Source organism: Phocaeicola sp. GP0067 (assembly GCF_031119655.1).
Classification (GTDB): domain Bacteria; phylum Bacteroidota; class Bacteroidia; order Bacteroidales; family Bacteroidaceae; genus Phocaeicola; species Phocaeicola vulgatus.
In genome coordinates, this window is sequence record NZ_JAVHZY010000034.1 from 1 (window position 1) to 44997 (window position 44997).

Annotated in this window: 24 protein-coding genes, 1 tRNA gene and 1 pseudogene; 19 read left to right on the top strand and 7 right to left on the bottom strand. The window is 40.8% G+C overall.

The features are described from left to right. From RE317_RS18555 to RE317_RS18605, 11 genes are all read left to right on the top strand, one after another. A tRNA-Asn gene (locus RE317_RS18555) sits at positions 1 to 74 on the top strand. A 139-nt stretch (positions 75 to 213) separates the two neighbouring features. Next, positions 214 to 4434 (top strand): two-component regulator propeller domain-containing protein, encoded by a 4221-nt coding sequence (locus tag RE317_RS18560; protein ID WP_117697552.1) that lies wholly within the window; start codon positions 214 to 216, stop codon positions 4432 to 4434. Between the two features lie 82 nt (positions 4435 to 4516). Next, positions 4517 to 6781, top strand: a complete 2265-nt coding sequence (locus tag RE317_RS18565) for an alpha-N-acetylglucosaminidase (protein WP_117873370.1) — start codon at positions 4517 to 4519, stop codon at positions 6779 to 6781. Between the two features lie 7 nt (positions 6782 to 6788). Then, complete coding sequence (locus RE317_RS18570; RefSeq protein ID WP_117873372.1) at positions 6789 to 7907, top strand: acyltransferase family protein; 1119 nt, start codon at positions 6789 to 6791, stop codon at positions 7905 to 7907. 75 nt (positions 7908 to 7982) lie between these two features. Beyond that, positions 7983 to 11006: a TonB-dependent receptor gene (locus tag RE317_RS18575; RefSeq protein ID WP_117873374.1), complete on the top strand. Its 3024-nt coding sequence runs from the start codon at positions 7983 to 7985 to the stop codon at positions 11004 to 11006. Positions 11007 to 11026: 20 nt separating this feature from the next. Further along, entirely contained in the window at positions 11027 to 12667 is a 1641-nt protein-coding gene (locus tag RE317_RS18580; RefSeq protein WP_117873388.1) for a RagB/SusD family nutrient uptake outer membrane protein, read from the top strand. A 73-nt stretch (positions 12668 to 12740) separates the two neighbouring features. Further along, positions 12741 to 13553: a glycerophosphodiester phosphodiesterase family protein gene (locus RE317_RS18585; RefSeq protein ID WP_032938918.1), complete on the top strand. Its 813-nt coding sequence runs from the start codon at positions 12741 to 12743 to the stop codon at positions 13551 to 13553. A gap of 19 nt (positions 13554 to 13572) precedes the next feature. Then, complete coding sequence (locus tag RE317_RS18590) at positions 13573 to 15906, top strand: GH92 family glycosyl hydrolase (RefSeq protein WP_117694738.1); 2334 nt, start codon at positions 13573 to 13575, stop codon at positions 15904 to 15906. A gap of 26 nt (positions 15907 to 15932) precedes the next feature. After that, positions 15933 to 17345 carry a glycoside hydrolase family 28 protein gene (locus RE317_RS18595; RefSeq protein ID WP_117873376.1) on the top strand — a complete coding sequence of 471 codons (1413 nt, stop codon included), beginning with the start codon at positions 15933 to 15935 and terminating at the stop codon, positions 17343 to 17345. 2 nt (positions 17346 to 17347) lie between these two features. Continuing rightward, positions 17348 to 19627: a GH92 family glycosyl hydrolase gene (locus tag RE317_RS18600; protein ID WP_117873378.1), complete on the top strand. Its 2280-nt coding sequence runs from the start codon at positions 17348 to 17350 to the stop codon at positions 19625 to 19627. Between the two features lie 6 nt (positions 19628 to 19633). Further along, positions 19634 to 21373, top strand: coding sequence for a histidine-type phosphatase (locus RE317_RS18605; protein ID WP_022508478.1), 1740 nt, complete (start codon positions 19634 to 19636; stop codon positions 21371 to 21373). Positions 21374 to 21621: 248 nt separating this feature from the next. Here the strand turns inward: RE317_RS18605 and RE317_RS18610 are convergent, their stop codons facing one another. Next, complete coding sequence (locus RE317_RS18610; protein WP_303266272.1) at positions 21622 to 25656, bottom strand: hybrid sensor histidine kinase/response regulator transcription factor; 4035 nt, start codon at positions 25654 to 25656, stop codon at positions 21622 to 21624. A gap of 195 nt (positions 25657 to 25851) precedes the next feature. Between RE317_RS18610 and RE317_RS18615 the strand changes: the two genes are divergently transcribed. The 4 genes from RE317_RS18615 to RE317_RS18630 all read left to right on the top strand — a co-directional run bounded on the left by RE317_RS18615 (position 25852) and on the right by RE317_RS18630 (position 33197). After that, positions 25852 to 28983, top strand: coding sequence for a TonB-dependent receptor (locus RE317_RS18615; RefSeq protein WP_022508481.1), 3132 nt, complete (start codon positions 25852 to 25854; stop codon positions 28981 to 28983). A gap of 12 nt (positions 28984 to 28995) precedes the next feature. After that, positions 28996 to 30846, top strand: a complete 1851-nt coding sequence (locus tag RE317_RS18620) for a RagB/SusD family nutrient uptake outer membrane protein (protein ID WP_303266273.1) — start codon at positions 28996 to 28998, stop codon at positions 30844 to 30846. Positions 30847 to 30858: 12 nt separating this feature from the next. Beyond that, positions 30859 to 31533 (top strand): DUF3823 domain-containing protein, encoded by a 675-nt coding sequence (locus RE317_RS18625; protein WP_007841228.1) that lies wholly within the window; start codon positions 30859 to 30861, stop codon positions 31531 to 31533. Positions 31534 to 31607: 74 nt separating this feature from the next. Beyond that, positions 31608 to 33197, top strand: coding sequence for a glycoside hydrolase (locus tag RE317_RS18630; RefSeq protein ID WP_234440087.1), 1590 nt, complete (start codon positions 31608 to 31610; stop codon positions 33195 to 33197). Between the two features lie 80 nt (positions 33198 to 33277). Here RE317_RS18630 and RE317_RS18635 read toward each other — a convergent pair whose 3' ends face one another. The 3 genes from RE317_RS18635 to ahpC all read right to left on the bottom strand — a co-directional run bounded on the left by RE317_RS18635 (position 33278) and on the right by ahpC (position 36569). Beyond that, positions 33278 to 34300 (bottom strand): LacI family DNA-binding transcriptional regulator, encoded by a 1023-nt coding sequence (locus RE317_RS18635; RefSeq protein WP_005844540.1) that lies wholly within the window; start codon positions 34298 to 34300, stop codon positions 33278 to 33280. 139 nt (positions 34301 to 34439) lie between these two features. Continuing rightward, complete coding sequence (ahpF, locus tag RE317_RS18640; protein WP_057279289.1) at positions 34440 to 35990, bottom strand: alkyl hydroperoxide reductase subunit F; 1551 nt, start codon at positions 35988 to 35990, stop codon at positions 34440 to 34442. Between the two features lie 12 nt (positions 35991 to 36002). Continuing rightward, positions 36003 to 36569, bottom strand: coding sequence for an alkyl hydroperoxide reductase subunit C (gene ahpC / locus RE317_RS18645; RefSeq protein ID WP_117873382.1), 567 nt, complete (start codon positions 36567 to 36569; stop codon positions 36003 to 36005). A 506-nt stretch (positions 36570 to 37075) separates the two neighbouring features. Between ahpC and RE317_RS18650 the strand changes: the two genes are divergently transcribed. Continuing rightward, entirely contained in the window at positions 37076 to 37999 is a 924-nt protein-coding gene (locus tag RE317_RS18650) for a magnesium transporter CorA family protein (protein ID WP_005850609.1), read from the top strand. A gap of 93 nt (positions 38000 to 38092) precedes the next feature. On the opposite strand, the gene RE317_RS18655 is transcribed toward RE317_RS18650, so the two are convergent. The 3 genes from RE317_RS18655 to RE317_RS18665 all read right to left on the bottom strand — a co-directional run bounded on the left by RE317_RS18655 (position 38093) and on the right by RE317_RS18665 (position 43249). Then, a complete protein-coding gene (locus tag RE317_RS18655) occupies positions 38093 to 39289 on the bottom strand; it encodes a PepSY domain-containing protein (RefSeq protein WP_032938917.1) in 1197 nt (398 codons plus the stop codon). 16 nt (positions 39290 to 39305) lie between these two features. Further along, positions 39306 to 40706, bottom strand: coding sequence for a DUF4374 domain-containing protein (locus RE317_RS18660; RefSeq protein WP_117889382.1), 1401 nt, complete (start codon positions 40704 to 40706; stop codon positions 39306 to 39308). A 242-nt stretch (positions 40707 to 40948) separates the two neighbouring features. Continuing rightward, complete coding sequence (locus RE317_RS18665) at positions 40949 to 43249, bottom strand: TonB-dependent receptor (protein ID WP_117873386.1); 2301 nt, start codon at positions 43247 to 43249, stop codon at positions 40949 to 40951. A 310-nt stretch (positions 43250 to 43559) separates the two neighbouring features. On the opposite strand from RE317_RS18665, the gene RE317_RS18670 reads away from it, so the two are divergent. From RE317_RS18670 to RE317_RS18680, 3 genes and pseudogenes are all read left to right on the top strand, one after another. Further along, entirely contained in the window at positions 43560 to 44138 is a 579-nt protein-coding gene (locus tag RE317_RS18670; protein WP_011964920.1) for a DNA-3-methyladenine glycosylase I, read from the top strand. Positions 44139 to 44460: 322 nt separating this feature from the next. Further along, entirely contained in the window at positions 44461 to 44811 is a 351-nt protein-coding gene (locus tag RE317_RS18675) for a transposase family protein (RefSeq protein ID WP_005645980.1), read from the top strand. Positions 44812 to 44821: 10 nt separating this feature from the next. Further along, positions 44822 to 44997, top strand: a pseudogene (locus tag RE317_RS18680) (DDE transposase); the annotation flags it as partial.

A 44997-nucleotide genomic window follows, 5' to 3' on the forward strand; every position in this document is an offset into this window, starting at 1 on the left:
TCTTCGTTAGCTCAGTCGGTTAGAGCATCTGACTGTTAATCAGAGGGTCCTTGGTTCAAGTCCAAGACGAAGAGCACAAAGGTTCGCAGATAGCGAGCCTTTTTTGTTATCATACATATCATAAAAGCCTTCATCACATTCTTTTGTAATTCCATTGTAATCTCCAGCCGCCATTTTCCTTATATTACTCTCAGATACAAGATTTCCACTCAAATGTTTTGGAACTATCTTACTATTATTTACATTTGTTGGGAAACAATTACTAATATGAAAACGCACATTATAGCACTTCTTCTACTTACAGGAGGAGTATTGAACTTATTTGGAGAAAACTTACATAACTTTTTCAACCGATATAATTTCAGCTTCATTACAGAAGATACTGGGTTACCCCATAACTTCATCAATGATATTTACAAAGACACTCAAGGATATATCTGGGTAGCTACTAATAATGGAATAGGACGGTATAATGGCTATCAATTCATTCATTATAATTCCCAATCCCACTCCATTCGCTTGAAAAACGACTACGTGCATAAAGTCTGTGAGGATAAGTTTCAACGACTCTGGATAGGGTCGGAAGAAGGAATAGACCTCATTGACTTGAAACATTATACACAGATAGACACGGACAAAGAACTGCCTGCCGAATTGAAATCTCTAGCAAGTAACTACATTGCATCCATCTATCGGGACAAGCAGGATAATTTGTGGATATCGACAGACAAGAATCTATGGTATCTGGAACTAGGCGTAGACGGGCAAATAAAAGATTACTATAAACTGAAAAAAGATACAGAATCCCCCATCCACGCTGTTATTGACCTGCAAGAATACATCTGTGCAGGCATAGATAATCATGTATGCCGTATTGAAAAAGGAAGCAACCACTTACTGAAAACCAGCATGGTATCGGAGCTGCTGAAACCCTTCTCAGAAGACTGGAGAATTCTCTGCATGGAAACTGACGGGGAATTGTTATGGATAGGAACCAATCGCGGACTCTTCAAGTATAACCATACCCGGCAGAGTTTGAACCGGTACCGTTACTCCAATCATCGCCCCGGAATGCTAAGTCAAGCCTATATAACCGGAGTTAAACTGACTAGCAAAGGAGATGTCATCGTTTCTACTCTGAACGGACTCAATGTATACAATCGGGATACCGATACTTTTACTTATATCCGCCAAAACAATGAAATGCCTGACAAGTCGTTGAACTGTAATTTCATCAACTGCCTGCTGACCGACAATGAGAATATTTGGGTAGGGACCGAGATAGGAGGAATCAATTTATTGACTCCCAATTGTCTGCAAACGTATGTGTGGCAATATAACTATCTTCGAGAAACCTCTCTTTCCCCCAATCCAGTCAATGCCATCAGCGAAGACAAAGACGGAAATCTATGGGTAGGAACAGTAGAGGGAGGACTCAACAAAAAGAGCAAAGGCAGCGATGAGTTCATTCATTATACTTTTGACCAGAACAATCCCACTTCCATCAGTAACAACTCTATCCGTGGCATTCTCATTGATTCCGAAAATCATTTATGGGCATATACTTGGGGAGTCGGAATCAATGAACTAAATCTGAACATCCCCCATAACCAAACTTTCCAACGCCATATCCGGGAAGACTCCATAGGACTGGAAGGAGATTTCCTGAGCAGTGCCTGTGAAGACACCATGAACAATGGTTTATGGTTTGGTACTACCAGAGGGCTTCATTTCTACCATAAAAAGACCAAGCGTTTCACCCGGGTCTTGTTTGACCGTTCCGACAATGAATTCGATGCGGTAGGGTCCATCATTATCGACCGCAAGAAACGCCTTTGGATGGGAACATCTGAAGGAGTTTTCATTATGGATTTACACTCGTTCTCCATTTCCTCCACACAATTCAGCTATACCTATTTAAAACATAAACTGACGGAACCCACTTCATTGCAATTAGAAAAAATAAACTGTATCATAGAAGATCATAATGGTACCATCTGGCTGGGGGCAAATGGGAACGGACTATATCAACTAGCGGAAGAAAACGGAACACAGTTCACATTTCATAACTACACCCGCAAGGACGGGTTACCCAATAATACCATTATAGGTATTGTGGAAGATAAAACGGGACATCTGTGGATGTCCACCAACCACGGCATCGCCCAACTGGATACACAAACCATGACTTTCACCAATTATACAAAAGAAGACGGACTGCCCAATAATCAGTTTTATTGGAACGCATCTTATTATTCTCCCCAAAATAACCTGTTATATTTCGGTACTATAAACGGATTAGTCGCTTTCACCCCCGATATAGCCAAGACCAAAAAACAGGATGCCAAAGTCAAACTGACCTCAATCAGTGTCGCCGGTACCATGGTCTATCCTCCAGCAGACGGAAAAACTCCCTGCGCGGTAACAAATTTACATACCATCCGTCTGCACGAAAAAGATCATGGTTTTTCCATCGAGTTTTCCACCTTAAACTATGGAAACTGTAACCGAGTGAAATATGCCTACCGCTTGAAAAATTATGAGAATGAATGGACAGAAACCCTTCCTGGCGAACATACTGCTAGATACAATTTCATTCCCTCCGGAAAATATGTGTTCCAAGTCCGTGCCACAGACGAGAAAGGACATTGGTCCGATAAAATAACGGAAGTCAAAGTAACCATCACTCCTTATTTCTATAAATCCTGGTGGTTCTATTTATTGCTTGCCATTCTGATCACCGTAGGCAGCTATTATTTTTATCAATGGAAAATAAGTCTGTACCGTCAACAGAAAAAACAACTGGAAAAAGAAGTAGCCCAACGCACCCATGAGCTAGAGTTACAAAATAAACAACTAGAAATAATGGCACGACACGTCGAGGAGGTAACGGAAGAAAAAATTGCTTTCTTCACCAATATCACTCATGAATTCCGGACACCAGTCACTTTAATCAACGGTCCCATCCAACGCGCCCTTGACGAAAGCCATGAGCCGGAAGTAAAGAAACAGCTACAAATAGCTGAACGGAATTCCAATTATCTGCTATCACTAGTCAATGAATTAATGGACTTCAGAAAGTTAGATGCAGACAAAGTTGTATTAAATAAGACAAACGAAAACTTTATCCGCCTTATACAAAATATATTAATGCCTTTCGAAGTATTTGCCCATGAACGGAACATAAACATCATCACCTACTTCCGGCTCTGTACCCCGTTTTGGATATTTGATGTTGAATATATGCGCAAAGCCATTATTAATCTGATATCCAATGCTGTTAAATTCACTCCCGATTATGGAAAAATAAGTTTGTATGTGGCTTCCCTTACCGACAAAGACAACCATACCTGGCTGTTCATAGATATAAAAGATACAGGTAATGGTATCGTACCCGAAGATATAGAACGTATTTTCGAACGCTTCTACCAATCCAAAAAGAGCATCAAATATCCCGTTTATGGACAAAGCAGCACAGGAATCGGACTATTCTTATGTAAGAAAATCATTTCTCTGCACGGAGGCAACATCTATGCAGGAAACAATCCCAAGCAAGGAGCTTTCTTCAGAATACTATTACCTTTGGAAAAAGGTATCCCCCAAGCCAAATCAGAAAAAGAAAAATATGAGCAGAATGAACATCCACTTTCCATTCCTGCCAATGGAAACGAGAAAAAGGAAACCATCCTCATTGTTGAAGATAATGCAGATATGCGTACTTATATTTGTTCCATTCTCAAAAACAATTATCAATTAAAAGAAGCACAGAACGGTGCAGAAGCTCTTTACTTGATTCAAAGAGAAACGATTGATTTGATTGTCAGCGACCTGATGATGCCCGTCATGGACGGGAATGAATTATCCCGCCGGGTAAAAGCTAATCTGGCTACTTCCCACATCCCCTTTCTCATGCTCACTGCCCTCCGGTCTGAAGCCCAAGAAAGAATCAGCTATGAAATAGGAGTAGATGAATATCTGTGCAAACCATTTGATGAGGTTATTCTAAGATTACGTATCCGAAATATACTTGCCTTACGCCAGAAATACAAATCCATGTTCTCCACTAGTATGAATTGTGAAACATTGAATATAAACGCTAGTTCCAAAGACAACACATTTATGACATCGGCAATCAATTTAATGAAAGAACATTATGCCGACTCGGATTATAACTTAGAGCGCTTTATCCGCGATATGGGATACAGCAAAACCTTAGTCAATCAGAAATTACAATCTTTGACAGGGCAATCCATTGGTCAATTCATGAGAAACTACCGATTAAATGTGGCAAAAGACACTTTAACCAAAGTAGAATGTGACATTTCTGTTGCAGAAATCGCATATGCCGTAGGTTTTAACGACCCTAAATATTTCACAAAATGCTTCAAAGAGCTGTTTGGAGTACTTCCAAGCGAATATTTTGGAAAAAAATAGTTCACTTTACTATTTTACTCCATTTGTGCACCATATTCTCCTATAAAAAGCTTTGTTTCCCTTACATTTGTAAAAAACAGAAATGCAAATGTATATGAAAAACACATTCTTATTATTGAGCTGGCTGATATTACTCCCCTCCGGTATACTGGCAAACCCCATCAAGGAAATGCTGGAAAGGATAGACAAGGGAGCATCGGACAAGTTCGTAGTCGAACTACACAAAAGCTCAAATGACTTTTTCGAGTTGGACCAAAAAGGCGACAAGGTAGTGATACGAGGCAATACCTATATTAATATAGCAACCGGAATCAACTGGTACTTAAAGTATCATGCCGGAATCCACCTGTCATGGAACAGTATGCATGCCTCACTACCCAATGTTCTTCCTCCCGTCTTCCGTAAAGAACGCCACGAAACAAATCTGGCCCTGCGTTATGATTTCAATTACTGCACCTACTCCTACTCCATGGCATTTTGGGATTGGAAACGTTGGGAAGAGGAACTGGATTGGATGGCACTGCATGGCATCAACCTGCCACTTGCTGCCGTAGGACATGAATGTGTGTGGCGTAACCTATTACTCCGCTTAGGATTTTCCAAACAGCAAATCAATGATTTTATTGCCGGACCAGCATTCCTTGCCTGGTGGGAAATGAACAATTTGGAAGGCTGGGGAGGCCCTAACCCCGATAGTTGGTATAAACAGCAAGAAGACTTGCAGAAAAAAATATTGAAACGAATGAAAGAATGGGGAATGCACCCCGTACTGCCCGGTTACTCGGGTATGATCCCCTCCAAACTGGATTTGGGAAAACGTATTGATGGTGGAAAAGAAGAGAAAACATTAAGCAACACTTCCTCGGAATCCGCCCAAAGCACTCTCAACAAATGGAACGGGTTTGACCGACCGGGAATCTTACTGCCCGACGATCCCAAGTTTACCCAGATTGCCAGCCTTTTTTACGAAGAAACCGAAAAGCTGTATGGAACAAGTGACTACTACTCCATCGATCCTTTTCATGAAGCCAAAAGCTTGCCTGCCGGACTAGACTTCGGCAAAGCCGGCAAGGCTATTATGGATGCAATGAAAAAGGCTAATCCAAAAGCTGTGTGGGTGGTGCAGGGATGGACAGAAAATCCACGCCCGGAAATGATGAAAGCGCTGAATCCCGGCGATCTGCTCATCCTTGATTTATTTAGCGAATGTCGTCCCATGTGGGGCATTCCCTCTATATGGAAACGAGACAAAGGATACGAAGAACACAACTGGTTGTTCTGCCTGTTGGAAAATTTCGGTGGGAACGTGGGTTTGCATGGAAGGATGGACCAACTTCTTCATAATTTTTACCTAACCAAAGACAACCCACTGGCCGCTCAGCTAAAAGGCATCGGTCTGACAATGGAAGGCATTGAAAATAATCCCGTTATGTTCGAACTGATGTGCGAACTACCTTGGCGTGCAGAAAAGTTTACCAAAGAAGAATGGATAAAACAATACATCCGCGCACGCTATGGCACAGACGATGAATCTATCTGGCAAGCTTGGCAAATCTTGGCAAACGGTATCTACAACTGTCCGGCAGGCAACAACCAACAAGGTCCTCACGAAAGTATCTTTTGCGGGCGCCCATCACTGAATAATTTCCAAGCATCCAGCTGGAGCAAAATGTGCAACTATTACGACCCCACTACCACAGCAGAAGCCGCACGATTGATGGTGAGCGTGGCACACAAATATCGCGGTAACAACAACTTTGAATATGATCTAGTTGATATCACCCGACAAGCCATTGCCGACCGTGCCCGAATAGTGTACAATTACGCTGTTGCCGACTTTAAAAGCTTCGATAAAAAAAGTTATGCCACACATACCCGACAGTTCTTGGAACTACTGATAATGCAAGACAAACTGTTGGGCACACGCAAAGAATTCAAAGTAGGGAACTGGATTCAACAAGCGCGCAATCTAGGAAGTACATCTGAAGAGAAAGACCTCTACGAATGGAATGCCCGCGTACAAATTACCACATGGGGAAACCGTTACTGCGCCGACATCGGTAAGTTACGAGATTATGCCCATAAAGAATGGAACGGACTACTGCGCGACTTTTATTATAAACGTTGGGAAAAATACTGGCAAGTACTGCAAGACCAACTGGATGGCAAACTTCCTGTACTGCCAGTAGGTAATTCATCAACCCCCACTGCCGATAATCCAGCCATGACCATAGATTGGTATGCCCTGGAAGAACCATGGACACTGGCAAAGAACACCTATGCGGCATCTGCCGAAGGTGATTGTATAGAAGTAGCGAAAGAGGCTATAACATTGATAAACAATTGATAGTAAGATGAAAAAGAAAGAACTCGATACAGAAACCGCACAGCAGGCACTGCCCATTAAAAAAAGGCTTTTGTCACTCGATGCACTCAGGGGCATCACTGTAGCAGGAATGATTCTGGTTAACAATGCAGGAGGCAAAGTGTCGTATGTACCTTTACAACATTCTGCATGGAACGGACTGACACCTTGTGACTTGGTTTTTCCTTTCTTTCTGTTCATCATGGGTATTTCAACATATATTTCATTGAACAAATTCAATTTCAACGTTTCCCTACAAGTGGTAACCAAGATATTGAAACGCACATTTCTTATTCTATGCATCGGATGGGCAATCGGTTGGTTTGACCATGTATGTGAAGGTGACTTCCTGCCTTTTGTCCATCTGCGCATCCCCGGGGTACTGCAACGCATTGCTTTATGTTACTGTGTTATTTCTTTTACAGCCCTATTTATGAATCATAAGTTCATCCCCACATTAACCTTTATCTTACTGGTAAGTTACACTGTCATATTATGCATGGGGAACGGTTATACCTGCGATGAAAGCAATATTTTATCCATCATTGACAGGCAACTTTTCGGCGAAGCGCATCTCTATCAGAAGAGCCCGATTGATCCGGAAGGATTTGTAAGCACTCTCTCTGCTATCGCCCACACTTGTATCGGTTTTTCATGTGGAAAATGGATAATACAAAGCCATCAGACAGAAAACAAAGTGCTCCGTTTGTTCTTGACCGGATTCATTCTGATGAGTATCGGCTATTTGTTGGCAGATGCGCTGCCTTTAAATAAAAGAATATGGTCTCCTACTTTTGTTCTGGTGACCTGCGGAGCGGCTTCCATGTCACTTGCCACATTAATGTATTATATAGACATAAGGAATAAACAAAAATGGTGCCGCTTCTTCATCATCTTCGGCGTCAACCCCCTATTCCTCTATGTACTGAGCGAAGTACTTGCCATTATGATGGGAAGTACCGGATGGAAGGCGGCAGCCTATGCAGCCATTCATTCAGGAATAACCGACACCTACCTTGCCTCAGCTGTCTACGCCCTCGTTTTCACTCTGTTTTTGGGGTGTATCGGTTATCCGCTATATCTTAAGAAAATATACATCAAACTGTAACAACCAATTCATAATATATAGAGAACTATGCAGTATTAAACAAGAACATATTAATCAAAACCAAAATTAAATTCTATGCTAAACGTACAATCTCTAACCCAAAGGACATTTGCACAGATAGTAGTCTTTGCATTACTCCTATTAAACAGTACACTGGCATTTGCTCAAAATCAAGTTAACGGTATTGTCACAGACAAGACCGGAGAACCCCTTATCGGAGTGAATGTAGTCGAAAAAGGTACTACCAACGGTGTTATCACTGACTTTAACGGACAGTTTACACTGAATGTAGCACAAGGAAAGACACTCGTATTCTCTTACGTGGGTTACACTACCCAGGAAATTACAGTAAAAGGATCTTCTTTGAAGATTATTATGGAAGAAGATTCTAAAACATTAGATGAAGTTGTGGTAGTAGGTTATGGCAGTATGAGTCGTAAGGATGTAACCAGCTCCATTACCACTGTGAAAGCAGACAAACTGAATGTAGGAGTTTATTCTGACCCTGGACAGTTGTTGCAAGGTAAAGTTCCTGGTTTGACGGTAGTACAAAGCAGCGACCCGACTTCTGGTACAGCTTCTATCTCTTTACGTGGGGCTTCTTCTCTGCGTACCGGTGCGGCAATGGAACCTTATTATGTTATTGACGGTATTCCCGGTATGTCATTAAGTCTGATTGCTCCCGAAGATATTGAAAGCATTGACGTACTTCGTGACGCTTCTGCAACGGCTATTTATGGCTCCAAGGCTGCTAACGGTGTAATCTTGATTACCACCAAAAAAGGTAGTAAAAGTGAGCACACTTCTGTAAACTACAGCGCATATCTTGCATTTGACAACATTGCCAAGCGTTTAGATATGATGACTGCCGACGAACTCCGCACCTATGCCAAGGAAAATAACATCACTCTTCCGAATGACAAAGGAGCAAGCACCAATTGGAACGATGAAGTACTGCGCACAGCAATCAGTCATAACCACAACGTTTCTATCAATGGCGGTTCAGAAAAGACTCAATACAGTGCCAGCATGAGTTATCAAAACAAACAAGGTATCGTACGTGGTACAGATTTCGAGCGTTTCGGCGGCCGCGCATTCTTGCAAACCAAAGCACTGAATGATCGGCTCACCTTAGCCTTTAATGTGAATGCCGCACAATCAAAAGGTACCACCGTTGATTCCGCCAAAGATGGCCAATCCGTATTCGATGCCATGAATTATTATTCTCCACTAGTTCCTGTCACCAATGCAGACGGTTCTTGGTATAGCGACAAAACTATCTCCCAAAACTTCAATCCTGTATCCATGATCAATGAAGATACTTTTGAAAATAACAAGAAACTCCTTCAAGGAACAGCCAAAGGTACTTTAGATATCACTAAGGACTTGAAATGGAACTTAAGTCTTTCCTATCAAGACGAACAATATATATGGAACGAATACCATACCAGCAAATCCCAATATAACACCCGAAATGGCGAAGCTAAACGTATTGCAACAGAAAACAAGAAAAAAATTCTTGAAACATACATAAACTATGATCATACATTCGCCAATATCCACAAACTGGGCCTGATGGCCGGTTATTCATGGGAACAGAATGATGACAATGACAGTTTCGGTCTGGATGTCTACGACTTTTACAATGATAACACCACCTTTTATAATCTGAACCTTGCCAATAAAATGGATTGGCAGAATGGCGGTATCACCAGCAATAATAACGGTCATTTGGAAACTTTACGCATGATCTCATTTTATGGACGTATCAACTACTCCTTCAACAGCAAATACCTGCTTCAAGCAACAATTCGCCGTGACGGCTCCTCTGCTTTTGGAAAGAATAACCGTTGGGGAACTTTTCCATCTGCATCGTTGGCATGGCGTATGAGCGAAGAAAAGTTCATCAAAGATTTAAATGTTTTCGATGACTTGAAGTTCCGTGTTGGTTATGGTGTTAGTGGTAACTCACTCGGATTCGGAGCTTATTCGGCTATCCAGACTTACAGTACTTCAGGTTGGTTCAACTATACAAACGCCAATGGCACACAGAATAGTTACCATACCCTGGCAGCCGCCTCAAATGCCAATCCAGACCTAAAATGGGAACGTACAGCCATGTTGAACATCGGGCTGGACTTCAGCTTCTTTGGAGGCAGATTAGGAGGAACCATCGAATACTATGACAAGCGTACCAGCGACCTGATATACACTTACGAGGTTTCCACAAACCGCTATCCTTTCGGAACCATGCCGGCCAATGTGGGAGATATCAGCAATAAAGGTATTGAATTTACCATTAATGCCACTCCTATACAAACAAAAAATTTCTCTTGGCAAACCAGTTTGAACTTATCTCATAATAAAAATAACGTAGAAAGTATATCCAACAGTGAATATTCCGTAGATTATATCCGTGCAGCCGATCCTGAAATCGCAGGTTATTCTTCAAATGCAGACGTACAGCGCATCATGGAAGGACATCCTATCGGCACCTTCTACACCTACGAATGGGCCGGCTACAATAACCAAGGAGTATCCATCTTTTATGTACACGATCCTGAAACGGGTGAGCGTACAGGCGAAACGACCACAGATCCTGAAACTGATAGAGACCGTACTATTACCGGCTGTGCACAACCTGATTTAAATTTAGGCTGGAGCAATAACTTCCAATACAAGAACTGGAATCTCGATTTATTCTTTACTGGTGTTTTTGGACAAGATATCTACAACGCCACTGCAGAACAATACTCTAATGTTTCTTTTGTGAAAGAAGGCCGCAATGTATTAAAAAGCGTAGCTACCGAACACCGTGCTACAGACACACAATCTCAAGCACCATCCAATCGCTGGATAGAGAACGGTAGTTATTTCCGTCTGTCCTCGGTTTCATTGGGATATACTTTCGGCAAAATTGGTAACTGGATAAACTCGCTCAAGCTATACGCTACTTGTAATAATGTATTCACCATTACCGGTTACTCCGGTCGTGATCCGGAAATCAACCTTGGAGGCTTGGAACCGGGTATGGACAGACGCACCAATTACTATCCGCGTACCCGTTCATTTATGATCGGTGTAAACATGAATTTCTAACCATATAATTGAAAACTGATATGAAAAATAGCATAAAATTAATAACCTGGCTAGTAGGTGGTCTGTTCACCTTCTCCTCCTGCACAGATCTAGATGTGGATCTTAAATCCACTTATACAGAATACCCGGATTCCGAAATTGCCAAAGAAGCGAAAATGGCAGGTTTGTATTATGGATTCGGCGGAGCATTAGGACGTCGTTATATGGAAGCTGCCCTGCTGTCCTCTGATGAATTCATGGCAGTGACATTTGGTGGTAACTGGTATGATGGCGGCAATTATATCCATTCCTCTCTTCATGCCAGCCTTCCAGGAGACGCACACGTGGACTGGGCCGGTGATATTCCAGCTGCAATCACAAAGTGCAATCAAGCAATTTTTGACCTGGGTGGAGAGGATGAAAACAATACCGAACAAGAAGCCTTGATTGCTCCGGCACTTGCCATGCGTGCTTTCTATCATTTTATTTTTATGGATACATTCGGAGCAACTCCCAAATTAGACCATTTGATCGGCGATTCTGAAGCTATCGACCGTTCTCCCCGTTCCGAAATTACAAAATTTATCGAAAGCGACCTGCTTCGTGCTTTGGCTTCCGGCGGTTTAAAAGAAGATGTTGATGCTTCCACTTATGGCAAGCCAACCAAATGGATGGCTGAGGCTCTCCTTGCCAAACTCTATATAAACTGGGCTGTTTATACCTGTGATGATGTAGCTACTTATGATCCAAGCATGACTAATTCCAAATTGAATGATGTCATAAAATATTGCGATGATATCATCGCCTCTGGTCATTTCAACCTCAGTGATGGTTATCGCAAGAAATTCATGCCGGACAACGGCTATCAGATCAAAGATTTCATCTATGCAATGCCATACCAAAATAATGAAACATCAACCAGAGCCAATACTTACGCCCGTTTTCAATTCTGGCCTAAATTCAACAATGACGGCGCGGACGGCAAAGGACTGTTCGGTATAACACTATCCAAAAATGCTGGAGGCGTTTTCATCGTCACTCCTGAAGCAGCAGACCGTTTTTGCCTGGAAGGAGATGAACGCAATGACATCATCATGAAAGGTGCGATCAACTATTATGACATCAGCACACATACAATGGGAACAGAACCTTATATATACAACGGACAACAAGTTGTCCTCACCAAGAATATCACCATCTTGAATGACCAAATGGATCTTGGAAATGACTTGAACGCATGGTGCCAGGGATACCGATGCATCAAATGGGCTATTCAAGCAGACGATTATAACCTCTATAACCGGAATCAAAGCAATGATGTACCTATCTTCCGTTATGCAGATATTCTGCTGATGAAAGCAGAAGCTATTCTACGGGGAGCAACAGCTACGAACGGTGATACGCCACAATCCCTGTTCAACCAAATACGCAGCTACTGTAACGCTCCATTATTGGAGCATTCTCCTTCATTGGACGAGTTGCTTGAAGAGCGTGCACGTGAATTTTACGCAGAAACATGGCGTCGCAATGACCTAATCCGTTTTGGAAAGTTCGAAGACGACTGGGGATATAAAAATCAATATCATCCGGAAGCCAAGACCGAGAAATGGCGTAGAATCTTCCCTGTATCTGTCGGCTTGATGAATTCAAACACCAACTGGAAGCAAAATTACGGTTATTGATAAATTAAATAAGTTTTTATAAGGGCTTGTTACGGCAAGCTCTTATAAAAACCTTTAAAGCAAAAAATAATTCATGAAACGTCATCAAATCTTATTACTTCATATCGCGACATCCATCTTGGTATTATTCCCATTTCCTATACATGCCCATAAAATGATGTACCAGGACTCTATCGAAATCGTAGTACACAGAGGAGCGAACCATATAGCGCCGGAAAACACCATTCCATCAGCTCTAGCTGCATTGAAACATGGAGCCGGCTGGATAGAAGTGGACGTGCGCAAAAGTAAAGACAATATACTTTATAATCTGCATGATGAAACTTTAGACCGTACTACCAACGGTAAAGGTCCCATTCAAGATATGCTATCCAAAGATATTGAAAAATTAGACGCCGGCAGTTGGTTCAGTTCTCGATTTATCGGCATTCACGTACCCCGTATAGCCGAAATGCTAGATACCCTACAAGGAAAGGCACACATTTTTTTTGATGTAAAACGAGGAACTCCGATAAAAGATTTGATTACATTAGTACGCCAAAAAGGATATGAAAATAAAAGTTTCTTCTGGTTTGCAGACTCAGAAATGCTGAAAGAATTTATCAAAATCGCTCCGGAAATGAAGATTAAAGTAAATGCCTCCAATATAGCGGCTTTGGAGAAATGGATGAAAATATGCACCCCGGCCTATGTAGAAACAGATATCCTCAATATCACTCCTCAATTCAAAGAATTCTGCAAAAGCAATCATATCAAGATAATGGCTGCTATTCAGAATGCGAGTGAAAAAGAATATAAAAAAGCGATTGAAGTCCATCCCGATTTAGTCAATCTGGACCGGCCGGAACTCTTTATAAAAATACTCCATCAGGAGATTAAAAAATAACCCTTTTCCAAGAAGAGCTATGAAAAGTACCCTATCTTACCTGCTGATTATATGCAGCCTGTTTACTGCTTGTATCGGTCATCAGGAAGAATCCCTACTGTTCTACGTAGATACCCGTACGGGCACTGCACCAAGCGCAACCCACACCGCAGAACTTTTCGGCAAAAATACCGAAGAGTACGGGCAAACGCTGCCTGCTGTTCTAGAGCCCAACGGAATGAACTTTTGGACTCCCCAAACACAAGATACAGAAGCAAAATGTAAGGCTCCCTATTATTACAAAGATACGAAAATACAAGGTTTCCGCAATTCACATTGGATTGTCGGAGGTTGTACACAGGATTACGGTTCCATGACCTTGATGCCTGTATCGGGTACACTGAAATATCTTCCCCAAGACAGAGGAAGCCTGTTCTCTCACCAAGAAGAAACAGCAACGCCCGCCTATTACTCTGTCCTTCTCAAAGATTATTCCATCTTTGCAGAAATGACCGGACGTTCCCGTTCAGCCATTTTCCGATTCACTTATAACCAACCGGAAGATGCTTATCTCATAGTCAATCCTAACAGTGATGAAGGGAAAGGATATATTGAAATCGATACCATAAAAAAACAGATACGCGGATACAATCCCGTCCACCGCATCTATCAAGGCTGGGGAGAACCCGCCGGATACAACGGGTACTTTATCATTGAATATCAAAATGAAATAGAAGAATATGGTACATTCCGGCATGACAGTCTCTTCGCCGGACAACGACAGATAGCCGATGGAACAGGTATAGGTGCATATCTCCGGTTCAAAATACACTCAGAAGGACCCATATTAATCAAAGCCGCTTCCTCTTTTACTGACATGGAAGGCGCTCAAAAGAATCTGGACACCGAGATACCTCATTGGGATTTTGACCGCACCCGACAGGAACTGAACTCCATCTGGGAACAAAGGCTTTCACAAGTTACAGTACAGACAAACAACCGAAACGATAAAGAGAAATTTTACGGAGCACTCTACCGTGCCTCATTCCTGCCACGTACATTCAATGATGTAGACGGGCGCTATCCTTCTTTTTCCACAGGACACCCGTTCAGACAATCAGCCAACGGTAGAAATTACTATGAAGATTACAGTATGTGGGATACTTACCGTGCTCTCCATCCTTTAGTCAATATCCTAACCCCAAAGAAAGCCGGAGACATGATGCAATCATTGGTGGACAAATATGAACAAGGCGGCTGGCTGCCTATATTTCCTTGTTGGAACAGTTATACCGCAGCCATGATAGGCGATCATTGCATCTCCGCACTGGGAGATGCCTATATCAAAGGAATCCGTAATTTTGATATCAACAAAGCTTGCGAAGGAATGCTCCGGAACGCATTCAGGACTCCCGCCACCTATGAAGAATATAAAAACGGAATGGGACGGCGTGCTTTGAATTCTTATCTGAAATATGGATACATTCCTTTGGAAGACAGCGTACCGGAGGCCTTTCATACCTGCGAACAAGTGTCACGTACTTTAGAATATGCATACGATGATTTCGTATTGGCCCAAGTCCTGCAAAAGTTGGAAACATCAGATGATTACTTTCCTGATCCACAAAAAACAGGACTTTATGATACATTAATGATACGTGCACGATATTACCGTAACGTAATAAACCCTAGCACCGGATATGCCCAAGGCAGATACGCTGACGGAAGTTTCCTCACCGATGCCGGTAACGCCTTTTCTTTCACCCGCTTCATCACCGAAGGAGCTCCCTGCCATTATACTTGGTATGCCCCCCATGATATATACGGACTTATGGAATGTATGGGCGGAAAAGAAAAATACATTGCCAAACTGGATTCCATGTTCAGCGAACACCGCTACTGGCACGGAAACGAACCTTGTCATCAGATAGCCTACCTCTTCAACTATGCCGGACAACCTTGGAAAACCCAACGGGAGGTACGTCATATTATGGAAACAGAATATCTGAATGCTCCCGGTGGTCTGTCAGGTAATGATGATGCAGGACAGATGTCTGCCTGGTATGTATTTTCTGCTATGGGATTCTATCCGGTATGTCCCGGTACACCTTATTATATAATAGGAAGTCCTTCTTTTCCCCGGATGAGCATCCGCTTGGAAAACGGAAAGACATTCACCATATTAGCCCACAACGCCAACAAAAAAAATATATATATCCAGTCAGCAAAACTAAACGGAAAAGAATATGACAAGAATTACTTTACACACCAAGATATAGTACAGGGAGGAACATTAGAGTTCCAGATGGGCCCGAACCCTAATACAAACTGGGGAGCATCCGCCCTCAGCCTGCCTCCCGACAATATGAAATAAGTACAAAAAATAAAAAAACAATCCATATGAAGAATCAAACTATCATCAGCCTCTTATGCTGCCTCCTGTTGTTTGTGACAGGATGCAGTACTTCCCATCAAGGGAACACGTACGACATCATGACCTATGGAGCCAAAGGAGACGGACAAACAGATGATGCCGCCGCTATACAACGCGCCATCAATGCCTGTTCCGCTGCCGGTGGCGGAACCGTAATCATTCCTGCCGGACACACCTTTCTATGCGGTCCGCTATATTTGAAATCCTATGTGAACCTTCATCTGGAACCCAACTCCCGATTGCTGGCCAACCCCGATGAAAGCATCTATACAGAAAGCGCATTCCGCGAAAACCGTGGCGAAGGAATGATGTGGATCAGTGGAAAAGACTTAAAACAAATATCCATTACCGGTACAGGAGAAATAGACGGAAACGGAATCGCCTTCATGGGCAAAGAGCTGGATGATTCCTACGAGCTGAAGCCCGTCACTGATTTTGACCCACGCCCACATGTGCTTACCCTTATCAATGCGGAGAAGACCGTTATCCGTGACATCACGATTCGGAACAGCGCCTATTGGACAATACACCTGATAGGCTGTTACGATGCCTTGATTGACGGCATCTCTTTATTGAATAATCTAAAAATACGCAACGGCGACGGTATTGATGTGGATCACTCCAAAAAAGTACGTATAGCGAACTGCTTCATTGAATCGGGCGATGACTGCATTTGCCTGAAGAATCGTCGGGAATTTGAAGAATATGGCTCTTGCGAAGATATTGTAGTAACTAATTGTGTCATGACTTCACGCTCATGCGCTATTAAGATAGGCTCGGAAAATATGGACAAGATTGATAATGTATTATTCAATAATTGCATTATCAAAAACAGCAACCGGGGCATCGGCATACAAAACCGGGATGAAGGTACTGTGAGCAATGTCATTTTCTCCAATATATTAGTAGACTGTATGTTCTATTCTGATGTATGGTGGGGTAAAGCGGAACCTATCTATGTCACCTCATACCCTCGTGCCGTAGGCAATCATAAAGATGCAGGCTGGCGTTTCCCCAAAGGTGCAACGAAAGGACACTCGGGAGAAGTCAGCAACATTTTCTTCAATCAGATTAAATGCACTAGTGAAAACGGCATTTTCGTAGGGGGAGACACTCCGGAGAAAGTGCATCATATCTATTTTGATGAAATAGATGTCAAGTTGTTAAAACGTACCGGTTATGAAGGCGGTGTGTATGACAAACGTCCTTGTAACGGAGATGGTTTTGTATATGACAAGACTTATGCTTTCTATCTGGACGCCGCTTCGGATATCCGGATTACCGGCTGTAACATTTATTGGGCCTTCCCTCAATTGACACAAGCCGGAGGAGATATCAAAGAGAAGAATACAATACGTGTAAAAATAAACAAGAAATAATTATGACCCACATTCCATTCAAAGTTTCTTTGTTAAGACTGGTCTTCCTGCTGCTGCCCGTGACGGTCGCGGCACAGGAAGCCAGACTTTCTGATTACGTAGATCCCAAAATCGGTTCGGAAGGACTGGGACGGGTATTTATCGGTCCCTCCTGCCCTTATGGTATGGTGAAACCATCGCCCGATTGCACTGTCCATCCCAATAGTGGTTGGCTGCCTATGCCCGAACAAGTCAACGGGTTCTCCCAAGTACACGTCAGCGGGACAGGAGGAGGTCCTAAATATGGCAACATACTTGTCATGCCTTTTGGCAAAGGTATGGATCAGCTCAATCATATAGACTATCGCAAAGATGAAACAATCCGCTTGGGCTATTATGCTACCGAATTCCAGAGAACAGGCATATATACTGAAATAACAACTGCTCCACGCGCCTCATTCTACCGATTCACCTATCCCGAAGATTCCTTAAAATCCCTGTTGGTTGACGCCGGCTTCTTCCTGGGTGAACAACCGACCCCCGATGCCCGCGAAGCACAACAATTTGTAGGTTCGGAAATTCAAATCATATCCGATCACGAAGTAATGGGATATACCCGTATTCGCGGAGGTTGGAATAACGGACGTGCCTACACCGTTTATTTTTATGCAGTAACCGACCATCCCTTTGTACAAACGACCACATGGAAAGGAAACCAGATCAGCAATGAACGATACCAGCCAGACTCCCAACAAAAAACCGGAGCTTTGTTGCGTTTCCCTTCTTCTGCAAATACCATTCAACTGAAAGTCGGAATTTCATTTATCAGTTCTCTCAAAGCCAGAGAGAATGTATGGAACGAAATACCTCATTGGTCATTTGAGGACACCCGGCAAGCCTTATTGGCACAATGGGAAAACTTATTGCAACGCATTGATATAGCCTCAAATACACCCGAAAAATATAAGCGTATGTTTTATACCGGTATCTACCATACCATGTTAATGCCTGTAGACCGTACCGGTGAAAATCCATTATGGAGTGATCCGGAACCTTATTATGATGATTTTTATGCTATCTGGGACACCTACCGCACCTCAACTCCACTTATCACACTAATTGACCCTCAAAGAGAAACAGACATTGTACGTTCACTGATCAATATCTATAAACGGGACGGCTACATGCCTGATGCACGAAGCGGAAATTGTAACGGACGGACACAAGGCGGCTCCAACGCCGAAATTGTTATAGCCGATGCATTTGTAAAAGGACTACCAAACATAGATTACCATCTGGCTTTGGAAGCTATGCTGAAAGATGCGACCATACCGCCCGGAGGTAACGAAGAAGCGGAGGGAAGAGGCGGACTGATTCCTTATCTGGAATTGGGATATATTCCATACGGTATTCCCCGAGCCGGAAACCGCACAATAGAATACTCCTATTGTGATTATGCCATAGCCTTAGTAGCAAAAGGACTAGGCAAGACAGACTTGTACCAGCAATACTTGAAACAATCTTCCAACTGGAAGAACTTGTGGCGGGCCGATTATGAACATGCAGGAGTCAAAGGATTCATACTTCCCCGGGATAAAGAAGGAAACTGGTTAGACAAAATACCTTTCGGAAACTCCCATATCCAGAAACCCACCTTCACATATACCCCCGTTACCTTTGAAGGCCCTTGGTATACTCCTTGGTGGAACATGTTCTTTTATGAAGCCTCCTCCTGGGAATATTCACTCAGCATTCCGCATGACGTACCCGGACTCATTGAACAATGTGGCGGAAAAGAGAAGTTTGACGAACGGCTGGATATTTTCTTTGACAAGGGTTTCTTCAATGTGAATAATGAGCCCTCCTTCCTCACTCCCTGCCTATACCACTGGGTAGGGCGTCCGGATAAAAGCGGCGACCGCATCCATGAAATTATCCAGAAGAACTATAATGACGGTTCTGCCGGTCTTCCCGGAAATGATGACTCCGGAGCCATGTCATCGTGGTTGGTATTCCACATGATGGGGTTGTACCCCAATGCCGGACAAGACTATTATTTAATCCATACCCCTCTACTGACAGAGAGTCGTTTCCATTTACAGGAAGGCAAAACATTCACGATCAAAGCCGAAGGGCTTTCCGAAAAGAACAAGTATATCCGGTCGATTTTATTAAATGGAAAGAATTATCCATATTCCGCCATCCGCCATAATGATATCATCAAAGGAGGCGAGTTGGTTTTAAAAATGGGCCCTAGTCCCGGTAACTGGGGGAGCAAACTATTTCCTGAATCTAAAGAGTAACATACGATGAAGAAAAAACTTTTTATATGCTTTCTGCTTATCGGCAGCCTGATGGGAAATGTAATGGCACAAGATATCATTACCAACCCTCTGTTATTTGTATTCAAACTGCATGGACAAACCCGAAAGTACCAATTTACTTTCAATCAGTCCAACGACACCCTTTATCTACATTGGGGAATTGAAAGAAACACCCGATGGCAATCAGGCAGCTACGCCATGCCCCAAGAAGCTTTAAAAACGGCGGTCAGACTAAGCTTCTTACAGCCGGAAGACGGACAACATATCTGTCTCCCCATTCAAGAAACCTTTGCCCTACTTTCAGCAACCGCTTTTCAGGAATTGAAAAGCCAAAAGGCATTTCATTATAATCAGACAGAATACCAACTGGCTGATACCAAGTCACAAGCTATGGGCTATTCCTTACTGCATGTAAACGACTCAGTAGACGGATGCGAAATGTGGATTATGGATAATCCGGATTTCCCTCTGATATGGGAAATACAAAATAATCCGCTCGGCATCAATTGGAAAGTAGCTCCCATAGATCTCCCCGCACACAATCTGAAAGAAGAAATCATCCAAAGCCCGGAAAAAATGGGTAGCATCTATTATGCTTATCCCACACCAAACGGCATACAAACTCCGGTACCCGAAGGTTACAGTCCTTTCTACATCAGCCATTACGGACGCCATGGGTCCCGCTGGATGACTTCGGACGAACGTTATCTAGAAGTCATTCGTGTCTTTGATACGTTTCACAATAAATCAGGACTTACCGATTTAGGTGAAGATGTGAGGCTCAGACTCCAGAAAGTATGGGAAAATGCCCGTGGGCGCGGAGGAAACCTGACCCCATTAGGAGAACGACAACACAAAGCCATTGCCAAACGGCTTTATCAACAATATCCCCATATATTCCGGGACAGCGCCAACATATCAGCGCGTTCGAGCGTTTCCGTACGTTGTATCATGAGCATGTCCGCATTCACAGAACAACTGAAAGAACTAAACCCCTCCCTCCAGATCACCCGCGAAGCCAACCAAAGACACATGGACTACATTGCCTATACTTCACCCGAAGCCGAAAAGCTGGGTTCGGCAAGTGCGCCATGGAGAACAGCTTTCCATACATTCGAAGAAAATCATATTCATCCGGAACGTTTAATCGCTTCACTTTTCAAAAATCCCAAAGAAGTCAGGAATCCCCGCGAGCTCATGATGGGACTTTATTGGATTGCTTCCGACATGCAAGATGTAGAGTTGCCTCTATCCTTTTATGATTTGTTTGAAAAAGAAGAATTATTCGGTATCTGGCAGTCTGTGAATTATCGGATGTATATTTGCAATGCCAATGCTCCCGTCAATCAGGGAGCAGCCCCCGAGAGTGCAAAATCTTTATTGAAGAATATTATAGAAAGTGCCGACCGCGCCATCCGTGAAGGAACTCCTTGCGCCACCCTCCGTTTCGGACATGATACCAACCTGATCCGTCTGTTGGCACTCATGCAAGTAGAAGGATGCTCCAATCAAGAAACAGATCCCGACCGATATTACCTGGCCTGGCAAGATTTCCGTGTTTCACCTATGGGAGCCAACCTTCAATTAATCTTTTTCAAGAATAAGCAAGGAGAAGTTATTGTAAAATTGCTACATAATGAAAATGAAGTCAAATTACCCATTGACAGCCCTATTGCCCCTTATTATAAATGGGAAACGGTAAAAGCATTCTACAATCATTTATAAACATACAAATTGAGAAACAGCAACTTTCCTTCAAAGTCCAATCTCCCTATTAACTAAGGCTTTTCTTGCCTACAATTAAGTCTTTTCTTACGGTTACCTACTACAGACTCCGCCAATGGACCGTAGAGCCCATTGCAGCAGACTGTATAGTCCACCCAAGCAGACCTTACAGTCCACTGGCGGAGACTGTAGCAGATGACTGTAAAAAAAGGCTTAACTATATGGAAGAAACAGCTTACACAACCACTCTATTCCGGTTTTATCTTTTTCAGATAATCAGAAGGAGCCATACCGAATTCATCTTTAAAACACTGACGGAAATAGACCGTACTGTTAATTCCCACCTTGAACGCAACTTCTGAAATATTGTATTTCCCCTCTAATAACAAACGTTCCGCATATTGCATCTTTATTTTGCGGATATATTCATTGGTGGAAAGTCCAGTCAATGCCTTCATCTTCCGATATAGGGTAGAATTACTCATACACATGGCGTCCGACAAATAGCCGATGTCTATCTTCTCAGAAGAAAGACGATCTTCAATCAGCTTGTTAATCTTCTCAAGGAACTCATTATCCAATTTATTCATAGACTCGGTTACTGCCGCACGTTTGTCAATGAGTATGGAATTCGTATTAAAACGCTCTGCCAACAACTTGCGGGATTCAAGCAAATTATGGATACGGCTATGCAACAAAGTAGCACTGAAAGGCTTTGTCAGATAAGAGTCAGCACCCACTTGATACCCCTCTTCCTTATCTTGCAAAGAGTCCTTTGCCGTCTGCAAAATAATGGGAATATGGCTGGTACGCAAGTCTTCTTTCAATTTCCGGCACATCACAATGCCGTTCATCACCGGCATCATGATATCACTGACTATAATATCAGGAATGCAGCCCAATGCTTGTTCCAAACCTTGTTCACCATTGGCGGCAGTCCTCACTTCAAAATCGTCCGAGAAAGATTCTACAATATAATCACAGATGTCCCTATTATCTTCCACTATCAGCAGAATACGCTTACCACTATGCACAGGTTCTATATTTTCTTCTTTTTCGTCCTTTTCATCGGAAGTTTTCTCCGTCGAGTCAGCATGCAGCACATGGGGATACGTGTTATCCGTCAGCAGACTGACATAAAAAGTACTTCCCACATTCAAAGAACTTTCAACCCTGATCTCCCCCTCATGCAAAACTACCAGGTTCTTTACCAGAGCCAGACCAATACCTGTTCCTGAAGCCTGATGTTCGCTTCCCTCTTGATAATAACGGTCAAAAATATGAGGCAATGCATCGGGAGCAATACCGAAACCGGTGTCACTCACACTGATTTCCGTATGGTGTATATTATTCCGGACCACCTGATGTAATCCTAAAGTTATAGTTCCTTTCTCTGTATATTTTATAGCATTGGAGATCAAATTATCCAGTATAATCGTTACTACCTCCTTATCAAAAAACAAAGACATATCTTCCTGCTCAATCTCAAGACAGAAATCAATCTCAGGTTTCCGGTTCAATTCCTTATACTTCAGTCCGATCTCGTGTACAAGGGCTGCCAGATTGTCACGACTTACACATAATTTCTTGTTTTGGGTTTCCGTTTTTCTGAACTCCAGTATCTGATTAATCAGGTTCAACAATCGGATGGCGCTTTGATGGATAACCGATATTTTCTGTGAATCTTTCCCAGATAAAGAATTACTTTTCTGCATATCTTCCAACGGTCCCAGAATCAACGTCAAAGGAGTACGCAACTCATGTGTGATATTGGTATAGAAACGTAAACGCTCATTATTCAGCTCCTGTTCCTGCTCATGATTTTTCTTCTCCAACTCATAGAGAGACTCCATATCCAGTTTCTTTTTATAGGCATGAAGAATAAAATACAGGACAGAAACACCCGAAAGAATATAAAATAACTTGGCCCACCACGTAAGCCATACAGGCGGGTCAATACGGATATCCAGAGAAGCTATCTCATCCGCCCATTCCTGATTCCGTATTCTTGTCTTTACCTGAAAACAATAATTTCCCGGAGGTATATTACGGAAAGTCACATTATTAGGATCGGTTACTGTATACCATGAATTTTCCAACCCTTTCAACATATAAGCATATTCCACTTGATCGGCCAAGGCATAATTCTGTATATTGAAGGTGACGCTGAAGTTATTTTGCATATAGCTTAAACGTACTGCAGGACATCCATGAAGTTCTATCATCTTTTCCTCACTTTTTCTTTCCGATATTGGTACAAATATTCTCAAGCCTGTCATAATAGCTGAAGGAGCTTCACGCTTTGCCAATACCATTTCAGGATTAAAACGACATAATCCATTTAAAGAGCCAAAGTAAATATTGCCATCATAATCATGAGTAACACTACCACTCATAAAACCAACAATAGGAACTCCATCCCATCGCCCATAATTATAAAAGCTATTCTTAACCGCAATATAGCAACTTATCCCTTTATTTGTACTACACCAAATACGCCCGGAAGCATCTTCCATAATAGCACGTATATGGGCATTCTCCAAACCATCTCCTCTTTTAAACACCTGGTACTTCATATTGTTTGGAAAAGGAAAGCATACTAACCCTTCACCAGTAGCTACCCATATACGCTTCTTACTATCTCCATAAATACTATTAATTGTATTTGAAGGGAATTGCTCTGCCGTATAAAAATGTTTAATCATTTTAAAGTCTGGCGAATATACTAAAACTCCACCTCCAAATGTACCTACCCAAAGAAAGCCTTGCTCGTCTTTAAAGAGACAACGTACTTGTTCATTCTCTATATAATGCTCCAAAAAAAGTTGTCCATCCAAGCCTGCTTTATAAACCCCTTCACTAGTACCTATCCATATGGTATGATGATCATCCTCATAAATAGCACGAACATCAATCAAAGCTTTATCTTTAGAGAATACTTGACGAAAATACTTCTGAGTTCTATTATAGTAACATAGCCCACCATTAAATAGTCCAAACCATAAATTCCCTTTCGTATCACATAAAGATGCTTGAACAGGATTTCCATTCAAATCTCCATCATCCGCTCCATATATAGCGACTCTTTTCCCTTTTGAAAAAACATTAATATCACCTCCATTGGTACCGATCCATAATACTCCATCTTGGTCTACACAAACCGTGCTAATCATTTTGTCTGTTAAATTTCTCTCTGCTGTTGGAATAGGAGAATAATTATAAACATTAAATAAAGAAGAGTCACGGCTTAAGAAGTTAATTCCTCCACCCCATGTACCTGCCCATATATTATTAAAAGAATCTTGAAACAAGCAACGAACGCTAGAACTAGACAGACCATATTCATCATTACTTGCTTTTATATAATTAAATCTTACATCTTCCGAAGACACAAATAACCGTTGCGTTAAATCCAATACAGCAATTCCCCCAAATTCTGTAGCAAGCCAAAGCCTATTATCATCCATCTGCCTAATATCAAATACAACATGTTTTTCCCCTTTAGCCTCTTTAAAGTGAATAAAACTTTCTGATTCCGGATTGAACAAAGCCAGCCCTTCGGAGGTTCCCAACCAAATATTATTATTTCTATCCTTATAAATACAGACAACTCCATCCCCTGGCAAACTATTAGGATCGTTAGGGTTATGCCTAAAATTCTTTGCTTTTTTATCTTTTATAGAAATTATACTAAATCCATGAAAAGCATGAGCCACATACAGATTACCATCTCCCCCATCAACAACTGACCATACATTATTACTCCCCAGTCCAGGTACAGTTTCTGTATTATAATGTATAAAATTTCCAGTCTTCTTATCTAAATAATCAATTCCATTCCAATACGTAGTTATCCATAGATTTCCATCAGATGCAGGCTTTATGCTGGTCACATCGTCAGTAATCAAACTATTATGATCTCCAGGATCATGTTTATAAATAGTAAAAGTATTATTACTATAATTATAAGCATTCAATCCCGCACGTTGCGTACCAATCCATAATATAGAATCTATAGGATCATCTAACAAACAATTTAGTTCATTGCCTGTAATATGTAATTTATCAGGAATATCCTTATAATAGGAGATAAAATGTACCCCATCAAATTTATTTAATCCTTCTTCTGTAGCAAACCATAAATAGCCTTGCTTATCTTGAGCAATACTCAATACATTATTATTAGACAATCCTTCCATTGCTCCCAGCTTTTTAACTGAGTATGATTGTGCCCATATACATTCCGGTAACACCAATAACAACAAAACAAGTATATTTTTCATAATACTAAATATCGTTTTTTAATTGATTATTCAAAAATACAAAGAAAATCCATATTTAAGATATCTAAATCATGCATTGCATGATTTACTATCCATTTCTGCAAGATTCATATAACTTTATTAATTTTCCTTCACCTACATTTGCAGCCGGAAAGCAAAATAAGAAAAAACGTTTAATCTTTAAATCCTAATTTTATGAGGCATTTAAAATTTTTATGCACATGTGTCATACTACTACTCACATCAGTAACAGTATTTGCACAAACGCAAATCACAGGACATGTAGCTGATATGAAAGGAGAAGCTATCATTGGAGCTAATGTCACCCTTAAAGGAACCACAAATGGGACTATCACAGATTTTGACGGTCACTTTACACTCAATGTAAATGACCCCAACGGAATACTAGCAGTTTCATTTATTGGTTACAAAACAAAAGAAGTGAAAATTGGAGAAAAAACCATTTTTCAGATTATTCTTGAAGAGGACACTGAAACTTTAGACGAAGTCGTAGTAGTAGGTTATGGTACACAAACAAAGAAAAGTTTAACAGGAGCAGTTAGTGACGTTAAATCCGATGCACTAACCCGTTCAGTTTCTACCACTACTGCCGGAGCTTTATCTGGGAAAATAGCAGGAATTTCCACACGCGCAGTGGATGCTCGACCAGGTAGAGGAATCAATCTTGAAATCCGTAATATGGGAAGTCCTCTATTTGTTATAGATGGTATTCCTTATGGAGGTATGAACAGTCGTGACTGGTTACAAGCATCAGATGTATCCGGCAATGATGTTTTTAATGCACTAAATATTGAAGACATTGAAAGTATTACCGTATTAAAAGATGCCTCTGCTGCCATCTACGGTCTACGTGCAGCCAATGGTGTAGTTTTAGTTACAACCAAAAAAGGAAGGAAAAACGAAAAAGTCAGCATCAATGTTAATGGATATTATGGCTGGCAAAACTTAACTCGCTTTCCCAAATTAGCTAATGCCGGACAATATGTGAGAGGCTTGGCTGAAGCTGCACAGAACAGAGGTGAAGATCCTAATAATCTTTATACTCCAGAAGAATTAGCCAAATGGCAAGCTGGTACCGAGCCGGGATATAAAAGTTATGATTATTATGATATGGTAATGAGAAAGAATGTACCACAGTATCATATCAATGCTAATGTTACGGGTGGCTCAGATAAAACAAATTATTATCTTTCTGTTGCTCATACCAGTCAAGATGCCATGATGCGAGACTTTAAATATCAACGTACTAACTTCCAATTAAATCTTGATTCCAAAATTACAGATCATTTCACTGTAGGTGCACAAATTAGTGGAAAATATGAAAAAAGTGAAGATGTAGGTCTACCTGGTGGAGACGGATATTATACGGCTATTTTAGCAATGTTTAAGATGCAACCTATCGAAAGTCCATACGCTAATGATAACCCGGAATATATTAATAATGTGCATGAAAATGGTTATAATCCGGCTGCATTTAGACGTGACATTGCCGGCTACAAAGACAATTTAACCCGTAATGCTAATATCAATGCTTATGCACAATATGATTTCAAATTTGGTTTAACAGCAAAGGCCACTTTCTCCTACAATTATACAAACAGTCGTTTTGACGGTTATCAATACGCATATCAAATCTATACATATGATAAAGCAAATGACACCTATAATGGGACACCAGCCACAGGACGATGGAGAAGTCAGATAGATCGTAGTGTACCGGCACGTTATATGCAACTACAATTGAACTATACAAAACAGTTTAAAAAACATAATATTTCAGCAGTCTTAGGCTATGAAGCTTCTGATTATGACTGGAGTAAGAAAACTTATGGAACGGAACCTTCCACTGACTATCTGCCATTATTGCAATTTGATGAACTCAATAGTTTTGGTGATGAATGGAGTTATGAAGCACGTGCCGGTTGGATTGGGCGTATCAATTATAATTTCGCCCACAAATACTTAATCGAAATATTAGCCCGCTATGACGGTTCATATCTATATGCACCAAGCAAGCGCTGGGGATTTTTCCCTGGAGTATCAGTAGGTTGGAGAATATCAGAAGAAAAATTCTTCGAAAAGTTAAGACCGGTCATAGATGATCTGAAAATACGCGCATCTATCGGTCAAACTGGTACAGAAAAAGATGTAAAGCTATTTGACTACTTAAGTGGTTACAACTGGAATCAAGGTAATGCTGTATTAGACGGTGAAGTTGTATCCGGACTTAATCAAAGAGGATTGCCTGTGACAAATTTATCTTGGACAAAAAATACAACATCAAATATTGGTTTTGACTTGACCATGTTTAACAGCCGGCTAAAAATTACAGCAGATGCATTCCGAAAAGATATTACTGGCGTGCCAGCAGCTCGTTATGATGTATTGCTGCCTAATGAAGTAGGTTACAAATTACCTAACGAGAACCTAAATAAACAAGCATATATCGGTGCAGAAGCAATGGCTACTTGGACTGATCATATCGGTGATTTGAATTATACCATTAGTGGCAATTTTACATTCTCACGCTATAAAAGTATCGAAACTTATAAGCCTCGTTTCAATAATTCCTGGGATGAATATCGTAATTCTGCAGAAGGACGTTGGGGAGGCATATATTGGGGATATCAAGTAATTGGGCAATTCCAATCGGAAGAAGAAATACTTAACTATCCGGTTAACTTAGACGGACAAAATAATCGGACACTACTCCCTGGTGATCTTATTTACAAAGACGTAAATGGTGATGGCATTATCAACGGTATGGATGAACGCCCTATAGGTTACCCCGAAGGTTGGGCTCCTATCATATCATTCGGCGGTAATATCGGTTTAGAATGGAAAGGTATTGACCTTAATATTGACCTTTCCGGAGGTGCTATGCAAGGATGGAGACAAAATTATGAACTCGCTAATGCATTCCACGGCAATGGCAATTCACCTGAATATTTATTAGAAGACCGTTGGCACCGTGCTGATTTATATGATCCCAATAGCGAATGGATTCCTGGACGTTATCCAGCTATTCGTAAAGGTGAGTTCAGCTATAATAACAAAAATAGCGATTTTTGGCTACATAATGTACACTACTTACGCATCAAGAATTTAGAAATCGGCTATAGTTTGCCTATTAAATGGACAAAAACTGTCCATGCACAAAAAATACGTATCTATGCCAATGTTTCGAATTTATGTTCATTCGATAATGTACATCAGTTCGGGATTGACCCTGAAATTACAGCCGCAGCAGCAGTAGTATATCCACAGCAAAGAACATTCCTTCTTGGATTTAATGTAACATTCTAAAACGATATTATTATGAAAAAAAATTATATAAAAATATTTTTGTTGGGAGCTGCCATTACGTCTTTATTATCAAGTTGTGGTGACGGATGGTTCGAAAGAGATCCCAAAAACATCCTTACCAATGAACAAGTATGGAACGACCCTGCCATGATAAAATCACAATTAGCCAACCTATATGATAGAATTCCCCAATTACATGGCAACTTTAACACAGGTGGTATGTGTGAAACTGATGATGCAATGTATTGTGGTACTTTAGACCAGAATTATCGTAACGAACTGCGTTATGGAAATGATTACGGACGTTGGTGGGACTATGAATTCATACGTGATATCAATACGTCCATTGAGAACATTACTAAATATGGAACAGAAATCTCCGAAGAAAGCAAAAATCAATTTATTGCCGAATTTCGCTTTATACGAGCTTATGTTTATTTCGAACTTGTAAGACGTATGGGAGGAGTACCGCTGATCACCCAAACATTAGAATACGATTTTAATGGTGATCCTTCTTATCTTCGTACCCCACGTGCGAAAGAACATGAAATTTACGATTTTATTTACAAGGAATGCGAAGAAATCAAAAATCAATTAGGCAACGCAAACAGCCAAACTCGCGCCAACTATTACACAGCATTAGCATTAGAAAGCCGTGCCATGTTATACGCTGGTTCCATAGCTAAATACAATGCTTTAAAAACTCCCAATATTGTAACTTCCGGTGGAGAGGTAGGTATTCCTTCAGACATGGCAAACGGTTATTACCAAAAATCATTATCTGCTTCAAAAGAAATTATAGAAGAAGGAGGGTATGAACTCTATAACAAAGAAGAAGACAAGGGAATCAATTTCTATAAAATGTTAATGGATAAAACCGGAAATAAAGAAGTTATTTGGGTAAAAGATTACCAAAATCCTTTAAAGGTACATAGTTTCGGATATGATAATGTTATTCATCATTTAAGAGAAGATAATGACAACTCTTCTTGTATTGGCCCATCATTAGGATTAGTAGAGGCCTTTGACTATTTAGACGGGACCTCAGGAACATTACACTATAAAAACGGCAACGATTATATCGTTTATAAAAATCCTAGTGATATTTTTGCCAATAAAGATGCTCGTTTATATGGTACTATTATTTATCCCGGTACCAAGTTCAGAGGTCAGGACGTTGATATTCAAGCCGGAGTAGCTGTATGGAATGATATTAATGGCTCTTACGATTTACTTACTGATCCCAGCTTGGGGAGTTTCTATACAGACAATAAAACTTTTGTAGGTCAAGACGGTCCCCAAACCAACACCCCTAACGTTAGCAACACCGGATTTTATATTCGCAAATTCATAAGTGAAGCTTCCGGTTATACACTTCGTAATTATGCCGAAAACTGGTGGCCTTGGTTCCGTTTAGGAGAAATTTATCTCAACGCTACTGAAGCAGCTTTTGAATTAAATGATGAAACAAATGCATTGCATTATATCAATAAACTACGCGAACGTGCAGGTTTTCCCGCCAATAGTTTAAATAAACTTACAATAGAGAAAATTCAAAATGAACGACGCGTGGAATTAGCTTTTGAAGACCACCGCTATTTTGATATGAAACGTTGGAGAATAGCAGATGCTGTTTGGAACGGAAATGAGGATAATGATCAAGCCATTGTTTATGGACTATACCCATATCGTATTGCTAAAGCTAAACCTGGTACTCAAGATCAAGATAAATACATTTTTGTGAAAACAAGATCTGAACGTTTCAAAGTAGCTAGAACTTTCCAACAGTCCAACTATTATTCATTCATTGAGGATGCTGTTATCAATAATAATCCAACAATTGTCAAAAACCCATTCCAATAAAAACAAAAAATTATGAGAAAAATATATATTTTTATTATTATAATATGTTGTCTGCTTACAGCCAACAGTTGCAGTTATGACAATTTTGATGAACCTAAATCCATGTTAACAGGAAAAGCCATTTATAATGGTGAACCTGTATCCGTTAGAAGTGGAAGTTCCGAATTTGCCCTATTTCAAGACGGATATGCCTTACATGGTTCTATCCCTGTCTATATCGCACAAGACGGAAGTTACTCAGTGAACCTATTCAACGGAGATTATAAACTTGTACGCGTTGGTAATGCACCTTGGGAAAGGCCATCCAATGATACGATTCGGATTACAGTTAAAGGGAATACCATACAAGATATCCCAGTAACACCTTACTTTTTTATTAAAGATGTTTCATTTACTAAGAGTAACAACAAAATTGTTGCAAAATTTACAGTTAACAAAGTTATTGCTAATGCTAATATGGAAGATGTAAGTCTTTATCTAGGAAAAGGCATCCTAACAGATAACAATCAAAAAGAAGCGACGTTGAGTTTAGGAAACAAGATTCCTCTAGAACAAGAGACCAGCGCTGAAATAGACATTCCAAACAATCTGATCAATAAAACATATATTTATGCTCGTATAGGAGTAAAGTCTGACAAATCCTCAGAATATTGCTATAGTCAATCCATTAAGGTAGAATTGAAGTAAATAAAACTGATAGAATACAAAAAACAAGGGGAAATATCGCAAGTTGGTATTTCCCCTTTAAAATTAACAAACCTATGTTACACATTTATTTTCAATCAAAATTGATCATCTTAATTTTGCTCTTCACTTCTATATGCAATGTGCAATGCGCTCAACATCCTGCCATTCACTTTGAAATAGAAACAGACCAACCCTGTCAAACCATGGACTATTTCGGAGCATCAGACTGTTGGAGCATGCAATTTATCGGCTTATGGCCGCAAGAAAAACAAAACCAAGTAGCCGACTGGCTGTTCAGTACGGAAAACCATGAAAACGGACAACCTAAAGGAATCGGTCTGTCTTTATGGCGTTTCAATGTAGGAGCCGGAAGTGCGGAACAAGGAGAAGCCAGCCAGATAGCCTCTCCCTGGATGCGTGCCGAATGTTTCCTTCAGGCAGATGGTAACTATAATTGGAATAAACAACAAGGGCAGCGCAACTTCCTGCGTCTGGCAAAAGAACGGGGTGTAAACAAATTTTTGGCATTTCTTAATTCACCTCCCGTATATTTCACACAAAACGGTCTTGCCACCAACACAGGCCGTGGAGGAACCTTAAACTTAAAGGAAGAGCATTATAAGAATTTTGCCCGTTTTCTTGCCAATGTCATAAAAGGGGTGGAGAAACACGATGGAATCAAGTTCAATTACCTCTGTCCATTCAATGAACCCGATGGGCATTGGAACTGGATTGGCCCCAAACAAGAAGGTACACCGGCTACCAACCGCGAAATAGCCCGTGCCATACGCCTCATCAGTAAAGAGTTCGTAAATAACCAAATTGACACACAGATTCTAGTCAATGAGTCCTCTGACTATCGTTGTATGTTCGATACTCACATGACTAATTGGGAACGGGGGTATCAAATCCAGTCTTTCTTTAATCCGGACAGTACAGCCACCTATCTGGGTGATACTCCCAATGTTCCCCGGCTGATGGTAGGGCATAGTTATTGGACTAATACTCCTCTGAATAATTTACACGATATCCGTTGTCAATTAAAAGATACTTTAGACAAGTATAAGGTGGATTTCTGGCAGACAGAAACCTGTATCATGGGCAATGACGAAGAAATCGGCGGAGGCGGAGGATATGACTTCACCATGAAGACAGCATTATATGTAGCACGGATCATTCATCATGACATTGTATATGCAGGTGCTCGCAGTTGGCAATGGTGGCGATCTATCGGTGGAGATTATAAGGACGGATTAATCCGTGAGTATAGTGATCCGACTTTTCTGAATGGTGAGGTGAAAGACTCCAAATTAATGTGGGCTTTGGGAAACTACAGTAGATTTATACGCCCGGGAGCTGTTCGGAAAGCAATTATAGCCAAAGACAACCAAGGGAAAATCATTCCTGAAGGCGATACAGATGTAACCGGACTAATATGTTCAGCATACCAAAATACAGACGGAAAGGAGGTTTTCGTTATGATTAATTATGCAGCGGAAGATAAAGAGTTTACTTTCTATCAGCGTAACGGAATTATAAAAAACTGGAAAATCTATCGTACTTCGGATAAAGATGGAGAGAATCTTCTACCGGTGGGAAGCATCAAAAACCATGAAAAAGTTGTGATTCCGGCACGTTCCATTATTACGTTGGTCACTCAATAATACTCCAATATATAAAGAAATAAGGTTGGCTCTTTGTGAAGAGTTCAGCCTTATTCTCTTCTTAAAATACATTTCGGTTCTCAATCCTTCCTTTTTATACTGCTTTCCCTCACCTGCAAACAAGTAGGAATAATGATTTGCCTGATTTTTTTATCTCCTTTAATCTTATCAATCAACATCTGACATGCGGCTTCTCCCATCTTATAAGTCTGATGCGAGACGGCCGAAAGGCGAGGCACTACATAATTGGCATGTTGCTCATCTGTATACCCAATAAGCGCTATATCCTGAGGAATACGAAGATTATGATTTCTAATCACTTCCATAGCGGCAAATGCCAATGTATCATTCATGGCAAGAATTGCATCGGGAGGCTCCGGAAGCGATAATAAAATTTCTGTAGCTATTTTCCCTTCTTCAAAATCAATTTTCCGACACACAACCAAATCTTTCTCAATCGGTATCTTATTTTCCCTTAACGCTTCAAGGTAACCATGTTTTCTCTTTCTTACTATATCCAGATGGTTTGCACCACCGATAAAAGCAATCCGTTTGCTTCCATGATCCAACAAGTGCTGTGTCGCCATCTGAGCAGAATATACTCCATCAGCCACTACCGTAGAAAAACGGTCAGGCATGCAAACACGATCAAATAGAACAAGCGGCATATTCATATCATCCAAACTCAACCAATGGGCATAATCTGTTGTTTCTTGAGATAAACAACCTATAATACCTTCCACATGCATATTGACCAAATTCTCAATATTTCTTTTCTCATGGTCGTATGACTCATGGGAAGTCGTGATGATAACAAAATAGCCGTTTGCTATAGCGGTATCTTCTATACCACTTAAAATAGACGCAAAGAAATGAGTAACAATATCAGGTACAATTACTCCAATGGTACGGGGAGTATTTTTCCGGAGACTCATAGCAAAAGGATTGGGGTGATAATTCATCTCTTTTGCCAATTTTTGAGCTTTAATACAAAGTTCCCGACTGATTTCGGGACTATTTTTCAAGGCACGGGATACTGTAGGTATGGATACACCTAATATCTGTGCCAAATCTTTCAATGAAGTACGTCTCGATTCTGCCATATCAATGCTGTAAACGGTGATTCACCTACAAAGAAAGCATATTCTCACCAATATACATACAAAGAGTGCATTTTTTAGTGATAAGATTAGTGGTAAATACTGCGATATGCACCCACTATTCACCACCAACCACTTATCACTAATAAATCGTTCCGCGCATCCGGTCTTCGAATGCAGCTAAAGCAGCCTTGGCGCCTTCCCCCATTGCTATAACTATCTGTTTATAGGAAACATCCGTTACATCTCCGGCAGCATAGATACCTTTTACAGAGGTCCGGCCATTTTTATCAGTCAGAATTTCACCCATGCGGTTCGTTTCCAGCAATTCTTTAAACAAAGTGCTATTGGCAGTCAAACCTATTTGGACAAAAATACCATCCAAGGCAAAGATCTCTTCTTTTTCGGATGAACGGTCTTTCTTTATAAGCCCCACCACTTTATCACCGTTTCCTAACACCTCTACCGTTTGAGTATTAGTAATAATATCCACATTGGGCAGGCTTTTAGCTTTCTCCTGCAAAACAGTATCCGCTTTCAAAGTATCCATGAATTCGAATACAGTCACTTTGGAACAGACTCCCGCCAAATCAATAGCAGCCTCAACCCCGGAGTTTCCACCACCTATGACTGCTACTTCCTTATCTTTATAAAATGGTCCGTCACAATGAGGACAGAAAGCAACTCCATGACCGATGTATTTTTCTTCACCGGGAACATTCAATTTTCTCCAATTCGCCCCGGTAGCAATGATCAATACGGGAGCCTTATACGTTTCTCCACCTTTCACAGACAACACTTTCATGCCCTCTGCCACTTCCACTTTCTCTATCCGGCGATTTTCTAAAATATCAATATGATATTCCGCCAAATGTTTTTTCAGATCCTGGGCCAACTGTTTACCGGTAGTCTGAGGCACAGATATCAAGTTCTCAATCCCCATCGTTTCATTGACTTGTCCACCAATACGCTCTGCTATTATTGCTACTTTCAACCCTTTACGAGCCGAGTAGATAGCAGCTGTCGCACCGGCAGGACCAGCACCGGCTACCAGTACATCATATTCTTTTGTTTCAACAGCTTCCAATTCCACCGAACCGTAACGGGCTTCCAGCTTCTCCAACAGATCCCCCATACTGCTACGCCCCACATGAATCTGTTCACCATCAGCAAATACAGTAGGAACGGCCTGTACTTTCATCCGTTCTACTTCTTCTTCATTTATAGATCCATCTACTGCCTCATGGCGTATCTGACCATTCAGAAGTACCATCATATTCAAAGCTTGAACCACATCGGGACAATTGGTACAGGTGAGAGACAAATAGGTGGTCAAACTAATCGGCCCCTGTAACGCCTTGATACGTCTGGTAATAAACTCGTCCGGAAAATTCTTTCCTTTGCCGTCAGCATTCAGAACAGCCATCAACAAAGAAGTAAATTCATGACCACCAGGTACGGCACGAAATGTGATTCCCGTATCCTTTCCTTCTTTTAAAAGGATAAACTTCAGCCCTTCACTATCCTGCAACCGACAGGAAAGTTTATCCGAACAGGAAGCCACTTCTTCCAACAAGTCCACCAACTCGGCACGACTTTCGTGCTGAGGGTGGACAAAGATGTCAAAAGTATAGTGCGCTTCCAATTGGGCAAAAAGACCTTTTAACTGATCTTTTATCGCACTATCTAACATGAGTTCTATACTTTAAATTTTACCTACCAAATCAATACTCGGTTTCAAGGTCTCAGCACCTTTCTTCCATTTAGCAGGACAAACCTCACCATCATGAGTGGCTACAAACTGGACAGCTTCTACCTTACGAAGAAGTTCATCAGCATTACGCCCGATGCTGTTGTCCTGAATTTCAGCTAATTTGATCTTGCCTTCGGGATTCACTACAAAAGTACCACGATAAGCCATACCGTCTTCTTCAATCATCACACCAAATGCACGCGATAAAGCACCTGTAGGATCTGCCAACATCGGATAAGTGATTTTGCGGATACTTTCAGACGCATCATGCCATGCTTTATGAACGAAATGTGAATCGGTGCTTACAGAATATACTTCCACTCCCATTGCTTTGAACTGATTATACTTTTCAGCAATATCTACAAGTTCGGTAGGGCATACAAACGTAAAGTCAGCAGGATAGAAGAAGAAAATAGCCCATTTACCTTCAATATCTTTATTAGTTACGGTTTTAAACTCTCCATTATGGAATGCCTGAACTTTAAATTCAGGAACTTGTGAATTAATAATTGGTTCCATACTCTTTTTATTTTTAAATTAAAACTGATTTTTAAATTGTAATTATTACATTTGCAAAGGTAGCCGACTTCAGCACCTTCCACAATACCTAATTATTAGGATTATATAGAACAAGATTCATCATAAATAGGTATTGGACAAACGATTTTTTAAGTGAATTTTGCATGTAATTAAAAGGATGCTAAATGTTTTAACAACAATAGTTTCCACCAGGGAACTTAATCGGTAAACACAGTACGTTAGAACTGCGCTATGGCGACAAAACCATCATTGCTCCGGCACTGATTGCTTTCCGGTGATATTCTTAAAAAAAATATAAAAGCCTCCTGACTCCTGTCTGTCCTTTAAAGGTTTTATGTACTTTTGTACCGCTTAAAACAAAAAACAATCAACAAAAATGGACGATTCAATACCACGAACGTGCAATAGTATTAACTGATCCGACAGGGCAATCACTACTCTGAATGCCTCTGAACGGATATAAACGAACGAAAGGAGGCAATAAGATGAGAAAATATCTTTATTGTGAGAATGGCTTTGTAGAAAAGCCACAATGGATGCCAAACTGCTGGGTGAATGTAGAATGCCCCGACCAAAGTGATTTTGAGTTTCTGACTAAAGAATTAAAAGTTCCCGAAGCTTTTTTAGAGGACATCGCCGATATGGATGAACGTCCGAGAACGGATACGGAAGACAACTGGCTACTGACCATTATCCGAATCCCCCTGCAACAACAGGGAAGCATCCCTTATATCACTATCCCCATCGGTATCATTACAAATAATGAAATCATTGTTACCGTGTGTTATCACTCCACTGAAATGATTCCTGATTTTATTGACCACACCCGACGTAAAGGAATCATTGTGCCTAATAAATTTGAATTGATTTTACGGTTAATTTACTCATCTGCCGTATGGTTCTTGAAATATCTGAAACAAATAAACAATGATGTAGCTGCCGCAGAAAAAGAATTGGAAAGGAGCATACGTAATGAGGACCTGCTCAGATTGATGAAACTACAAAAAACATTGGTTTATTTCAATACGTCCATTCGTGGAAATGAGGTGATGGTAGGTAAATTGCAAAGTATCTTCCAGGAAAAAGATTATCAAAACCGCGATTTGGTAGAAGATGTAGTTATTGAATTAAAACAAGCATATAACACGGTTAATATCTACAGTGATATCTTAACCGGAACCATGGACGCATTTGCTTCCATCATATCCAACAATGTGAACACCATCATGAAACGCATGACCAGTATTTCCATCATTCTGATGGTACCCACATTAATAGCTAGTTTCTATGGAATGAATGTAGATGTACATGTAGATGCATTACCACATGCTTTTAGTTTTATTATTTTGGCGTCCATCACATTATCTGCGTTGGCTTTTGTTATTTTCAGAAAGATAAAGTGGTTCTAAAAAATCCTGTAACAATATCATATGACCTGTCATTCACGACAACAGGTCATATGATAAAATTCTTTTCGCCCCCTAATCTTATAACAAAGATATTCAACTTACTCTTACTTTCTTTCTCCAAATACGTTTTATCCATAAATAGTATCCTGTCAATGGCAAGGTGGCTCCTATCAAAGCTGCTATAAACGTCAGTAAACGGGTAAGCATACCGCCCCAACTACCAACATGTACAGAATAGATCCATCCGCGAATCTTTCCAACCTTCTCAGCATCTTTATATAAAACTACCTCATCAATCTTACCTGTATGAGGATTGAATTTATAACGGTCGGAAGCACGTTGATTACCGAAGGTATTGAAAGAGACATTTGCTGCCCCATCTGATAAGGTTATCTGTTTGTAGCCGGGATTATTCAGGGCTAATTGTTCATAAACTTGTTGCCAACAAACATAGGACGAAGAATGAGAAACATTCTTTCCGGATTGGTTGCCGCCTTTCCCCCCACGCTGGGTCACCCCACCATGAGCACCTCCCTGCTGTACTTCCACGCCAAACACTTTATAGAAACCTGTCCGATACCATCCAAAAGACCATGTTAGCCCGGTAAGGGCCATAGCCAACAAAAAAAACAGCGCATACATACCACCTGCAACATGCAGGTCATACCAAAATCTTCTAAAGCCCCTGCCGACAGATATTCTTAAACTATTTTTCAAGGCTTTTCGTGTACGAGGCCACCAGATAACGATACCCGATATCAAAACCACGGCAAACAACAGGGTGCTGACACCTACAATCATTTTTCCCCAGAAGACTCCGCCATCCGCTTTCATACTGTCCAACAGCCAGCGATGCAGCCTGAACATAGTCACAAAAAATGCAGGACGTTCATATTTACCTTTAATCTCACCAGTATATTGATCCACATACATGAAAGCACGACGAGGCTTGGACAAATTCACCTGCCAAGCACGTTCCGGGTCAGAGAAAACATTGATTCCTGTGACAGACACACTGTCGGGTAACATGAGTTCTACCTCTTCCAATAATCGATCAACAGGAAGTGAAACTGCCTCTACCTTTTTTACATAATAAAGTTCATGCCTGACCAGTTCCATCACTTCATTTTCAAAAACCAACATGGCTCCCGAGAAGCAAATCAAGGAAATGATTAACCCGAAAGGAACAGAAAGCCAAAGATGTATTTGGCGAAATATTTTCTTCATAAAATCTTCGATACGATTCATAAAAAGAGTCTGCATAAGCACATACTGCCCGCAGACTCCCACTATATTATTACAATACTCAGTTCTGAGGTTGCAGTTTACCGACGCCACTGATTTGTGTCGCTTCTATAGAAACACCCCTTGTCGCTACCGCACCAACCGGATCTATTTTATAAATAGATGGATATCCTTCTGTTGTCGTTACAGCCATATAGGCATATCCATTCTCCACATACGGAGTATTGCCAAAGCCGGAGATCAAATCGGCAGAAGGCAAACCGGTTACATAAGTCAGTTTTCCGGTTTCTCCTTTATATATCGCTAACTGATTAGCAGTGAAACCAGTTTCAGTCAAGGGACGATCATACATCAACAACAAGAAATAATCTCCCGTAATATGCCAACAACGAATGAAAGATTTACCTCCGGTCTGCGCTTCAATACTATAATAATAATCAGGATCAAACTCTTCTGTTCCAACCTTTATACGTACTACTCCGGCATCCAAGGTAGTCTGCTGGCGCTTATCCTTCATGGTCTTCGCATAGCTAGGAGAAAATACATAAATATCACCATTATCTGCCGCCCAAATCGTTTGATAATACTGTGATTTAAAACGCCCGCAAGCATAACTGATCTTATCTGTTTCTATGATTTTTTTATTTGTCAGCGTTTCATCATCAAAAATAGCCACCCAACATTTATTGGGATATTGCGTCCATTGCAATTCACCTTTTTTATAACTGCTGCTATTGGAACCACCGTCTTCTGTCTTTACCAAATCATTATTGCCGGGAAGTATCCATTTTCCCCCGTCAGTGGCCGAACCATATTGACTTAACCCCATTGGAATAGCAGCACTATACAGTTTATTATTTCGTTCCAAGATGCCGGCCAAGGTTACATATTCTCCATTTCCCAAGAAGTTTTCGGACATATAAGCCTTATTTTGAGTATCATTCGTGGTAAATGTTTCAACAGATACGTCCAAATAAGAAAGCAAAAACATTTTTGGTAAATATCCATTCTCATCAGCATACGCAGTGGGTCCGTCACCGGTAGACGAGGTCATGATATATTTATCATAAATACCGTAAGTAGTAAATCTCTTTACGGCAAACTCCCCCGGACGAGCCTTTACTTCATTATTTGAATCCATGATATAAGAACGGGTCGTACCTGCATTTCCTTGATTATAAGTCAGTGCATAAAGATATTGATTCTTGTAAAACACCCATTGAGTTGCGCCATCATTCACAAGACCATTGTTCACTGTAGAAACAGTGCCTTTATCCAACGTTTCAGAAGTAAGCAGCACATTCGTTGTATTTCCAGACGCTGTGACCGACGATGCAATAACATACTCACCTTTAGCCTCGGTACCCGAACCGTAGTCCGGCTCATTATCCGTACATGCGCTCAACGCCATTCCTGCCATGGCAGTAGCAATAAATCCGTTCAATAAGAAATCTTTCTTCATTTTTATTCTTCCTGTTAATTTAAAATTCAATTAATTATAAACTCCTTTTTTCTAATCCTTCAGCAGCTACTAGATAACTCCTAATTATACCGCTGACGCTCCAATTCTGTGCCAGCAACCAGCCATTCAGTGACAGTAATTCGTGGATCAGTGGCAGTGATCGACTAATCAGCATCACTGATTAATAGACAAAGCAGGCTGAAGGGAGGCATGTTCTTATAAAAACCGTCACAAGTTCTTTTTTAATCGCCGAAACAAACACGCAGCTTGCCATAAAAAGCCCGACCTGCCTTCTGAAGACTAAAATTATCATACAGTTTCTCGTCTGTGAAGTTACGGCATTCCAATGATACGTTATACCGCCCTTTTTGCAAACTATAAGAAAGAGAGAGATTGTGTGAGAATTGATTCGGTACCACATAGTCCCCCTTATTCGAGCCTATTCGGGAAGAATAATAAGTAAAGCTATGCAGATATTGATTATCATAAGACACGGTCAACAGATTGCCTTTCTTTCCTAAATCCCGCCAATAAAAAGTAACATCCGAATCAGCAAACATATAGGGCAGATTCGGCATCCGTTCTTTATAAGCCAGATTTTCCGCACTGCTGGAAATAGATGTTTTCATATTGTCCCGTACATCCATTTTGGTAAAATTACCTCCTATACTCACCCAATTACCAAAACCGTAACGAGCAGAAACAGTATATCCTTTCGTCAATACTTTACCGTAATTAATATATTTCGCAGCATATTTACCACCACTCAAATCCGCAATATTACGCTGAATATAATCTTTTGTATTCCGATAAATCACTCCACCTTCCATATATACAGAATGCCTGCCAAATGTTCTGTTATAGCTCAAATTAAAATTCAAATTGTCACTACTCTCCGGTTTTATACTGATATCTCCCATTTCCAAATCCTCATCTCCAAACATTTCTTCAATAGTAGGCAGACGATATGCTTTTTCATATGACAATTTCGCCTGCAAACCGGGTAGAATGAAATAAGTTCCCGCAGCTCCATATCCTATGGAATTCATGTTTCGGGTAGTACGGACATAATCATCTTGATTCGTAGTCGTAGCCATAGGACCTGCCACATACAAACTATAATATTTTCCAAATACTGAGAGATTCCAATTATCAGACGGCATCAACCGATAGGACAATCCGGAGATATTCTTATGGGTTTCTTTAGCTATGGCATCCTCCGATTCCATCTTAGCCAACAAAGAAGTGTTAGAACGGCGGAAAGTATTCAACACATGATTAAAGGTCAGCATATGTATTTTCGCCAGACGGTAATTAACGGTTAATGTTCCATTCCAATTGTTATTATCCGCCCGTGAATATTGATTGGATTGTTCACCGGGTGAGTTCATTAATTTTCTATCACCCAACCAATTGTACTTATAGGAAGCTGTATCTATATTTGTCGTTGCATTTTTATTATAATTGGCAGTCAATGCCACATCCAGACCTTTGATGAATAAACCACGTTTACTATATTCCAATGACGGCATCAACGAATGTCCTTTACGATGCTTTTCCCCATAGACTATTTCCTGACGTACTCCGGTCTGTATCTCCTTATACATGTGTGAATAAGTAAAGCCCAACATCAATCTGTCTGCCCATTTCTTATCCACAATACCCATCTTACCTATAACCGCCTCATTATGATAGGTATCATTAAAGCGCTTCACACGTACCCTTTTATCTTTATCAATTCTTCCGGTTTCAAAGTCCTCTACCGGTGCGTCCACCTGATAATCATTATCCGAATAGTTTTGAAAAGCATTTATTTCATAAGTAAAGCCGTTTTTGAAAGTTTGTCCGAAATTCACATACGATTTATGCGTATTGAACGACCCGTATGAATAGGAGCCATCCAAAAACCAATTACGTTTCTTCTTATTGGTTACAATATTGATAACACCACCTATAGCATCCGTGCCAAATCCTACAGGAACCACCCCTTTATACACTTCAATCCTATCTGCAAAATTCACAGGAATATTATTCAAGCCAAAAGAGCTCCCTACTCCCTCCTGAGGTACACCGTCAATAAATATCTTCACATGTTTGCCACTGAAACCATCCAACATCAATTGCATATCCGAACCTACCCCACCCGACTCACGGAGTTTCATTCCCGGAGCTTTAGCCAAAGCATCACTCAGATTCTTGGTAGAATTCTGGAATTCTTTTGTATCTACAGCTATCGCATTGAATGCGGAACGTTTCACACGGGAAACCCCGTTAGACACCACTACCACTTCACCCAACTCAGTCACTGACGGGTCAATCATTACATTCATCTTAATTCTTTCACCATGAACTAAAGTTACAGGCTTTTCTATAGTCTTATATCCTATAGCCGAAACAACCAGCGTGTATTTCCCTGCCGGTGCATGAAGATGATAGATACCTTCTTCATTCGTTGTACAGCCATAAGTTGTACCCTTCAAATATACGGTTGCAAAATCTACGACTTCCTGTTTTTCTTTGGATATCACTTTACCGGATACCATTGTCTTAGGTTGTGCAAAGATAGATATCGCTCCGATTATAAAAAAAAGAGAGCCTAAACTGATCCTTTGTAACTGTCTTTTTACCATGAATACCTATAATTCTAAATTCTTAATTTTTGAGAATGCAAAGGTCCGTAAAAAGAAAAGAGGAAACAATCACCTGATATAGGTAATCTTTTCCCCCATTTTACGGAATATATATACTATACAATAACTTTTTATAGGTATTTATGCCACAAAATAGTCCTTTTAAATTTGGCATAATGCCATGAATCCACTACATTTGTTCCATATCACAAATATTAGAATTATGCAAGATATAACAAACGGACGTTGCGGTTGGTGCGGAACAGACGAATTGTATGTAAAATACCATGACCAGGAGTGGGGAAAGTTAGTTACCGATGACAAGACGCTGTTTGAGTTTCTTGTATTGGAAAGTGCCCAAGCAGGACTAAGCTGGATAACGATTCTTAAAAAAAGAGAGGGGTATCGTAAAGCTTTCTATAATTTTGATGCCGAGCTGGTAGCACAAATGACCGATGAAGACGTTGAGCGGCTAATGCAATTTGAAGGAATTGTAAAAAACCGTCTGAAAATCAAATCGACAATCACGAATGCGAAACTATTCCTTGCCGTACAAAAGGAATTCGGCAGTTTTTATAATTATACCCTGTCATTCTTTCCCGACAAAAAGCCGATTATCAACACATTCCGGTCATTGAGCGAGATTCCGGTATCCTCCCCCGAATCCGATGCCATGAGTAAAGATATGAAAAAACGAGGTTTCAAGTTCTTCGGAACTACAATTTGCTACGCCCATTTGCAAGCTTCAGGTTTTATCAACGATCATCTGACAGACTGTATTTGCCGGAAAGTTCCACAATAGAGTTTTTAAAATCTGCTGCCACTGCTACCACCTTTTATCGGAAACGCTGATGGATAAAGAGATTTAGGGGTGGTGGCAGCACCTTGTTTTATGTGTTGAAAAAGGATGTTGCCATCACTTTCTCATACTTCTCCATCTAAAACTTACAACTGATCCCAAGTTTTCAAACTGACCCGAAAATCCGCTGACCCTGAAATTCTTCATGTTCAGACTGGCTAGGCTATACGCTTAAAAGAAAGCTTACCAACCAGGAAAATCCGGCTCAGCGGAAATTTCTGGTTGTTAAGTTTTAAAATTAGCTACCTTTGCTTACCTTTGTTTTATGAAACCCGAACGACTCCTTCGTGCCATCCTTCCGGATGTGCTTATAGACAACTTTGATATTGTCAATTTCGACAAGAGTGCTGACCGTTTTGATATTTATCTTGATGAAAAAAAAGTTCAGCTAAAAGAAGATAAGACCAACCCGGATATCATATCCTATGGTTTTGGTGAGTACCGTACAATCCAAGACTATCCTATTCGTGGTCGCGCCACTTATCTCCATGTTCGTAAACGTAAATGGCTTGACAAGTCTTCCAATGAAATCTTCAGCTATGACTGGGATTTATCCGAATTTGACGGTACACGGCTGAATTCTGAGTTCGTTTCTTTTTTAAAAGAAGGAGATTGAATCTACTCCTGTGAGTATCTGTGTGCTTGCGGAACGTTATGGCGTAAAAGGGCAGACTCTTCGTAAACAATACAAGGAGAAAATCAGTGATTACCGGAACTGGGACCAACTCGAACATGCGCATGACTACCTCCTTTATCCTGAAAACATTGGAGAAAACCTTTCTTTGGATGAAACTTGCCTGAG

Excerpts from the sequence above, each read along its gene's own strand:
- RE317_RS18560 (WP_117697552.1), top strand. The coding sequence starts at position 214 with ATGTTTTGGAACTATCTTACTATTATTTACATTTGTTGGGAAACAATT.
- RE317_RS18565 (WP_117873370.1), top strand. The coding sequence starts at position 4,517 with ATGCAAATGTATATGAAAAACACATTCTTATTATTGAGCTGGCTGATA.
- RE317_RS18570 (WP_117873372.1), top strand. The coding sequence starts at position 6,789 with ATGAAAAAGAAAGAACTCGATACAGAAACCGCACAGCAGGCACTGCCC.
- RE317_RS18575 (WP_117873374.1), top strand. The coding sequence starts at position 7,983 with ATGCTAAACGTACAATCTCTAACCCAAAGGACATTTGCACAGATAGTA.
- RE317_RS18580 (WP_117873388.1), top strand. The coding sequence starts at position 11,027 with ATGAAAAATAGCATAAAATTAATAACCTGGCTAGTAGGTGGTCTGTTC.
- RE317_RS18585 (WP_032938918.1), top strand. The coding sequence starts at position 12,741 with ATGAAACGTCATCAAATCTTATTACTTCATATCGCGACATCCATCTTG.
- RE317_RS18590 (WP_117694738.1), top strand. The coding sequence starts at position 13,573 with ATGAAAAGTACCCTATCTTACCTGCTGATTATATGCAGCCTGTTTACT.
- RE317_RS18595 (WP_117873376.1), top strand. The coding sequence starts at position 15,933 with ATGAAGAATCAAACTATCATCAGCCTCTTATGCTGCCTCCTGTTGTTT.
- RE317_RS18600 (WP_117873378.1), top strand. The coding sequence starts at position 17,348 with ATGACCCACATTCCATTCAAAGTTTCTTTGTTAAGACTGGTCTTCCTG.
- RE317_RS18605 (WP_022508478.1), top strand. The coding sequence starts at position 19,634 with ATGAAGAAAAAACTTTTTATATGCTTTCTGCTTATCGGCAGCCTGATG.
- RE317_RS18610 (WP_303266272.1), bottom strand. The coding sequence starts at position 25,656 with ATGAAAAATATACTTGTTTTGTTGTTATTGGTGTTACCGGAATGTATA.
- RE317_RS18615 (WP_022508481.1), top strand. The coding sequence starts at position 25,852 with ATGAGGCATTTAAAATTTTTATGCACATGTGTCATACTACTACTCACA.
- RE317_RS18620 (WP_303266273.1), top strand. The coding sequence starts at position 28,996 with ATGAAAAAAAATTATATAAAAATATTTTTGTTGGGAGCTGCCATTACG.
- RE317_RS18625 (WP_007841228.1), top strand. The coding sequence starts at position 30,859 with ATGAGAAAAATATATATTTTTATTATTATAATATGTTGTCTGCTTACA.
- RE317_RS18630 (WP_234440087.1), top strand. The coding sequence starts at position 31,608 with ATGTTACACATTTATTTTCAATCAAAATTGATCATCTTAATTTTGCTC.
- RE317_RS18635 (WP_005844540.1), bottom strand. The coding sequence starts at position 34,300 with ATGGCAGAATCGAGACGTACTTCATTGAAAGATTTGGCACAGATATTA.
- ahpF (WP_057279289.1), bottom strand. The coding sequence starts at position 35,990 with ATGTTAGATAGTGCGATAAAAGATCAGTTAAAAGGTCTTTTTGCCCAA.
- ahpC (WP_117873382.1), bottom strand. The coding sequence starts at position 36,569 with ATGGAACCAATTATTAATTCACAAGTTCCTGAATTTAAAGTTCAGGCA.
- RE317_RS18650 (WP_005850609.1), top strand. The coding sequence starts at position 37,076 with ATGAGAAAATATCTTTATTGTGAGAATGGCTTTGTAGAAAAGCCACAA.
- RE317_RS18660 (WP_117889382.1), bottom strand. The coding sequence starts at position 40,706 with ATGAAGAAAGATTTCTTATTGAACGGATTTATTGCTACTGCCATGGCA.
- RE317_RS18665 (WP_117873386.1), bottom strand. The coding sequence starts at position 43,249 with ATGGTATCCGGTAAAGTGATATCCAAAGAAAAACAGGAAGTCGTAGAT.
- RE317_RS18670 (WP_011964920.1), top strand. The coding sequence starts at position 43,560 with ATGCAAGATATAACAAACGGACGTTGCGGTTGGTGCGGAACAGACGAA.
- RE317_RS18675 (WP_005645980.1), top strand. The coding sequence starts at position 44,461 with ATGAAACCCGAACGACTCCTTCGTGCCATCCTTCCGGATGTGCTTATA.